Origin of the sequence: Scandinavium tedordense, assembly GCF_024764965.1 — a bacterium.
Lineage (GTDB): Bacteria > Pseudomonadota > Gammaproteobacteria > Enterobacterales > Enterobacteriaceae > Scandinavium > Scandinavium tedordense.
The window spans coordinates 1-57,671 of record NZ_JALIGG010000044.1 but is presented as its reverse complement, the minus strand read 5'-3'; the positions used below and the strand labels follow the sequence as shown (position 1 = coordinate 57,671).

Here is a 57,671-nt window from a genome sequence, read left to right as displayed (position 1 = left end):
GCGCGCTTGCTGCTGATCTGCCTGGCAAGGGCATTACCGTTCAGCCGGTACAGAGCACCATTTCCGAAGAAACCTTCCAGACCCTGCTGGTCAGCCGTGCGCTGGAAAAACTGGGTTACACCGTCAGCAAACCGAGCGAAGTAGACTACAACGTCGGCTATACCTCGATTGCCTCTGGCGATGCGACCTTTACCGCCGTGAACTGGAAACCGCTGCATGACGATATGTACGCCGCAGCCGGTGGCGATAAGAAGTTTTATCGTGAAGGCGTGTACGTGACGGGTGCCGCGCAGGGTTATCTGATGGATAAGAAAACCGCTGAGAAGTACCACATCACCAAAATCGATCAGCTGAAAGATCCGAAGCTTGCCAAAATCTTCGATACCAACGGCGACGGTAAAGCTGACCTGACCGGCTGTACGCCGGGTTGGGGTTGTGAAGCGGTAATTAATCATCAGATTGACGCGTACGGTCTGAGCAATACTGTGGTGCATAACCAGGGTAACTACGCGGCAATGATGGCCGATACTATTACTCGCTTTAAAGAAGGCAAACCGGTGCTGTATTACACCTGGACGCCTTACTGGGTGAGTGATGTACTGAAGCCAGGCAAAGACGTGGTGTGGCTGCAGGTGCCGTTCTCTGCGATGCCGGGCGAGCAGAAAGATATCGACACCAAACTGCCGAACGGTGCCAACTATGGTTTCCCGGTGAACACCATGCATATCGTGGCTAACAAAGCCTGGGCCGAGAAAAACCCGGCAGCGGCGAAACTGTTCGCGCTGATGAAATTGCCTATCTCTGATATCAACGCCGAAAACGCGATGATGCACGAAGGTCATTCGTCAGAAGCCGATATCCAGGGTCACGTGGACGGTTGGATTTCAGCTCACCAGCAGCAGTTTGACGGCTGGGTGAAAGACGCGATGGCTGCGCAGAAGTAAGTACTCTCTCGGGCCCGGCAGCATTCTGCTTGCTGGGCCTGGATTCCCACCCACCGCACTATCAGACATCCTTCATTTTCCTTCTCCCCGCACTTATTGGTTATCATTGCTTACCTGCAAAATAATCACGTAAAGAACAATGACTAAAAATTCTCATGGGCTTAGCCCGGCGCTGATTGCGCTGATGTCCGTCGCGACCGGCCTCGCCGTGGCCAGTAATTACTATGCCCAACCGCTGCTGGACACCATTGCCCGCGCCTTTTCCCTGAGCGCAGGACAAGCCGGTTTCATCGTCACCGCCGCGCAGCTGGGCTACGCCGCCGGGCTGCTGTTCCTGGTGCCGCTGGGCGATATGTTTGAGCGCCGAACCTTAATCGTCAGCATGACGTTACTGGCGGCGGGCGGAATGCTCATTACCGCGTCCAGTCATTCGCTGGCGATGATGATCCTCGGCACTGCTCTTACCGGACTATTTTCGGTAGTAGCGCAAATTCTGGTTCCGCTGGCAGCCACGCTCGCCAGTCCGCATAAACGGGGGAAAGTGGTCGGCACCATTATGAGCGGGTTGCTGCTCGGCATTTTGCTGGCACGAACCGTCGCTGGGCTGCTGGCCAGCCTAGGCGGCTGGCGCACGGTATACTGGGTGGCGTCGGTATTAATGGTACTGATGGCGTTCACCCTGTGGCGCGGCCTGCCGAAGGTGAAAACAGAAACGCACCTGAATTACCCGCAGCTGCTGCGTTCCGTATTCAGTCTGTTTAAACACGATAAACTCCTGCGCACCCGGGCGCTGCTCGGCTGCCTGACCTTCGCCAACTTCAGCATTCTCTGGACCTCGATGGCATTTCTGCTGGCGGGCGCACCGTTCCACTATTCAGAAGGCATGATTGGCCTGTTTGGCCTGGCGGGTGCTGCCGGGGCGCTGGGCGCTCGTCCGGCAGGCGGTCTGGCGGATAAAGGCAAATCGCATCTCACCACCACTACCGGATTGGTGCTGCTTCTGCTCTCCTGGCTGGCTATCTGGTTTGGACACGCCTCGGTGCTGGCATTAATTGTCGGCATTCTGGTGCTGGACCTCACCGTACAGGGCGTACATATCACCAACCAGACCGTTATCTACCGCGTGCAGCCAGAAGCACGTAATCGTCTTACCGCAGGCTATATGACCAGCTACTTCATCGGGGGAGCTGCCGGGTCACTCATTTCAGCCTCGGCGTGGCAGCACTGGGGCTGGGCGGGCGTTTGCGTGGCAGGTGTGACAATGGCTGCGCTGAACCTGCTGGTATGGTGGCGAGGATTTCACCGACAAGAAGCCGTTGTCTGAAAAGTCTCTACATTCAGGGCCTTATTCCCGCTTTGGGGTTTAAGCACATCCCCTGGTCTGTTAAGGTTATCTACCTGATTAGCCGGGCAACTGTTTCAAAGGTAAATTATTCATCCACACACAGAAACCTCCCGGACGCTGGCGGCGTGTACCTTTGCCGCCAGTCTCAATTTTTTGATTTATTTGCTCCAACGTATGAATTCGTCAGATTAATTCATTTACATTATTTGTCACCGTCGTTACTATATCGGCTGTAATTAATGAGGTTATGCCCAAATGGATAGTTCGTTTACGCCCATTGAACAAATGCTAAAATTTCGCGCCAGCCGCTATGAAGATTTTCCGTATCAGGAAATCCTTCTGACTCGCCTGTGCATGCACATGCAAGGGAAGTTGCTGGAAAACCGCAATAAAATGCTGAAAGCTCAGGGGATCAACGAGACGTTATTTATGGCGCTAATCACGCTGGAGTCTCAGGAAAACCACAGTATTCAGCCATCCGAACTGAGCTGCGCACTGGGTTCTTCACGTACGAACGCCACCCGCATTGCCGATGAACTGGAAAAACGCGGCTGGATTGAACGCCGTGAAAGCGACAATGACCGCCGCTGCCTGCATCTGCAACTCACCGAGAAAGGTCATCAATTCCTGCGCGAAGTGTTACCGCCGCAGCACAACTGCCTGCACCAGCTCTGGTCTTCTTTAAGCGTCACCGAAAAAGAGAGCCTCGAGCAAATCACCCGAAAACTCCTGACCCGTCTCGACCAGATGGATGAGGATGGCGTGGCCCTGGAAGCACTTCGCTAAGCGTGTGAATCGCTCAGTATCCTGATTTCAAGAATAAAACCGACAGGCCAGCAGCGAAATCTGCTGGCCTTTCTGACAAAAGGTCGGCTCAGCCGATGTGAAATAATAAGATCGTGGAGAAAAACATGAGCGCGAATGCGGAGACTCAAACCCCGCAGCAACCGGCCAACAAGAAAGGTAAACGTAAAGGTGCCCTTCTTCTGCTGACCTTGCTCTTTATCGTTATTGCCGTGGCATATGGGATTTATTGGTTTTTAGTACTGCGTCATTATGAAGATACCGATGATGCATACGTGGCAGGGAACCAGGTTCAAATAATGGCACAGGTGTCAGGCAGCGTGACGAAAGTCTGGGCTGACAACACCGACTTCGTGCAAAAAGGCGATGTGCTGGTCACCCTCGACCAGACCGATGCACAGCAGGCGTTTGAACGTGCACAGACGGGGCTTGCCTCCAGCGTGCGTCAGACTCGCCAGATGATGATCAACAGCAAGCAATTACAGGCCAGCATCGACGTCAAAAAAACGGCACTGGCGCAGGTGCAGACCGACCTTAACCGTCGTATTCCGCTGGGCACCGCGAACCTGATTGGTCGCGAAGAGCTGCAGCACGCCCGTGACGCCGTGGCCAGTGCACAGGCTGAGCTGAATGTGACTATTCAACAGTTCAATGCCAACCAGGCCATGATTCTGGGTACCAAACTGGAAGACCAGCCTGCGGTGAAACAAGCAGCGACCGAAGTACGTAACGCGTGGCTTGCGCTGGAACGTACCAAAATCGTTAGCCCAATGACCGGCTACGTCTCTCGCCGTGCGGTTCAGCCAGGGGCGCAGATTAGCCCAACCACTCCGCTGATGGCGGTGGTTCCGGCAACCAATCTGTGGATCGATGCTAACTTTAAAGAAACCCAGCTGGCGCATATGCGTATTGGCCAGCCGGTGACCGTTATCAGCGATGTCTACGGCGACGACGTGAAGTACACCGGGAAAGTAGTGGGTCTGGATATGGGGACCGGCAGCGCCTTCTCCTTACTTCCGGCGCAGAATGCCACCGGTAACTGGATCAAAGTGGTTCAGCGTTTGCCGGTGCGTGTAGAACTGGACGAAAAACAGCTGGCTCAGCACCCGCTGCGCATCGGGTTATCTACGCTCGTGAAAGTGGATACCTCTAACCGCGACGGTGAAATGCTGGCGAATCAAACGCGTCACACGCCTGCTTATGAAAGTAATGCACGTGAAATTAGCCTTGATCCTGTGAATAAGCTGATCAACACCATCGTGCAGGCCAACGCCAACTAATTCCGGGGTGAACGTAATGCAACAGCAAAAACCGCTGGAAGGCGCGCAACTGGTCATTATGACCATTGCGCTGTCTCTGGCGACGTTCATGCAGGTGCTGGACTCGACGATTGCCAACGTGGCGATCCCCACCATTGCCGGTAACCTTGGCTCATCACTGAGCCAGGGGACGTGGGTTATTACTTCGTTCGGGGTCGCGAACGCCATTTCCATTCCGATTACCGGCTGGCTGGCAAAACGTGTGGGCGAGGTAAAATTGTTTACCTGGTCCACTATCGCCTTCGTCATCGCCTCTTGGGCATGCGGCGTGTCGAGCAGCCTGACGATGCTGATTTTCTTCCGCGTCATTCAGGGTATTGTTGCCGGTCCGCTTATCCCACTTTCGCAGAGTCTGCTGTTAAACAACTACCCGCCAGCAAAACGCGCCGTGGCGCTGGCTTTGTGGTCAATGACGGTTATCGTCGCGCCGATTTGTGGCCCGATCCTCGGCGGCTATATCAGTGACAACTATCACTGGGGTTGGATCTTTTTCATCAACGTGCCGATTGGTGCCGTGGTGGTGCTGCTAACTCTGCAAAGTCTGCGTGGACGCGAAACCCGAACCGAGCATCGGCGCATTGATGCCATCGGCCTGGCGCTTCTGGTGGTCGGGATTGGCAGTCTGCAGGTCATGCTCGACCGCGGGAAAGAGCTCGACTGGTTTAACTCTACCGAAGTCATTGTCCTGACCATCGTCGCGGTGGTGGCGATAAGCTTCTTGATTGTCTGGGAGCTAACAGACGATAACCCGATAGTCGATCTCTCGCTCTTCAAGTCGCGAAACTTTACCATCGGCTGTTTGTGTATCAGCCTGGCCTATATGCTCTACTTCGGCGCGATCGTTTTGCTGCCGCAGCTGCTCCAGGAGGTATACGGCTACACTGCCACTTGGGCGGGTCTGGCATCGGCGCCGGTGGGAATTTTACCCGTTATTCTGTCGCCGATAATCGGCCGCTTTGCGCATAAGATAGATATGCGGCGGCTGGTGACCTTCAGCTTCATTATGTACGCGGTGTGCTTCTACTGGCGGGCGTATACCTTCGAACCGGGAATGGACTTTGGCGCATCGGCGTGGCCGCAGTTTATACAGGGCTTCGCGGTGGCGTGCTTCTTTATGCCACTGACCACCATCACCCTTTCCGGCCTTGGGCCAGAGCGGATGGCGGCGGCATCGAGCCTGTCTAACTTTACCCGTACGCTGGCGGGTTCTATCGGGACGTCGATAACGACCACCATGTGGAGTAACCGTGAAGCGCTACACCACGCGCAGCTGACCGAGTCGGTGACCCCTTTTAACCCGAATGCACAGCAGATGTACGGCAAGCTTCAGGATTTAGGGATGTCGGAGCAGCAGGCCTCCGGCTGGCTGGCACAGCAAATCACCAACCAGGGGCTGATTATTTCCGCGAACGAAATCTTCTGGATGTCGGCGGGGATCTTCATCGTACTCCTGGGGCTCATCTGGCTCGCCAGACCGCCGTTTGGCGCAGGTGGCGGCGGCGGTGGTGCGCACTAACGTCATTTGAATGACAGGACCCTCTTTTACAGAGGGTCTTTTTTTGTCCATTTCTCGCAAGACTCTGTCACCTCCGCTAAAGCGCCACGCCCTGCTCTTCCGTCAGGATTAAACCCACGACAAGAGGAGAACCCCATGCCGAACAACCCCGCTCAGAAAATGCAGTAGCTGGGCACAGTCGTGCTGATGCCAGGGCTCGCTATCGCCGTGCGCGTAATGATGGACAAAGGGAACCAGCGGACGATGGGTGAAGGAAAACGTGAGGGTTGTGGTCATTGGCACAATCGCGGTGGCGGGCCTGATAGGAAGATAAAAAACCCGGCGCTTTAGCACCGGGTATCTAAAGAGAATACTAGATGTGCAGTTCCTTCAGCTTCTCTTTTGGCAGCGCCAGCTCATCATTGCTGTTCACAAGAACACCACGGTCAATGATATGACGGGCAATTTCCTGCGCTTCTTCCAGTGAGTGCATAGTGTACGTACCGCACTGATAGACGTTCAGCTCTGGGATCTGGTTCTGCTCTTTCACCTTCAGCACATCGGCCATCGCGGCTTTCCATGCTTCGGCTACGCGGGATTCCTCCGGCGTACCAATCAGGCTCATGTAGAAGCCGGTGCGGCAGCCCATTGGGGAAATGTCGATGATTTCCACGCCGTTGCCGTTGAGGTGATCGCGCATGAAGCCCGCGAACAGGTGCTCAAGAGTATGAATGCCGCGCTCTGGCATCACTTCTTTGTTCGGTACGCAGAAGCGCAGATCAAAGACGGTGATTTCATCGCCGTGTGGCGTGTGCATGGATTTTGCGACGCGAACAGCAGGGGCTTCCATTCGGGTATGGTCGACAGTAAAGCTATCTAATAACGGCATTTTGTCTCCTCCGAACTCTTCTCATCCCTTGTGCCATAAGGGCTACGCGGAAAATATTACGAAGAGTATGATTTTTTTTTGAAATTAACTGAACTCTTTATTCCCAGGCGAGTCTTACTCTATGAAAGACGCGCATTTGTTATCATCATCCCTGTATTCAGAGATGAAATTTTGGCCACATTTACTGTGGCCTTTTTCTTTTCTGTCAGGCGTGACGCGCGACCAGCTCGGAAAACGGCTCTGTATCCGCCTCTTCAATCTGACGCTGACGTGCCAACGAAGCTTCACGCTCCGCTTCAAAATCCGCTTCGCTCAAAATCTCCAGCGGTTCTTCACGCAGCATTTTACGATATTCATCGCCCAACGCTTTGCCGGTGCCGCCAATGCCACTTTCAAGCATAGAACGCAAAATACGCGCTGAGAACGTTAATTCCGGATTATCAAAGCTTGCGACCAGCTCGTCACACACTGTCTGATAGGCGTCGCCGCCTTCGATGCCATCCAGCGTCTGCGCCACGCGACGCAAATCAGCAAATAAATCTTTGCCGACCTGAGCCAGCGGGAACTGTGCTGTTTCACAGCCAATGCCCAGCGTCAGACCCGGTTTACGACCTTCCAGAATCACACGATTCCAGTTAGTGCGAGTACATAACAGCTCATCGCTACTCATTTCTGGCGCATCTGCCAACACGCACCAAACCATGAACAGGTCGAGGAAACGAACCTGCTGCTCGTCCACACCGATGGGTGAGAACGGGTTGATGTCCAGCGAACGCACTTCGATATATTCAATCCCGCCGCGCAGCAGCGCATCAGACGGCGTTTCACCGCTGCGGGTGACGCGTTTCGGACGAATCGGCGCGTACAGTTCGTTTTCAATCTGCAAAATGTTGCTGTTGATCTGCAGATAGTTACCGTCTTTTGCCAGACCAATCCTGGCGTACTCTTCCGACGGTGTTTTGATCGCCCGCTTCAATCCTGCCACATACTCGTGGAGATCGTTAAACGTAATCCCGAGATTGCTTTGCGACTTATTGGTATAACCCAGGTCGCTCAAACGCAGAGACGTCGCATACGGCAGGTAATACATACCGCCCTCGGTTTTCTCAAACGGCAGCGTGGTCGGCTTGCCCTGCAAGAACGATGAGCAAACGGCCGGAGAAGCCCCGAACAGATACGGGATCACCCAACCAAAGCGGTAATAGTTGCGGATCAGGCGGAAATAGCCAGCAGAGATAGCTTCTTTGCCGTCTTCCTTGCCTTCGACTCCACACTTTGCCTGCCAGAACGCCATCGGCAGCGAGAAGTTGTAATGCACGCCGGAGATGGTTTGCATCAGCGCACCGTAACGGTTTTTCAGCCCTTCACGGTACAGCGTTTTCAAACGACCCACATTAGAGGTGCCGTACTGTGCCAGCTCGATATCCTGGCCTGGCGCGATATAGCACGGCATGCTCAGTGGCCACATGCGCTCGTCGCCGATATGGCGCGCGGTGTGGCGATGCACGTCACGCAGCAGCGTCAGCATGTGGTCAATGTCGCCATCTACCGGAGTGATAAACTCCAGCAATGCTTCGGCAAAATCAGTTGTAATCCATTTATGGGTCAGTGCTGAACCCAGCTCTACCGGGTGACCCGTTGTTGCCAATGAGCCATCAGCATTAACGCGCAGCGTTTCGCGCTCAAGACCGCGTTGGATCCCCTGAACTGCCTGAGGATTTTTTTCCAGCCAGGTCAGCGCCTGTGATACGTCCGGGATCAAATTGACCTCCCGCCTGTCGAAATCATTTTATTAAGCATAATTGTAATGGTTGACGTCACAATCAATCCAATTAGTGCCACCACGTCATACCCTGAAGCGTTGCTACGGCAATAGCCACATAGCGCAACGCCTTGCCAAGGCATAAGAAAAAAAGCACCGGTCCCCAGGAAAGACGCATCCATCCTGCCAGGACACACAGTAAATCGCCGATAACCGGCATCCAGCTAAGTAATAGTGTGGCCGCGCCATAACGTCTTAGCCAGCCCATCGCTTTCTCACGCCAACGCGAATTATCACGCTGCGGAAATAAACGCCCAAGAATAACGTTAGTTACCCCTCCAAGGCTATTACCCATTGTTGCTATTAACACGAGTAACCACGGATGGCTGACGCCCGCGATCAGCATGCCTATCAGGACAACTTCTGAATTTCCGGGTAACAACGTGGCGCTAAGAAAACTACTGGCAAAAAGCGATAACAGCGGGAGTGCGTCACTCACAGCAAACGCACGTCCACAACATCCATACCCGCACTTTTCGCCGCCTGAATACCAAAGTCGGCATCCTCAAACACCACGCATTGCTGCGCAGGGACGCCCATCAGCTCTGCACACAGCAAAAACGTATCCGGCGCAGGCTTATGATGAGAGACATGATCGGCGGCGACCACCGCAGTGAAGTACTGGCGCAGGCCCAAATGATTGAGCAACGCTTCCGCCATTGCACTTTCACTGCCGGTGCCAACCGCCATCGGGCGGCGGCCGTGCCACTCTTTGACGACGTCAATGAGCGGTAACGGACGCACGGTATCCAACAGAATCGCTTTCACCGCGTCCGTTTTCTCACGTGCCAACTGATGGGGATCGAGAGGGGCCTGATTCAGCTCAATGACCGCCTGAGCAATGCGCCAGGTCGGTGAACCGTTTAAAGCAGCCATAGCGTGTTCATCAAAGCGCATTCCGTATCGCCCGAGAACGTCTCGCCACGCTATAAGATGAGTGGGTTCGGTATCAAGGATGGTGCCATCCATGTCGAAAATCAGCCCTGCATAGCGCGCGTACATCATGTTTTCACTCACCGGATATCGAAACGTTACTTTAACGTATAACGTCACTGTTTGTCGCTGCCCGCTGAAGACAACAAAGGCACCAGACGGTGCCTTTCATACGTATTTTCAGACGTTACTTGACCTGCATGTCATTCTCGACGATACGCACACCGGTCACGTTCCGGGTTATCTCCACCGCGCGGTTAGCAACCTTCTGCGATGAGACGAATCCACTCAGCTGAACGCGCCCTTTAAAGGTCACCACACTGATGTCTGAAGATTTGATGTCTTTATCGTTGAACAGTGCGGATTTCACTTTTGTGGTGACTACCGAATCATCGATATAGCCACCTGTACTTTCCTTCGTGGAGGAGCCTGCACACCCGGCCAGGGACACACCAACGATAAGGGCTGCACAAAATGCAGAGACAGCTTTGAACCATTTCATGGATTTCTCTCCTTGCGACCTTAAAACAGATTAATCACAGATATAAATTAACCTGAAAGAGGAAAGATGCCAATAGTAAACAACCTGTTAATGAATTGTCTGGAAAGCTCATGACGAAGGGATAAACGAAAGAACGAAGAAAATATGTAGCAGGTGTGAGTGTTTAATGCAGGAGAAGGGATTTGAGAAGATGGTGCATCCGGGAGGATTACTCGCCGAAGGCTCGCCCTCAAGGGCCGTTGCTAAAGCAACGTTATCTTCCCTTGTGCCCGCTGAGAAAATAACTTTCTCAGGAGTACTATCATCGCTGATAGCCAGGAGAAGATGGTGCATCCGGGAGGATTCGAACCTCCGACCGCTCGGTTCGTAGCCGAGTACTCTATCCAGCTGAGCTACGGATGCATCGGAATTACTAAGGTACTGCTGACTCAATGTTACTCATCATGCCGCAACACTGATGAAGATGGTGCATCCGGGAGGATTACTCGCCGAAGGCTCGCCCTGAAGGGCCGTTGCTAAAGCAACGTTATCTTCCCTTGTGCCCGCTGAGAAAATAACTTTCTCAGGAGTACTATCATCGCTGATAGTCAGGAGAAGATGGTGCATCCGGGAGGATTCGAACCTCCGACCGCTCGGTTCGTAGCCGAGTACTCTATCCAGCTGAGCTACGGATGCATCGGAATTACTAAGGTACTGCTGACTCAATGTCACTCATCATGCCGTAACACTGATGAAGATGGTGCATCCGGGAGGATTACTCGCCGAAGACTCGCCCTGAAGGGCCGTTGCTAAAGCAACGTTATCTTCCCTGGTGCCCGCTGAGAAAATAACTTTCTCAGGAGTACTATCATCGCTGATAGCCAGGAGAAGATGGTGCATCCGGGAGGATTCGAACCTCCGACCGCTCGGTTCGTAGCCGAGTACTCTATCCAGCTGAGCTACGGATGCATCGGAATTACTAAGGTACTGCTGACTCAATGTTACTCATCATGCCGTAACACTGATGAAGATGGTGCATTCGGCAGAATGACTCGCCGAAAGTTTGCCCTGCTGGGCCGTTGCTAAAGCAACGTTATTTTCCCTGTGCCGCTAAGAATGAGAGTTTCTCTGGCATTCCGTCATCACTGACGGTCAGGAAAATATGGTGCATCCGGGAGGATTCGAACCTCCGACCGCTCGGTTCGTAGCCGAGTACTCTATCCAGCTGAGCTACGGATGCAAATGGCGGTGAGGCGGGGATTCGAACCCCGGATGCAGCTTTTGACCGCATACTCCCTTAGCAGGGGAGCGCCTTCAGCCTCTCGGCCACCTCACCATACGCCTCTTGCGAGTGCTTCGAATTACTCGTTAGAGCTCATCGTCGCTGCGTGGCGCACATATTACTTTCTGGGACTTATAAGTCAAACAATTTTTCCAGACCTTTTATCGTTTGCACAATTCCCGTTCAATTAGCCTGCAAAAACGGCAAAAAGAGCGATTAATCAACACAAAGAGTCAGCGATAACCCGATGAACGTCAGACAGACAACGAGGACGTTGAGCAAATAATCTGTGATGGATTCAGGTCTAAAACGAGAAACGAAGCGGAAAAAGGGAGAAAGCGAGAGGTTGCGTCTCACCGGGCAGTGAGACGCGGAAATATTAGTAACTGGACTGCTGGGATTTTTCAGCCTGGATACGCTGGTAGATCTCTTCACGATGGACAGAGACTTCTTTAGGGGCGTTTACGCCGATGCGTACTTGGTTGCCCTTCACCCCTAAAACTGTCACGGTGACCTCATCTCCAATCATGAGGGTTTCACCAACTCGACGAGTCAGAATCAGCATTCTTTGCTCCTTGAAAGATTAAAAGAGTCGGGTCTCTTGTATCCCGGCATTATCCATCACATAACGCCAAAAAGTAAGCGATGACAAACACGTAAACGTGTAAGCAGTCACGGCATTACATTCTGTTAAACGTAAGTTTAGCCGATTTACACAATTTCAACCTGACTTTATCGTTGTCAGTCTTGCTATTGCAAGGCGCCAAAACCGCATGGTTAAAGCGCCCGCCGCGTTTATTGTTATTACAGTTTTGCGCTGACCCAGCCTTTTACGCTGGCCAGTGCGGCAGGGAGAGCCGCTGCATCCGTACCACCGGCTTGCGCCATATCAGGACGACCGCCCCCTTTACCGCCCACCTGCTGAGCGACCATACCAATCAGTTCCCCTGCCTTCACACGGTCAGTCACATCCTTAGAGACTCCCGCAATCAGAGAAACCTTATCGTCTGCGACCGTAGCCAATACCACAATCGTAGAACCCAGTTGGTTCTTCAGATCGTCGACCATAGTACGCAGCATCTTCGGTTCAACGCCAGTAAGTTCACTCACCAACAGTTTCACACCTTTGATTTCTTCAGCTTTGCTGGAGAGGTTTGCACTCTCCTGTGCCGCAGCCTGCTCTTTCAGCTGCTGCAGCTCTTTTTCCAGCTGACGGGTGCGTTCAAGGACAGAACGGACCTTCTCAGTCAGGTTATGACTGTCACCTTTAACCAAATGCGCTACATCGTTCAGCACATCACTCTGCGAATGCAGAGTAGCAATCGCACCCTCGCCGGTCACCGCTTCGATACGACGCACACCTGCCGCAGTACCGGATTCAGAGGTGATGCGGAACAGGCCAATATCGCCGGTACGTTTAGCATGTGTACCGCCGCACAGCTCGGTAGAGAAATCACCCATGGTGAGGACGCGCACGCGCTCATCATATTTCTCGCCGAACAGCGCCATTGCGCCTTTCGCTTTCGCATCCTCCAGTTCCATGACATTGGTTTCGATAGGCAGGTTGCGACGGATCTGGCTATTGACCAAGTCCTCAACCGCGCGGATCTCTTCCGGCTTCATGGCTTCGGAATGTGAGAAGTCAAAGCGCAGCGCTTTGTCATTCACCAGGGAACCTTTCTGCGCAACGTGGGTGCCAAGCACCTGGCGCAGCGCCGCGTGCATCAGGTGCGTCGCGGAGTGGTTCAGCAGAATACGTGCCCGGCGAGCCTCATCCACGTCAGCCTGTACTGCGTCGCCCACTTTCATGGAGCCGCTGTTGAGCGTACCGAGATGACCAATTGCCTGGCCGTATTTCTGCGTATCGCTAACGCTGAAGGCACAACCTGCGCCTTTCAGTTCACCTTTATCACCGACCTGGCCGCCAGATTCTGCATAGAATGGCGTCTGGTCCAGAACAACAACGGCATTCTGACCTACTGCGATACTGTCTACGGCTTTACCTTCTACAAACAACGCGGTGACTTTAGCGTTCAGTTCCAGATGGTCGTAGCCTTTAAATTCGGAAGCACTGTCAACGCGGATCATCGCGTTATAGTCTGCGCCAAAGCCGCTGGACTCACGCGCACGGCGGCGCTGCTCTTCCATTGCGGCTTCGAAACCTGCTTCATCAACTTTGAGGTTGCGCTCACGGCAAACGTCCGCCGTCAGGTCAACCGGGAAGCCATAGGTGTCATACAGACGGAAAGCGGTTTCGCCATCCAGCGTATCGCCTTTCAGCTTCGACAATTCTTCATCCAGCAGAGCCAGACCACGCTCAAGCGTACGGGCAAACTGCTCTTCTTCGGTTTTCAGTACCTGCTCAACCTGAGCCTGCTGACGCTTCAGTTCTTCGCCTGCAGAACCCATCACGCCGACCAACGGGCCAACCAGTTTCCAGAAGAAGCTCTCTTTTGCACCAAGCATGTTGCCGTGACGAACCGCGCGACGAATGATACGACGCAGCACATAGCCACGGTTTTCATTCGACGGGATAACGCCATCGGCAATCAGGAACGCACATGAACGAATGTGGTCCGCGATCACGCGCAGAGACTTATTGCTGAGATCGGTCGCGCCGGTCTCTTTCGCCACGGATTGAATCAGGGTGCGGAACAGGTCGATGTCATAATTGGAGTTCACGTGTTGCAGCACAGCCGCAATACGCTCCAGACCCATACCGGTATCAACGGAAGGTTTCGGCAGCGGTTCCATCGTGCCATCGGCCTGACGGTTGAACTGCATGAAGACGATGTTCCAGATCTCAATGTAACGGTCGCCGTCTTCTTCCGGGCTTCCCGGAGGGCCGCCCCAAATGTGATCGCCGTGATCGAAGAAAATTTCGGTGCATGGACCGCACGGACCGGTGTCACCCATCTGCCAGAAGTTATCCGAGGCATATGGCGCGCCTTTGTTGTCGCCGATACGGATAATACGTTCACGCGGAACGCCCACTTCGTTGGCCCAGATTTCGAATGCTTCGTCATCGGTTTCATACACGGTGACCCACAGACGTTCTTTTGGCAGCGCAAACCAGTTCTCACCGGTCAGCAGCTCCCAGGCGTACTGGATAGCATCATGTTTGAAGTAGTCGCCGAAGCTGAAGTTACCCAGCATTTCGAAGAAAGTATGGTGACGCGCGGTGTAGCCGACGTTTTCCAGATCGTTGTGTTTACCGCCCGCACGTACGCAGCGCTGCGAAGTGGTCGCGCGGGAATAATTACGCTTGTCGAGACCAAGGAACACGTCCTTGAACTGGTTCATCCCGGCGTTGGTAAACAGCAGAGTCGGGTCGTTGTTTGGTACCAGGGAGCTGCTGGCAACTACCTGATGTCCTTTGCTATGGAAAAAGTCGAGAAACGCCTGACGGATCTCAGCGGTGCTCTTGCTCATAATTATCCTGGAATCACGCTAACGGATTGTTGCAGGCCGCAGCTGAACAGTTTTTACACAGTCAGGCGACCTGGCGGAAAAGTGGGAATAAGATAAGTTTTCTTGGGAGGGAAGTAAAATACCGAGTGACTCAGTCGGCAAAATTTCGCCAAATTTGCTGGATATCTTCCATTAGATAACCCCGGTTAAGGAGAAATCTCTGTACCTTCACTTTTTCTGCAAAAACAGTGGGAAGCGGTTCCCCGTATTTCCGCTGCGCCTGCTCACGGGCGAGTTCCATCCAGTCAATTTCACACTCATACATGGCCTGATCGATATCCGTTCGACCAATGCCTTTTTGATTCAATTCTTGGCGAATGCGTGCCGGACCATAACCCTTGCGCCCACGGCTGGCGATGAACTGGCGTGTGAAGCGTGCATCGTCCAGATAGTTGCTTTCTATACACCAGGCAACGACCTTATCCACCTCTTCCGGCGGTGCGTCGATGGGTTCCGGCCCTTTTTTGGTCAGCACTGGCGCCACCAGCTTTCGCCGCAACTCTTTTTCGCTGTGATCGCGCATCGCCAGGATGCGAATCGCCCTGTCCAGCAGACGCGCATAAGCGGAACGACGCGGTGAGCTTTCAGTCATATCTGGCCCTTGATAAATGCAAAATTTGAGCGGGATGAAAAAGCAAAAGGGCCGCATCAGCAGCCCTTTATCATTTCAACAGTGATACCCGTCATACTTCAAGTTATGGCTGCCGTGGCGTGCCTGCAACTTGCATTATTTAGGATAAATCAGAAATCTTCTTTGGTTTCTTCAACGCTGTTGTCATCAACGGTGATAGCCGGCTTGTCATCCTGATTGCTCAGCAGTAACTCGCGTACTTTCTTCTCGATTTCTTTCGCCGCGCCCGGGTTCTCTTTCAGCCAGGAAATAGCGTTCGCTTTACCCTGACCAATTTTGTCGCCGTTGTAGCTGTACCATGCGCCCGCTTTCTCGATCAGCTTCTCTTTAACGCCGAGGTCAACGATCTCGCCAAAGAAGTTAATGCCTTCACCGTAGAGGATCTGGAATTCAGCCTGTTTGAACGGTGCCGCGATTTTGTTTTTCACGACTTTCACGCGGGTTTCGCTGCCGATTACGTTATCGCCATCTTTCACTGCGCCGATGCGACGGATATCAAGACGTACAGAGGCGTAGAATTTCAGCGCATTACCGCCAGTGGTGGTTTCCGGATTACCGAACATCACACCGATTTTCATACGGATCTGGTTGATGAAGATAAGCAGCGTATTGGACTGCTTCAGGTTACCGGCCAGCTTACGCATCGCCTGGCTCATCATACGTGCCGCGAGACCCATGTGAGAGTCACCGATTTCACCTTCGATTTCCGCTTTCGGCGTCAGCGCCGCAACGGAGTCAACGATGATGACGTCAACCGCACCAGAACGGGCCAGCGCGTCACAGATTTCCAGCGCCTGCTCACCGGTGTCCGGCTGAGAACACAGCAGGTTGTCGATATCGACACCCAGTTTGCGTGCATAGACCGGGTCCAGCGCGTGCTCTGCATCGATAAACGCACAGGTTTTGCCTTCACGTTGTGCCGCAGCAACAACCTGCAGGGTCAGCGTGGTTTTACCGGAAGATTCTGGTCCGTAAATTTCAACAATACGACCCATCGGCAGGCCGCCAGCCCCCAGAGCGATATCCAGAGAAAGCGAGCCGGTGGAGATGGTTTCCACGTCCATGGAACGGTCTTCACCCAGGCGCATGATAGAGCCTTTACCGAATTGTTTTTCGATCTGGCCGAGTGCTGCCGCCAACGCTTTCTGTTTGTTTTCGTCGATAGCCATTATTGCTCCTGTCCGGGTGTTACCGCGTAAATTCTGTTTCGTTGAGGCAATTATACTGTATGGTCATACAGTATCAAGTGTTTTGTAGAAATTGTTGCCACAGCAGTTGCAAGGCATAAGCCGTAGCCTGACGCCGCACGGCTTCGCGGTCTCCTGGGAAGCATTCCTGGTAAGTAAAGCCTTGCCCATTCGCACAGGCCAGGCCAAACCATACCGTACCAACAGGCTTTTCTTTACTGCCGCCATCGGGCCCGGCGATACCACTCACGGAGAGCGCATAGGTGGCGCGTGCCGCGCGCAATGCACCAATCGCCATTTCAACCACGACCGGTTCACTGACCGCGCCATGGTTCAATAACGTCTCCTCGCGCACGCCAATCATCTGGGATTTCGCTTCGTTGCTGTAGGTGACAAACCCCCGTTCAAACCAGGCTGAACTGCCCGATATATCGGTCAGAACTTTGGCTATCCAGCCCCCGGTGCAGGATTCCGCCGTGGTGACGGTCGCACCCTGCGCCTTCAGCGCCAGTCCAACGTCTTCGCTGAACGCCATCAATTCACTGTCGGTCATCGTCATCTCTCGCCGCCTGAAAAAGATGTCCAACAAGATACCATTTTCTTTCGCAGGAGGGAGATGAGGTGACAATTTTACGAGGACGCTTCAGAAAAATCGTGCAGCGCCCCGGGCCAGCGGAGCGCTTATCAGAATTACTTCATACTATTGGCGAGAGATTCCACGTTGTGACGCAGCATTTTGACGTAGCTGTCAGCGACACCGCCAGGTTTCGACAGTGCCTCAGGATAGAGTTCGCCGCCAGGCTGTGCACCGGTTGCCGTCGCAATTTGTTTTACCAGACGAGGATCGAGCTGGTTCTCCATAAACCAGGTATGCACGCCATCGGCTTTAATCTGATTGATGAGCGCACCAACCTGCGTCGCGCTGGCTTCACTTTCTGAAGACAGCCCCTGAGGCGCCATGAACGTCACGCCGTAAGCCCGACCAAAATAACCAAACGCATCATGACTGGTCAGCACTTTACGCTTTGCCAGTGGAATAGCGTTGAAGCGCGCCTTCGCCCAACCGTCAATTTCCTGCAACTGAGCGATGTATTTCTTCCCGCTGGCATTGAGGGCGGCTTCGTCCTGCGGGTCCACTTTCACCAGCCCCGCCAGAATATTTTGGGCATACAGCGCCCCGTTGGCCGCGCTGTTCCACGCATGTGGGTCAGTCACGATTTTACCGTCTTCATCCAGCGTATGCGTTTTCACCCCTTCCGACGCCACGACCAGCTTGCCTTTAAACCCTGATGCCTTCACCAGCCTGTCCATCCAGCCTTCAAGCCCAAGACCGTTGACCACCACTATGTCGGCCTTGCTCAACAGCACACTGTCTTTGGGCGAAGGCTCGAAGGTGTGCGGATCGCCATCCGGCCCGACCAGCGTATCGACGTGGACATGCTCACCCCCGACCTGCTGAACCATGTCGCCGAGCACTGAAAAGCTCGTCACCACGTTCAGCGTTTTCGCCATCGCGCCCTGCGAAAGCGCCCCCAGCGCAAGCGCCAGAATCAATCCCGTTCTTTTCATCATTTCCCCTTGCGTTAAAAAGCGCTCGCAGGCTGAAAGCCAGCCGGCTGCGCGTGCCAAAAAATATCGAAATGAAAAACAATCCGCTGGCGGTAAGGACGATTGATGGCCCTGCAGGTAAATTGGCCGACCAGGACAGGCTTAAGCCGAACCAGGCGCAGAACGCGCCGCTGACCGCCGCGAACAGTAAAATACCGGGCAGGGTTTGCGCCCAGCAGCGCGCGGCGATGGCGGGTAGCATCATGACGCCCACCGCCATCAGCGTGCCGAGCACCTGAAAACCCGCCACCAGGTTGATAACCAGCAGCGCCAGAAACAGCCCGTGTAACAGCGACGGCAAGCGGCGGGCATTGACTTCCAGCCACGCGCTGTCAAAAGCTTCGCTGACCAGCCCGCGATAACACAGCGCCATGACCACCAGCGTCAGGCTGGCCACGCCGGAGACGAACAGCGCCGCATCGTTGTCGACCGCCAGAATCGAACCAAACAGTAGATGCAGTAGATCTACGCTAGAGCCCCGCAAGGACACGAGGGTGACGCCCAGCGCCAGCGAGCCGAGGTAGAATCCGGCAAAGCTGGCATCCTCCTTTAGCGGCGTGCGGCGACTGACCCAACCGGCGACCAGCGCGACGGTTATCCCCGCAATAAACCCACCGATAGTCATCGCCAGCAGCGACATTCCGCTCAGCAGGTACCCCACGGCGACGCCAGGTAAAATCGCGTGAGACAGCGCATCACCCATCAGGCTCATCCGGCGCAGCAAGAGGAAAACGCCGAGCATCGTGGTGCTGACTGACAGCGCTAGGCACACCACCAGCGCGCGACGCATGAAGCCAAATTCGATAAAAGGCTGAAAGAAGGTGTGCCAGATCATGCGCGCCTCACGTGGTCGAAGGCCGCCAGAATGGTGGGCGTGTCGCCCCAGCGGGCGTGCTGTGATTCCAGCAAAAGTGTTTCTGGAAAGTGGCGGGCCACGCGAATATTGTCGTGCAGCACGGCGAGAACGGTTTGCCCTTCGCGATGCATTTCCAGGATCAGATCCATGAGCACCTGGCGGGTTGCTTCATCGATTCCGGTGAACGGTTCATCCAGCATCACCAGCGGCGCCTGCTGAACCAGCACCCTGGCGAACAGCATTCGCTGAAACTGACCGCCGGAAAGCACTTCAATGGGCAGCGTACCAAGCGACGACAGCCCTACTCTTTCCAGCGCCGAAGCAATTCTGCGGCGCATTTCAGCATTGAAACCGCGAAACAGCGAAACACGCGGCCATACGCCCTGGCTCACCACGTCATAGACGCTTAACGGAAATTGCGACTCCAGCGCGTGACGCTGTGCCAGCCAGCCAATCATCGGGCGCGGTCCGTGCCAGCGCAGCTGGCCGCTGACCGGAGGAATAAATCCCGCCAGCGTTTTCAATAATGTGGATTTACCGCAGCCGTTAACGCCGACGATCGCCGTCAGCGAACCGGTCTCAATCGTGCCGCAGAGCGTGGGAGTAATGGCCAGGCGATCGTAACCCGCCACCAGATGGTCGAGTTCAATCATGGGAGCGCCACCGCCCAGCAAGTCGCCAGCCACAGAAAGGCCAGGACAAACAGAGCCAAAGCCAGCCGCAGCAGGCCGGAGGCGTTAAAAAGGGAAAAGGGAATCATCGCCAACCTCAATTACGTTATAACATAACAATAATAAGATTAACGAAAGTTGTAAATCTGCGTCTGACGTTGGGCCTGTATCGAAATGTTTCAGACCCCCCTCCCGCAGGAGGGGATATCGGCAGGATTACTGCTGAGCGCGCGCCGCCGCCACTGCCTGGCCAAGCTGCCAGACTGCCATCGCGTAGTGCGTACTGTGGTTGTAGCGGGTGATGGTGTAGAAGTTCGGCAAGCCGTACCAGTACTCATACCCGGTGCCCACGTCGAGGCGTAACAGGCTCGCCTGCTGGTGATCGCCCAGCGACTGAGTCGGCGACAATCCTGCGGCTGAAAGCTGTGAAACACTGTAGTTAGTTTTGAAACCGTTATCCAGGCCTGGCGCCTGGCCCACGGCTGGCACAGCAACCTGATCGCCCTTCACCCAGCCATGCTGTTTAAAGTAGTTGGCTACGCTGCCGATCGCATCATCCGGATCCCACAGGTTGATGTGGCCGTCACCATTGAAGTCCACGGCGTACTGCTTATAGGACGACGGCATAAACTGACCGTAGCCCATTGCACCGGCAAACGAGCCTTTCAGATCCAGCGGGTCGTCCTGCTCGTCACGCGCCATTAACAGGAAAGTTTCCAGCTCACCGGAGAAGTACTTCGCCCGACGCGGATAGTTGAATGATAGCGTCGCCAGCGCATCCAGAATACGGGTTTTGCCCATCACGCGGCCCCAGCGGGTTTCAACGCCGATAATGCCGATGATAATTTCCGGCGGTACGCCGTACACCTGCCAGGCGCGGGTCAGCGCATCCTGATGTTCATTCCAGAACGCGACGCCATTTTGTACGTTGTCCGGGGTAATAAACTGTTTGCGATAGCGCAGCCAGGCGCCGTTTGGTCCGGTAGGAACCTGCGCCGTCGGTGCCTGACGGTCCATCAGACGCAGAACGTAATCCAGACGTTTGGCCTGAGAGAGAATTTCATGCAGCTGTTGACGGTCAAAGCCATGCTTACTGACCATCGAATCAATAAACTGATCCGCCGCCGCGTTGTTGGCGAAGTCGCCGCCCATCAGGGTCGTATTATGCTGCGGCTCCAACAGGAATCCGCCTGAGGTATTCACCGTGGTCGGCGCTTCAGCGGTTTTCGGTTTGCTGCTACAGGCAGCAACCAGCACGCAGAGCGGGAGTAAGGTCAGGTAACGACGCTTCAACATGTGACATCCATTTAGCTAATTCGGCAAGAGCAAGTATGGTAAACATCCCTCACATGATAAGAAAGCGCAAGGCGGCGTCGGTTAAAAATATATTTTTAAACCCCTTTTTTGAGCCCAAGACGCTTTGCCAACCGATGCAGGTTGGCGACGTCCAGCGACAGCGCCCGCGCTGTCGCTGCCCAGTTGTTCTGCTGGCTTTCCAGCGCCTGCATAATCGCCTGGCGTTGAAACGCGTCGGTGGCCTCCCGTAAATTCACCGCTTCAGTCTGTATTTCACGCGGTTGTGCAACGGAAACAGGTTCGCTGTGAATAGCAAAATGTTGCGGTTTCAGCGTGACCTCTGCGCCATCGCTGGCCGCGCGCGCCAACACCACAGCCCGATCGATGGCATGTTCCAGCTCACGCACATTACCGGGCCAGCGATACGACGCTAAATGCGTGCGGGTTGCTGCATTAAGAATGACGCTGCTCAGCCCCATTCGAGCCCGGCACTGCTCGCAAAAATAGCCCGCCAGCAGAATGACGTCTTCATCGCGCTCGCGAAGTGGCGGCACGGAAAGTGGGAACACGCTTAAACGGTGGAACAGATCCGCGCGAAAACGCCCGGCCAATACCTCTTCGCGCAGATCGCGGTTAGTTGCCGCCAGCACGCGCACATTAACCCGTAGACTGCGATCATCGCCGACTCGCTGGATATCTCCATACTGCAAAACTCGCAGCAGCTTTGCCTGCAATGACAAAGATAGCTCACCGATTTCATCGAGGAACAGCGTGCCGTTATCCGCGATTTCAAATTTTCCGCTGCGATGGCTGATAGCCCCGGTAAACGCGCCCTTCACATGCCCGAACAGCTCGCTTTCCGCCACGCTTTCCGGTAACGCCGCACAGTTGAGATACACCAGCGGGTTCGCCGCGCGCGATGACTGCTGATGAATCGCCTTTGCCACCAGCTCTTTGCCGGTGCCGGTTTCACCGCCGATCAGCACGTTAAGATCGGACGCCGCAACAATCTCAATCTCTTTTTTCAGCTGTACCACCGGCGCCGAGAGACCAATCATCTCCTGCGCACCTGTCGTGGCGTCGCCATTGATGTTGGTCATCAACACATTCTGGCTTTCCAGCCGGGCAATCAGCAGCGCGTTATTCAGCGCCCCGGAAACCAGCGCGGCAATCAGACGCAGCTCTTCGTCGCTGTGGCTGTCAAACTGATGGGCGTCCATACCGTCGAGGGTTAACGCGCCAATCAGATTTTGCCCGGCGAACAGCGGCAGGCCGAGACAGGCGTGAACCTTCAGGCTTTCCTGCCCAGGAATCAGCCCGTCGTAAGGGTCCGGCAGCGTGCTGTCTGCGGGAAAACGCACGATATCGCCAGCGCGGGCAATCGCCTCCAACCGAGGATGGGCCTGTAACGCAAACCGGCGGCCCAGTACGTCTTTCGCCAGGCCGTCAATTGCCAACGGAATGAACTGATGTGCCTCGTAGCGCAACAACGCTGAGGCATCACAGCCCAACAGCTCGCGCAGAGTGATGATAAGCCTCGAAAAACGGTCCGGATGACCGATGTCGCTCTGCAATTCGATGGCTATTTTCGCCAGCGCTTCGGTAGAAAAACTCATGCCTGCCTCATTGTCATTATGACTGTCATCATTGTCTTTTTGACTACCTTAAGCATAGTCATTATGACAAAAGCCCACAACACTTAAATTAAAAAATCGTTAATTATCAATAAAATAAAAACTGGCACGCAACTTGATATAGACCATTAACGATTTGAACCAGAAGAGTGATTGAGGACGTTATGGCTATTCACGTTAAAAACAATATTCATTGGGTTGGGCAGCGCGATTGGGAAGTGCGTGATTTTCACGGCACCGAATACAAAACTCTGCGCGGCAGCAGCTACAACAGTTATCTGATCCGCGAAGATAAAAATGTGCTGATCGACACCGTCGATCATAAGTTCAGCCGGGAGTTCGTGCAGAACCTGCGGGCGGAGATCGATCTCGCCGATATCGACTACATCATCATCAACCACGCGGAAGAGGATCATGCCGGTGCGCTAACCGAGCTAATGGCATCCATTCCGGACACGCCGATTTATTGCACCGCCAACGCGATCGACTCGATCAATGGCCATCACCATCACCCGGAGTGGAATTTCAACGTCGTTAAAACGGGCGATTCGCTGGATCTTGGCAACGGCAAGCAGCTGATTTTCGTGGAAACCCCGATGCTGCACTGGCCCGACAGCATGATGACCTACATGACCGGCGACGCAGTGCTGTTTAGCAACGACGCTTTTGGTCAGCACTATTGCGACGAACACCTGTTCAATGACGAAGTGGATCAGGCTGAACTTTTCGAACAGTGCCAGCGCTACTACGCCAATATTCTGACTCCGTTCAGCCGCCTGGTGACGCCGAAAATCACCGAGATCCTCGGTTTCAACCTGCCGGTAGACATGATTGCCACCTCTCACGGCGTGGTGTGGCGCGATAATCCGACGCAAATTGTCGAGCTGTATCTGAAATGGGCGGCGGATTATCAGGAAGATCGCATCACGATTTTCTACGACACCATGTCCAACAACACTCGCATGATGGCGGACGCCATTGCTCAGGGTATTAACGAAGTCGACTCGCGCGTGGCGGTGAAGATTTTTAACGTCTCCCGCAGCGATAAAAATGACGTGCTGACCAACGTCTTCCGCTCCAAAGGCGTGTTGGCGGGCACTTCGACCATGAACAACGTGATGATGCCGAAAATTGCCGGGCTGGTTGAAGAGCTGACCGGGCTGCGTTTTCGCAACAAACGCGCCAGCGCCTTTGGCTCCCACGGCTGGAGCGGCGGCGCGGTGGACCGACTTTCTACCCGCTTGCAGGACGCGGGTTTTGAAATGTCGCTGAGCCTGAAAGCCAAGTGGCGTCCGGATCTCGACGCACTGGAAATCTGCCGCGAGCACGGTCGCGAAATCGCCCGCCAATGGGCACTCACCCCACTTTCACCACCCGTTACGGTGAATGTGCCGAGCGAGCCGCAGCCAGCCGACTGCGCCGTCGATGCCGGGCCTGCCATGCAGTGCAGTGTTTGCCAGTGGATTTACGACCCGGCAGAAGGGGAGCCGAATCAGGATGTCACCCCAGGTACGCCGTGGAGCGAAGTACCGGACAGTTTCCTGTGCCCGGAATGTTCCCTCGGCAAAGAGGTATTTGAGGTGCTGGCGACGGAGGCAAAATGAATCACGGTATCGTCATTATCGGTTCGGGCTTTGCGGCTCGTCAGTTGGTAAAAAGCATCCGCAAACAGGACGCTCAGGTACCGCTGACGCTGATTGCCGCCGACAGCATGGATGAATATAACAAGCCGGATCTCAGCCACGTCATCAGCCAGAACCAGCTCGCCGCAGATCTGACGATCCAGACGGCGGGCGAGTTCGCCGAGCAGTACAATCTGCATCTGTTTCCGAACACGTGGGTAACGGATATCGACGCCACAGCGCGTCGAGTGAAAAGCATTGACCAGAGCTGGCCGTACGACAAACTGGTACTGGCGACGGGCGCAACGCCGATCGTACCACCGGTTCCCGGGCACGAGCTGATGGTCACGCTCAACAGCCAGCAGGAATACGGTGCGGCGCAAACTGCTCTGCATGATGCAAAGCGTGTGCTGCTCGTCGGGGCCGGGCTCATTGGCAGCGAACTGGCGATGGATTTTTGTCGGGCGGGAAAAGCCGTCAGCGTAGTCGACAGCTCCGCGAGCATCCTCGCCTCCCTGATGCCGCCGGAAGTCAGCAGTCGTCTTCAACATCAGCTGACCGATATGGGTGTTCATCTACTGCTGAAAAGCCAGCTTCAGGGGCTGGAGAAAACCCACTCCGGGATCCGCGCCTGCTTTGATCGCAATCGGGTACTTGAGGTGGATGCGGTGATTGCCGTCGCCGGTTTGCGATCGGAAACAGCGCTGGCCCGTCGCGCGGGCGTGGATATCAATCGTGGGGTGCTGGTCAACAGCGCATTGCAAACCAGCGATCCGGCGATTTACGCCCTCGGCGACTGCGCAGAAATCAACGGTCGAGTGCTGCCGTTCCTTCAGCCGACGCTCCTGAGCGCGCTGACCCTGGCAAAAATCCTGCTGGGTCAGGCTGCAAACCTGACGCTGCCGCCGATGCTGGTCAAAGTAAAAACACCGGACCTGCCGCTGCATTTAGCGGGGGATACGCGTGATCCGGATCTGCGCTGGACGCTCGACACCACTACCGACGGGATGATTGCGCAAGGGTTTGATAGCGAGGAGAAGCTGAGGGCGTTTGTGGTCAGCGAAGGAAAAATGAAGCAAGCGTTCGCGTTACTGAAACAGATCCACGCCTGAAGAAAAAATGCCGGGCCTGATTTGGCCCGGCACCGGTTGCGTTACACGCTCAGTGCGTCATATCCGCGCCAGCGATATACCGCCAGAGAGACTATCCAGCAGGCGACAAACAACCCGATAACGATGAATCCGGCATTGCCGAGATTATCATTCAGCGCGCCAACCCAGTTCCACAGCCCACCGCTAAAGCCAAATTTATCCATCAGCAGGCCCAGCGCTTCCAGGCCGCCGATAAACAGCGCCACCACCACCGACGTGCCGGTTATGGTCATGTTGTAATACAGCTTGCGCTGAGGTTTGTTAAAGGCCCAACCGTATGCCCCGACCATTAACACGTTATCAAGCGTATCCACCAGCGCCATGCCGCTGGCAAACAGCGCCGGGAAAATCATGATGCTCCAGATAGACATTCCGCTGGATGCGCTGGCAGCCGTGATCCCCAACACCCCAATTTCGGTGGCGGTATCAAAGCCGAGGCCAAACAAAAAACCGACCAGATACATGTGCCAGCTTTTGTCGATCAGGCGGAACGTCTTGCCGAACAGCCAGCTCATCATCCCGCCCGTCGCCACCGGATCGCTGTTGAAAGGCTTACCTTGTTTGAAGGCGCGGAAGCTGCGCCAGATGCCACGCAGAATAACCAAGTTGATAAAGGCCATCGCCAGCAGGAACAGTGACGAAACCGCGGTGCCAATCAGGCTGCCGGTATCGTGAAACCAGCTCATGTGCTGCTGGAACGCTGTTGCGGTGGCGGCGATTGCCGCCGAAGCCAGCACCACAATGGAGGAATGACCGAGCGAGAACCACGCGCCAACACCGAAGGGGCGTTTGCCCTGCTGCATCATTTTGCGCGTAACGGTATCAATCGCGGCGATATGATCGGCATCCACCGCATGGCGCAGGCCGTAGCCCCAGGCCAACAGACTGGCGGCCATCAGCGCCCCACTCTCACCAAACACCTGCCACGCCCAGCACCACGCCAATAGATTGGCCATCATCAGCACGAAAACCAGTAGCGCTGCGCGTGGCTGTTGACGTAAAAGCCTAATCAGCATCATCCGTTCCCTTCCTCCTGGAGGCGGGCAGCGGCAATCACCGCCTGCCCATATGAAATTCCGCCGTCGCCCGCGGGCAAACGCTGCGGAAATAAAAGTGTAAAACCAGACAGATAAAACGCCAGCCGCTCGCGCAGCAGTCGGTTATGCAGCACCCCGCCGCCGAAAACCAGCGTGCGGATACCGCGAATGCCCGCGTGATAGCGCATCATCTGCGCCAGCCCACAGGCCAGCGCATCATGAAATGCCCACGCTTTATCTGCTTCTGGCGCAGACCAGTGCAGCCACTGCTGCCAGAAAATGCGTAAATTCAGGGTGTTATCCTGAAATAAAAGCGTCAAAGGATGGCCGTGACCCTCACATTTTCGCGCCAGCGCTTCCAGTCGGCAGGCCGCTTCACCTTCATAACTCTGCTCATCCGGCGCGCAGCTCAGCGTACTCGCGACCGCATCAAATAAACGCCCGCAGGAAGACGCCATCGGCGCATTTATCCCACGTCCAATGGCGCGAGCCAGCGCGGCGACGGGGTGTGACTGCAACGGCGCGAGCGATTGCCAGTCAGGTACAAACGCCACGCACTGTGCAAGTAAGTTTCGCCACGGCTGTCGAGCCGCCAGATCTCCGCCGGGCAGCGCTACCGCAGGCAGACCGCCAAGATGTTCACATTCCCGATAGTTCACCCGCAGGCATTCGCCGCCCCAGAGCGCCCCGTTTTCCCCCTGCCCGATGCCGTCGAGGGTCAGCGCGATAACATCGCCACCGCCCAGCGGCCAGCCCTGTTCTGCCATGCAGGCCGCAGCGTGAGCATGGTGATGTAGCACCCTGTCGCAAGGAATATTCAGCGCCTCGCCCCACTGCACCGAGCGATAACCGTCGTGCGCATCCACCACCACCCGTTTCGGGGTAAACGCATATATCGACTGTATTAATGCCAGCGCACTGCGCCACTGCGCCTCTACGCCTTCTTCGCAAACGTCGCCCAGATGCTGGCTCAGCACTGCTTCTTGTCCACGCACCAGACAAAATGTGTTTTTCAAATCCGCCCCGCAGCACAAGAGCGGCGGAACATCCGCAAAACCCGGCGGCAACGGCAGCGCATCCGGCACGTAACCACGCGCCCTACGCAGCATTTCGCCACTTTGTCGGACCACGGAATCATCCATACGCTGGACGATATCGCGGTTGTGCAGCAGAAACCCGTCGGCTACCTCCGCCAAGTCGGCCAGGGCATCCTGATTCGAAATCGCGGGCGGTTTGCCATTGAGATTCCCCGAGGTCATTACCAGCGGGCGTTTCAGCGACTGCATCAACAAATGCTGAATGGGGTTCGATGCCAGCATTACACCGATTTCATCCAGCCCGGGAGCAATGTCATCGCCTATGCCGTCGACCACGCTTTTCACCACCAGCACAATTGGCGACGCCGGAGTGTTAAGCAATTTCTGTGCCTGTTCCGGCAGGAAACTCGCCTGCGTCAGCATCACCGCCAACGGTTTCGTCGGGCGTCGTTTGCGTTTGCGCAGCAGCGCCACGGCTTCAGCGTTTCCGGCATCACACACCAGATGAAAACCGCCAAGCCCTTTGACAGCCACAATGCCGCCCGTGGCCAGCATCTCGACCGCCGCCGCCAGCGCGTTTTCGCCCGAGGATTGTTCAGAGGATGCGTGCCAACTCAGCTGTGGACCGCATTCTGCGCAGGCCACCGGCTGGGCGTGGAAACGGCGATCTGACGGGGCGCGATACTCTTTTTCGCAGGCCAGACAAAGCGGAAAAGCCGCCATCACCGTGAAGGGGCGGTCATATGGCATTGCCTGAATAATGGTAAAGCGCGGGCCGCAGTGGGTGCAGTTGATAAACGGGTAGCGGTAGCGCCGGTTCTGCGGGTCATTGAGCTCCGCAAGGCAGGTCGGACAGGAGGCGGCATCGGGTGCAATCTGCGTGCTCATGCGCCCGATGCCGCTTTGCTGGATGGTAAAATCCTGTGGTAAATCAGGCCAGTGATACGGCGTGATTTCAGTGGCGTCAATGCGCGCCAAAATGGGGCAATGCACCTTAAGCTGCGCAGCAAAGCCGTTTTCTGCACCAACGAGGTGCACCAGCACGCCTTCCGCGTCATTGCTGACGTTTCCCTGCCGGCTTAGCCGCTGCGCCATTTGCCAGACAAACGGCCGAAACCCTACGCCCTGAACCTTACCGCGCAGGCGAATGACGACGCCGTTCATTGCCATCTCAGTACGCCAGAGCCGTTCGGCGACGTTTCTCCGCATTGAGCTTGTCCAGCGCCGTACGGTCGATGCAGGTCAATGCAAACGTCGGACACACCGCCACGCAAGCCGGGCCGTCAACGCGGGTATGGCAGAGGTCACATTTGTTGGCTTCGGCTTTTTCCACTTTAACCCTCATGCCGAATCCGCTGGTGCGCACCACCGGACGAACGACGACGTCCATCGCCCCGTAAGGACAGGCCACGACGCAGGTTTTACAGCCGATACAGCGTTCCTGCATCACATGCACGAAGCCGTTTTCACGGGCGATGGCCCCGTTAGGGCAGACATTGGCGCACGGCGCGTCCTCGCACTGGCGACAGGCGGTTGCCGTAGAAAGGTTCACCCCTTTGACAACGTGAATACGGGGCAGGAACGTTTGTGGCGTCAGCGCCGCGCAGTCCTGATCTTGCTGATGGGCGACGGCGCAGGCCACTTCGCACGTACGGCAGCCAATACATTTGCTCGCTTCCGCGATGATGAAACGGTTCATCCACTTCTCCAGCCTTAGACGTTAAGCCGGGGGATATGCATTTTCCGCGCCATTATTAAAATGACTATTTATCAATGAATTAAAGCTTAAGACATCTGTCATCGACATTAATGACGACGACAGATGACAGGCATCAGGCGTGAGGACCAGGAATAACGGAATCACGCAGCATCAGTTCGCCGGGGAAGGATTGTTGTAGATGAAACTCACCGCCGTCGAGCATACAAATCAAGCGGTTGATGGTCTCTTCGATCATCTCGGTCACCGGGATTTTGACACTGGACAGGGCCGGAACGATGTAAGGCGCGAGGGCAATATCGTCAAAGCCAATCACCGATACCTGCTCTGGCACGCGCAAACCCGCAGTATTGAGCTGCTTGATGGCCCCGATGGCCATATCGTCGTTGCTCGCTACCAGTGCACTGAACGTAATCCCGCGAGCCAACAGCGTTTCGATGCCTGTCGCACCGGTGGCAGGCGTCCATTTACCTTCTGCAATCCACGCGTCTCGCACTGGAATGTCGTTGTGCTCCAGGGCCGCTTTGTAGCCTGCAAGGCGTTCAATCCCGGTCGGCGAATCGAGTGAGCCGGTAATGAACGCGATATCGCGATGGCCCATCGCAATCAGCCGCTCAACCGCCGCCTGGCTGGAGGCTTTTTGATCCGACCATACGCAGTGGCTGGCGTTGCCGCGCAGTCGGCGATTCAGCACCATAATCGGCCGATCGTGATCGTGGATGATCGCATCCATCTCATCCGGCGTCAGAAAACGCGGGTAGATGATGATCGCGTCGCAGCGCAGATCGAGCAGATACTGGATCGCCGCCCGCTCCTCTTCTGCGCTGTGTTTGCCATCTGCCAGGATCAGCTGTCGGCCCTGATCTTCGGTCAGACGCGCGGCGTGAAACAACAGCTCACTGAAGTAGACGCCGTGATACAGGGTGTTAGTCACCACCAGGCCCAGTGTCTGACTTTTTTTGGTCGCCAGATTGCGCGCCAGCAAATTCGGGCGATACCCGCTTTCGCCGATCGCCTGATACACGCGGTCTTTGGTTTCCTGGCTGACGTAGCCATTTCCCGACAGCACGCGGGATACGGTGGCTTTCGACACGCCAGCGCGCTTCGCCACTTCCAGCATCGTTGCCATGTTGCTCATCCGTCTGAAAAAAGTGCTGGCAGTGTACTTCAGCCTAAGACGATTTTCAGCAATGGCGATTTGAAGTGATCAATTTCACGAAAACGAAATAGATCGCCACTCAGTATTGTTTCAACAATCCGATCTCTTCATGATTTTGTGGAACCGGTTTCCTACACAAATTTTAATCACAATAAGATGGATTGACCCGATGCCGAAAAATTATGCCGCGCTGGCCCACGATGTGGTGGCCGCACTGGGCGGCGCTAACAACATCACCGCCGCGACCCACTGCATGACCCGTCTGCGCTTTGTGCTCAACGATCCGACGCTTGCCGACGCCGCCACACTGAAAGCACTCAATGGCGTGCTGGGCGTGGTGCGCAGCGATAATCAGTGCCAGGTGATCATCGGCAACACCGTTTCTCAGGCCTACAAAGAAGTGATGAATCTGCTGCCGGGTAACCTGCAATCTGCCGTGGAACAGGGGCCGCAGAAGCTGACCTTACGCCGTATCGGAGCGGGTATTCTGGATGCGCTGATCGGCACCATGTCGCCGCTGATCCCGGCGATCATCGGCGGCTCAATGGTGAAACTGCTGGCGATGGTGCTGGAGATGTCCGGCGTGCTGACCAAAGGCGCGCCGACGCTGACTATTTTGACAGTGATTGGCGATGGCGCGTTCTTCTTCCTGCCGCTGATGGTCGCCGCTTCTGCCGCAGTGAAGTTCAAAACAAACATGTCGCTGGCGATAGCCATTGCTGGCGTACTGGTTCACCCGAGCTTTATTGAGCTGATGGCGAAAGCCGCCCAGGGCGAACACGTTGAGTTCGCATTCATTCCGGTGACGGCGGTGAAATACACCTACACGGTGATTCCGGCGCTGGTGATGACCTGGTGCCTGTCCTATATCGAGGGCTGGGTCGACAAAATCACGCCTGCGGTCACAAAAAACTTCCTCAAGCCAATGCTGATTGTGCTGATTGCCGCTCCGCTGGCTATCCTGTTGATTGGTCCGATTGGCATCTGGATCGGCAGCGGCATTTCCGCAGTGGTGTATACCGTTCACGGCTATCTTGGCTGGCTGTCAGTGGCGATTATGGGCGCGCTGTGGCCGCTGCTGGTGATGACCGGGATGCACCGCGTGTTCACCCCTACCATCATTCAGACCATTGCCACCACCGGTAAAGAAGCGATGGTCATGCCGTCTGAGATTGGCGCCAATCTGTCACTCGGCGGCTCATCGTTGGCGGTGGCATGGAAAACCAAAAACCCGGAACTGCGCCAGACAGCGCTGGCCGCAGCAGCCTCCGCGATTCTGGCGGGCATTTCAGAACCGGCGCTATACGGTGTGGCGATTCGCCTGAAACGTCCACTGATTGCAAGCCTGATAAGTGGTTTCATCTGCGGTGCCATTGCGGGTATCGCGGGCCTGGCGAGTCATTCGATGGCCGCTCCAGGACTGTTTACCAGCGTACAGTTCTTTGACCCCGCCAACCCGATGACCATCGTCTGGGTGTTTGGCGTGATGGCGCTGGCAGTCGTGCTCTCCTTCGTGCTGACACTGCTGCTGGGCTTTGAAGATATTCCGGTGGAAGAAATCCCTGCTGTGGACGGTGCCGAACAGGCGCGCAAAGCGCAAGGCATCACCGCAACCGTTCAACCCTTACAAGCGAGGTAACGCATGTTTCCGAAAGGATTTTTATGGGGCGGCGCTCTGGCCGCTAACCAGTCTGAAGGCGCGTATCTGGAAGGCGGCAAAGGCCTGACCACCGTCGATACTATCCCGCACGGCGCCAGCCGTATGCCGGTCAAACTGGGGCTCGACAAGCGCTTTACCTTGCGCGAGGACGAATACTATCCGAGCCACCAGGCGATCGATTTTTATCATCGCTATAAAGAAGACATCGCGCTGATGGCAGAGATGGGCTTCACGGTGTTTCGCACCTCGATTGCCTGGGCACGCCTGTACCCGAACGGCGACGAATTAACGCCAAACGAAGAGGGCATCGCGTTCTACCGCGACCTGTTCGCCGAGTGCAAAAAATACAACATTGAGCCGCTGGTCACCCTATGCCATTTCGACGTGCCGATGCACCTGGTGAAGGAGTACGGCTCGTGGCGTAACCGTAAAATGGTGGAATTTTTCACTCGCTACGCCCGCACCTGCTTTGAAGCCTTCGACGGCCAGGTAAAATACTGGCTGACCTTCAATGAAATCAACATCATGCTACACAGCCCATACTCCGGGGCCGGGCTGGTGTTTGAAGAAGGTGAGAACCAGGAGCAGGTGAAATATCAGGCCGCGCACCACGAGTTAATCGCCAGCGCACTGGCAACGAAAATCGCCCATGAGGTGAACCCGCAAAACCAGGTCGGTTGTATGCTGGCGGGCGGTAATTTCTATCCGTACTCCTGCAAGCCGGAAGACGTGTGGATGGCGCTGGAAAAGGACCGCGAAAACCTGTTCTTTATCGACGTGCAGGCCCGTGGCGCCTATCCGGCCTACTCTGCCCGCGTGTTCCGCGAAAAAGGTGTAACTATCGAGAAAGCGTCGGGCGATGATGAAATTCTGAAGAACACCGTCGATTTTGTGTCGTTCAGCTATTACGCGTCACGCTGTGCCTCTGCGGATATGAACAGCAATAACACCAATGCGGCCAACATCGTCAAATCGCTGAAAAACCCGCATATCAAGGCCAGTGAATGGGGCTGGGGTATCGACCCGCTGGGCCTGCGCATCACCATGAACATGATGTATGACCGCTATCAGAAACCCCTGTTCCTCGTGGAGAACGGGCTTGGCGCGAAAGACGTGGTGGAACCCAACGGCGAGATCAACGATGACTATCGCATCGGCTATTTACGCGAGCATATCCAGGCAATGGACGATGCCATCAATGACGGTATTCCGGTGATGGGTTACACCACCTGGGGCTGCATCGATCTGGTGGCAGCCTCGACTGGTGAGATGAGCAAGCGCTACGGCTTCGTATATGTCGACCGTGACGACGCCGGGAACGGCACGCTGGCGCGTTCGCGCAAGAAATCGTTCTGGTGGTATAAGAAAGTGATCGCGAGTAACGGCGAAGATTTAGCCTAAAACAGTGCCCGGTGGCGCTAACGCTTACCGGGCCAACGCTTCATTACAACCGCTCAAACCCGCCATCACCGACCCACCCTTCCAGCCGCTGATACACCACCTCCGTCGCCGCTTTCACTTTCTCGGTCATCGGATAATAGAAGCCAACAATATCCGGCTGAATGCCGAGGAATATCACCTCGCCCGCATCCTCTTTCAACTGTTCAATCAGATAGTTGAGCGGCATATTGTGGGTAGTCATCAGAAACATCTCGGCAATATCGTCAGGATCGACAATACGTATCTCGCCTGGCTCCAGCCCCATGTCGGTGGCATCGACAATCAACAAGCACTCCGGCTTCATTTCGCGAATCGCCGCCACTTCTCTTTCCGGCGCGCTGCCACCGTCCAGCACCTGCCAGTCACCTTTTGGCGCTGCGGCACACATTTCCGCGAGCAGCGGTCCGGCGCCGTCGTCGCCCATCATGCTGTTGCCGACACACAGTAATACGTTGGACACGCTTTTCTCCCAATAAAAAATGGTCTGAATGAGCAAACTACCCATTGATATCAACGAATGATCCTAAGGGGGTATCTTATATTGCACGCAGCCCAAAAATAATGATCTCAAATAGCATTGCAGACGCATCCCAACGCTCTGCAATTTTCCGAAAACAGGCTGAAACGATGAATGATGTAAAGAAATTGAGTGGCAAGAAAATAAGAACCATTCCCATTTCAAATACGGAATGGAATAATCAATTGATTGCCATGATCAATTCTGGAGTTGATCCTGAATTACTGGAGTTCTTTCATCAGTTAAAAGACGAACGCGATGAATACCGCATTTTGGTGGATATCACCAACTCGGTTCTGGCACACCTCGACCGGGAAGGTCTGGTCAGCGCCATCGCCCAGGACATTCACCGTTTCTTCGCGATTCCCTGCGTATCGATTGCCTTCTTCGATGCTGAAACGACAGACGCTCTTCCGGTAACCGCCTGCAACTGGCAGCCTGACGGCCATCATTATTGCCAACAAACAACCTACCCGATTGCCCTGAGTGTGCTGAAAAATGTGCTGGATAACGGCCAGCCTCAGGCCGTTGCATTGCACGAAAACCTGCGCGACCCGCTGTTGCAGGATTTATTTTCCGCAGGGATGCAGGCCGCGCTGCTTCTGCCGCTAACCTTTAATACCCACGCACCCGGAATATTTATTCTCGCGCATACCGATGCAAGCGCATTTACTCCGGCAGTCTGTTCGCTGTTGGGTCAAATTGCGTCGCGCATCAGTATTGCAGTGGATAATGCCAACGCCTGGAATGAAATTACCCGGCTAAAAGATTCGTTAAAACAAGAAAATATCTGGCTTAACGAGCAGCTGCAAAATGTCGAAAGCCTGAATGATATTATTTTCCAGAGCGTGGCGATGAAAAACCTGCTGCGTCAGGTGGAAATGGTGGCGACCAGTGACAGCACCGTGCTGCTACTCGGCGAAACCGGAACCGGGAAAGAGCTTATCGCCCGCGCCATTCACAAACTTAGCCAGCGTAACAGCCATCCGCTGATCAAAATGAACTGCGCCGCCATTCCGGCGAGCCTGCTGGAAAGCGACCTGTTCGGTCATGAGAAAGGGGCTTTTACCGGAGCCACTAATACGCACATCGGCCGTTTTGAAATGGCCGACGGTGGCACGCTGTTCCTCGATGAAATTGGCGATATGCCGCTCGAACTCCAGCCAAAACTGCTGCGCGTGCTGCAAGAGCGTGAAGTGGAACGCCTTGGCGGCAGCAAAGTTATTCCGGTAAACGTCCGAATGATCGCGGCCACCAACCGCGATTTGCATGAGATGGTTCAGGAACGCGCTTTTCGCAGTGACCTGTTCTATCGCCTGAACGTCTTCCCGATTGTGATCCCGCCACTGCGTGAACGGCCAGAAGATATCCCGCTGCTCGCCACCTGGTTCACTCAGAAGCTGGCGGCGCGGATGAACAAAAATATTGATACCATTCCCGCTGCATCACTTCAGGCGCTGTGCCAGTATCCGTGGCCGGGCAACGTGCGTGAATTGCAAAACGTGATTGAACGTGCGGTGATCCTCACCCAGGGCAACACGCTGAATTTGCAGCTCAACGATTTGAAAATGCCATCGTCGACGGCGCAGACAACCCGCGTTCAGGTCCCCACCATCAAACTGCCGCCAATGTTTAACCCGCAAACTCCGGAAACGGATGAGGGAGAACGGGAACGGATAATCCTGGCATTGCGGGAAACCAACGGGATTGTCGCGGGGCCAAAAGGAGCGGCGCAGAAACTGGGGCTGAAGCGAACGACGCTGCTGTCGAGAATGCAGCGCCTGGGGATCAACACACGGGATCTGTAACAGCCTCCCGCGCGGTGATTACGCCAGCTGGCGTTTGACGATCAGATAGATAGCCGGTTCACGTTCGATCTCAGCCAGCAGTTCAATCAACCGCAGGCTCCAGCTTTTATAAGGCTCATCGCCACTAATGCTCAGCGGCGACAGCGCATTGGCCAGCAGCGACGTGTGAGTGGAATCAATGGTGATTTCCCCAAACGTCAGCAGGCCACGCAGTTTACGCCGCGCATCGCCCACCGGCAGCTGTTTCAGCCATTCCGTGTAGCCTTCCAGCGGACATTCCAGCTCCGTTTTCAGACAGTCGATCATGCCGACGTGATGGCCGATTGCCAGCGAGTAATACATGACCTGCTGGCTTTCAGCGGGCATGTCTTCGTCGCTGTCGACGAACTTCTGACGCAGCGACCAGAACGTCACTTTTCCAATGTCGTTCACGCCATCACCTCCCCGGCAATCACCGCCATCAGTGCGTTCACAATCTCAGTCAGCCGCGGATCGTTCTCTTTCCGCAGCCAGACGGAGACATCATGCGCCGCTTGCTGCGGCTGCTTATGCTGAATGAGCGACAGCAGACTCAAGCTGATATCCCCCCCCTGCCGATAGCCCGCCATCCTTCGCGCTTCACGCTCAACGGACACCCGCAACTGCAGCGGGACATCAGGCAGGATCAGCGCCGGTTTTTCACTTTCGCCCTGCACGTGTTCAACGCCTTTCAGCTTTTGGTCCAGCAAACCGAGCGCCACGGCAAACCCGTGGATCGTCGCCGCAGGCGTTGGCGGACAACCAGGGATCCACACATCAACCGGCACAATCGTATCGCTGCCTCCCCAGACGCAGTAGAGATCGTGGAAGATCCCTCCACCGACGCCACACGCTCCATAGGAAATACAGATTTTCGGATCCGGTGCCGATTCATAGGCTCGCAGCGCCGGAACGCGCATCGCACGGGTCACCGCCCCGGTGAACAGCAAAATATCGGCATGACGCGGGGAAGCCACCACTTTGATACCAAAACGCTCGGCATCGAACACCGGGGTGATCGCCGAGAAAATCTCGATCTCGCAGCCGTTGCAGCCACCGCAATCAACGCGATACACGTAAGCTGAACGCTTGATGTCTTTCAGCAGGGTCTGCTTCATGCGCGCCGCACCGTTTGCCAGCGTTATCGGCTGGCTGGCGTGATGATTAAACTCGCTCATTGCTTTTCTCCGCACCGATTGAACTGAACATCTGACGATCGTGCTGGCTCAACGTCCGCTGGCGTTTGCACGCTGGGCAGGTCGTAAACTGCGTGCCCATGCCTGCCAGCGCCTCGTCGCTCACGCCGGACTGCCGCAGCAGTTCAACCGCATACTGGGCCGATTTCTCCGGGGAGAACGGCAGCGTGCACATTTCGCAGTGCTGCAAGCGAAACACCGCTTTGACGTACAAATCAGCTTTGTTCGTCACTGCCAGTTCGAAATCATTGGTCAGGCGGATCGCCTTCGTCGGGCACACTTCTTCGCAGCGACCACAGAAAATGCAGCGCCCGATGAACAACTGCCAAATTCGCTCGTTGCTTTCCGGATGCGTTTCCATCGTCAGCGCATTCGCCGGACACGCCATGGTGCACGCCGCGCAGGCAATACACTGCTGTGGGTCAAGCTCCGGCCTGCCGCGAAAATCGGGGCTGATGTCCAGCGGTGCAAACGGGTATTTAACCGTCGGTTCGCCCGCTTTCAGGATAGTTTTAAACAGTTTCAGCATCGTTTAATCCTTACTTGATCGGCGAGTGTTTACGCTCAATGCTGTAGCGTTCGATCTCTTTGTACGGCACGGTAGTGGACTTACGTTTGCGAACATCCACCAGCGTGACGCGGTCGGTGCAGGAGTAGCAGGGATCGAGGCTGCCGATGATCAGCGGCGCATCGGATATGGTATTCCCGCGCAGCATGTAGCGCAGCACCGGCCAGTTAGCATAAGTCGCCGCGCGGCAACGCCAGCGGAACAACTTCTGGTTATCACCGAGCATGCTCCAGTGCACGTCTTCCCCGCGCGGAGCTTCTACATAACCGAGCGCAAATTTGTTCGGCTGATAGGTGAAACCTTCGGTCAGCAGCGGGCCGTTACCCATGGTATCCAGCGCATATTCAATCATCGCCAGCGAGTCAAACGTCTCTTTCACGCGCACCATCACGCGGGAGAATACGTCGCCGCCATCATAGGCAAACAGGGTTTTCGGCAGATTGCCGTAATCAGAATACGGGTGGTCAAAACGCATATCGCGTTTGAAACCACTGCCACGGATCAGCGGGCCAACCGGGCTGTAATCGCGCGCTACTTGGCGGTCGAGAATGCCGACCCCTTGCGTACGCTGGGCGATGTTCGGGGTGGACAACAGCATGTCGACCAGCTGCGTCACTTCCGCACGCATCTCGCGCACCAGCTGGATGGTTTTAATGCGCTGCTCTTTCAGGATATCTCGACGAATACCACCGATCAGATTTAGACCGTAGGTTTTACGTGAGCCGGTTAAGAGCTCTGCCATTTGCATGGATTTTTCACGCACGCGGAAAAACTGCATGAAGCCGGTATCAAACCCGACAAAGTGGCTCGACAGCCCAATGTTCAGCAGGTGGCTGTGCAGGCGTTCCACTTCCAGCAGAATGGAACGAATAGTGTGCGCACGCTGTGGCACCACGATGCCCAGAGCATTTTCCACCGAGGTGGTGTAAGCCACGCTGTGCGCAAACCCGCAGATGCCGCACACACGGTCAGACAGGAACGTCACTTCGTTGTAGCCCATGCGGGTTTCGGCCAACTTTTCCATGCCGCGATGCACATAGAACAGTCGGTAGTCGGCATCCACAATGGTTTCGCCGTCTACAAACAGACGGAAGTGGCCCGGTTCATCCGAGGTAATGTGCATCGGGCCAATCGGCACCACGCGCGCTTTGCTGTCGCCATCGTTGATGAATGGATAGGTTTCCGTTTCGGTGGTCGGCGCCGGGCGCTGGCGATAGTCCATGGCATCTTTGCGCAGCGGGTACATGTCGTCAGGCCAGTCATCTGGCAGCACCAGGCGGCGCTCGTCCGGCAGGCCAATCGGTTTCAGGCCATACATATCGCGAATTTCACGCTCACCCCATACCGCCGCTGGAACACGCGGGGTAACGGACGGGAACTCAAGCGAGTGATCGACCAGGCCTTTCACCACCACCCAGCACTTCTCGCCTTCTTCCATCGACATCGCGTAGTAGACTGCGAAATGACCGTTGAGCGTGCGCTCATCATTGCCAAACAGCACCGGCAGCCAGCCGCCGCAGCCGTAATAGAGAAATTCAACGATTTCAGGTAGATGACCAATTTTGACGGTGATGGTCACCTGATCGTTCGTCTGACGCTCTTCGTCGAGCACCGCGCCGGGAAATTTCTCCCGCACAGCCGCCAGATAACCCAAACCGCGTACATCGCCCTGCGCGAGGCCGTTCATATATTGTTGATAACTCACTTCGTTTCTCCAGCGCACTCGCGGGTGCAAAGACTGTGGTTAGTGGCAGCGGCAGTTTTACCCGCCCACGGCCACTGAAATTCTTGCTGCGGGGACTGATGCATCACAATCGACGCGGCATGTTCCAGCAGGCGGCTGACCGGCTGCGGAATGTGGGTGCCCATCACCAGCATCAGCACCAGCAAAATGGCCATCGGTAAAGTCGTCAGCAGACCCAGCTCGCCACGGCTGGTCGCTTCCGGCGCGCTGCCGAACAGCAAACAGGCGATCATGCGAACCAGCCCACCCAGCACGACGGTTAACAGCAGCAGCAGGCCAATAGTCAACCAGATATGTCCGGCGGCCAGACCTGCCGTCACCACCATAAACTCACTCAGGAAGACGTTGAACGGCGGCATTCCGCCGAGCGCCAGCGCGCCAGCGGCCAGCAGCACCGCGCTGAACGGCATCAGTTTAAGCATGCCGCGCACCACGCCGAGGTCGCGGGTGCCGTACTTCAACAGCACGTTACCGGAACCGCAAAACAGCAGCGTTTTCGCCAGGCTGTGATTGAGCGTATGCAGCAGCGCCGCCAACACGCCGAGCGGCCCACCAATGCCAAGCGCCACGGCGATGAGCCCCATGTTTTCCACACTGGAATAAGCCAGAAGCCGTTTCACGTCCTGCTGAACCAGAATGAAAAATGCCGCCACCGCGACCGACAACAGACCGAAAATCACCAGCAGCATGTTGGTGAACGAGGAGCCAATCGACAGAGTGATGATGATGTGGAAGCGGATAATCACCAGCAGCGCGCAGTTGAGCAGCACGGCTGACAGCAAGGCGCTGGTTGGGCTCGGCGCTTCACTGTGGGCATCCGGCAGCCAGGCGTGCATCGGGAACAGCCCGGTTTTAGTACCAAAGCCAATCAGCACGAACACAAACGCCAGATGCATCAACGTCGGATCAAGCTGACTGGCATGTTTCAGCACTTCACTCCAGAAAATAGCGTTGTGCGGATCCGGCATGAAGCTGGCAGCATTGGCGTACACCAGAATGGTGCCGAACAGGCCGAACGCCACGCCAACGGTACAAATGATGATGTACTTCCACGCGGCTTCCAAAGACGAGCGCTGACCGTAAATCCCCACCAGAAACGCTGAGCTGAGCGTGGTGGCTTCAATCGCCGCCCACATCACAATCAAGTTGTTACTGGTCACCACCAGCATCATGGTGAACAAAAACAGGTGGAAGAAACCGTAGTAGTTGCACAGCGTGGCGACGGAAATCTCACCTTCGTCGACCTCGTGGCGCATATAGCCCATTGAGTAAAGGCCGGTAAGAAAACCGATAATCCCGAGGATCGCCAGGAACAGCGCACTCAAACTATCGACATGCAGCCACAGATTGGTGGAGAACATCTCGCCCTGGCGATAAACCAGCGCCACGGCATACAGCGTCACCGCTAACAGCATAACAATGCCCACGCCGTGTAGCAGCGTGACCGCCAGACGGGATGCCGTGCCGAGACGCTGGCAGGCAAATGCAAGCAGCGAAAACACCAGTGGCGTCAGCAGTAACAAAGTGAAAATTGCAGAATGACTCATTGTGTTATCCCTTCAGCGCCGTCAGTTGATTGACATCCAGCGTGCCGAGCGTGCGCCAGATTTTTCTCACCAGCAGCACCATGACGATCACCGCGAAAATCGCGTCGGTGGCGATCCCAATCTCCACCAGTTCCGGCGCTTTATTCGCCAGCAGCGCCAGCACCAGATGCGACCCGTTTTCCATCAGGCAGTAACCGAACACCTGCTTAAGAATGTTGCGTTGGGTCACGATGCACAGTAGCCCCAACAGGAAGTGACCGAGCGCCACCGCCAGTGCGGGCTTCAACCCTTGCAGCAGCGGGAGCTGTACCGGTCGTACCACCAGCCAGCACATCACCACAATCACCGCGGCGGCCAGCATCAACAGTACCGGGCTAATCAGGCTGGCATCGGCCTTCGGGTCGTTGAGCTTACGCAGCGCAAAACCCATGATTAGCGGCACCAGAATGACTTTGGTCAGCAGCGCACTGAAGGACCACATCAGCAGTTGTTCGGAATCAAGCGTGCGTGAAAGCGTGAAAAAGATAAGTACCAGCACCAGCGATTGCAGGGCGTAGCACCAGCAGGCTCCACGCGGATGCTTCGCACCAATCACCAGCAGCGACGTCACCATCATCAGCCCGGCGAGATTATTTACGAGTAAGGCTCCGGTCATCGTCGTCTCCTTAATTAAGCCACATCGAGGCAATTACGCTGGAAACCAGCGACATGATTACCAACACGACCAAAACAGCACGCATCGCCCACGGAAGCGGCGCCATCTGCACGACTTCCGGGCTCGGCTCCCCAGGGACCACACGACCAAACCAGTAAATCAGCCAGGCAAAGCTTGCTACCGATTCCACCAGCGCCAGCACCATTACCGGGATCAGTTCCCAGTGTTCAGTTGAGAGGGTGAAGCCCGCGGCAAAGACCGGGAATTTACTGAAGAAGCCGTTGAACGGCGGCACACCGGCAATCGCCAGCGCGGCCACGCAGAAACCGATGCCGAGCAGTGGCGATTTGCTCATCACCCCGCGCAGCTTCGGTAGTAAGCGGGTCCCGCAGCTGTAGCTGAACGCACCCGCCACCAGGAAGAACAGGCTTTTGGCAAAGGCATGGTTGAAGATGTAGGCAATGCCGCCGTCGAGGGCCTGTTTTGAGCCCAGCGCCGCCATCGATAACGCGAGGAACATCCACGCCAGCTGGGTAATGGTTGACCACGCCAGCAGGCGTTTCATGTCCTTCTGCGGCAGGTACATCAGGAAGCCGTACACCATCGTAATGGTCGCCATCACGATACCCACCCAGCCAATGACGTGCGGTACGTTGCCGCCTTCCAGAATGGCGCGGGCAAAGATGTAAACACCCACTTTCACCATCGACGCGGCATGTAAGTAAGCACTGACTGGGGTCGGAGCTTCCATCGCATCCGGCAGCCAGGCCTGCATCGGCAACTGGGCAGATTTACCCCAGGCAGCGAACAGGATGCCGCCGTAAACGATGTAGCTGGCACTGCCCTGCAACTGGCTTAACGCGCTCAGCGCGAAGGTGCCGGTGTTGATGAATAGCGTCGCAGCGGCGAGATACAACCCGAGAGATGCCACATGGGTAATCAGCAGCGCTTTCATCGCTGAACGTTGCGATTTCTGCGTCTGGTAATAGCCAATCAGCGCCCAGGAACAGCCGCCGGTAATTTCGAAAAACAGCAGCTGACCGAGCAGAGTGGACGACAGCACCAACCCCGCCATCGCACCGATAAAAATCAGCAGGAAGGCGTAGTAGCGGTTATCCCCGTCATGCGGATGTTCACGGTTACCGCGGGTCAGATACCCGGTGGAATAGAGGCTTACCAGCAGACCGAGGAACACCACCGCAAATGCAATCAGGGTGCTTATCCGGTCAACGGTGAAACCAAACAGCGCCACGCCGTGATAGCTCACCAGTGTATAAGTGGCGTCGGTTTTGCCCCCCGCGAGGAACTGCCAGCCCAGCGCCACGGTGCCAAGCGTGGCCAGCAACGCAAATACGGTGCAGATACTTTTCGCCTGCGGCTTTGGCGAACAGGCCGTCAGCAGCGCGCCGACAAACGGCACCAGCAGGGTCGTCAGAGCGATATTTTCCATCATTTCACGGGGCTCCTTACAGACCGGTAAAGTAGAAGACGAAGCCCAGCGCCGCGACGCCAAACCCAAGCCAGGTCACGTGATGCGTCAGCAGGAAGCGTCCGCGCGCCAGCGAGTTTTCCACCAGCGATGCCAGCACGAATACCACCAGCAGCTTGATGACCATCACGACCAGCGCCAGCAACAGCGCGGTCGGGCTAAGGCTCACGGCCTTGCCAAACGGAATAAACACTGCGAGGAACATTTCGGCGACGACCACCTGCTTGAGGCCAATCCCCCACTTCACCAGCGCAAAATCAGAACCGGAATACTCGGTCAGCGGCCCTTCCTGCAGTTCCTGCTCGGCTTCGGCGACGTCGAACGGGATTTTGCCCATCTCGATAAACGACGCGAATCCGCAGGCCAGGAAAGCCATGAAGATTGCCAGCGGCGAACTCCAGCCGTGGTCCAGTACAGCGCTGATGGTGCCGATGTTGGTTGAGCCCACGATCAGCGCCACGACCAGCAGGCCAAGCAGCAGGATCGGCTCCACCAAAATGCCGAGCGTGAGTTCACGGCTGGCACCAATCCCCGCGAAGGAACTGCTGCTGTCGAGCCCGGAAAGAGCAAAAAAGAAACGGAACAGTGCGAACAGATACAGCAGGGTGATTAAGTCCCCTGCCCCGCCGAACGGTGAGGTAGCAGTAAAAACGGGCAGTGCCATCGCCACCAGTAGCATGCTGCTGAGCAGCACCCACGGCATCAGGCGGAACATCGCCCCGGACTGATCAGGGCCGACAGGCTGACGCTTTAGCAGCTTGCCGAGGTCACGGTAGTCCTGAAGAATGCCAGGCCCACGGCGTGAGTGCATACGCGCACGGATCTGGCGGGAAATGCCGGTCATCAGCGGCGTCAGCGCCAGCAGAATGACCGCCTGACACACGGCGAACAGTCCCATGCCCCACGCAGGCGTTTGTTGGATTAACATCTCATTCTCCTCACAGAGCCACGGTCAGTAACAGAACCACCAGCGCCACCACCACATACAGGCAGTAAAGGCGGAAGTCCCCGCTCTGCATTCGCTGAATACCCGCCCCGGCGCGCTGAACAAGCCGCACCAGTGGCCAGATAATACGGTCGTCCCAGAACGGTTCGACCGCCGCGGCGCCATCGGTGACTTTGGTCAGGCTGCGGCTTAACGCGGCAGAAGGATCGAGCTGCTTGCGCATCCGATACAGCGGAGCAAACATCACGCGCAGTGGCTGAGTGAAGCTACCCGCAGAGGCCGACATCGCCTCTTCCCAAGCGTAACCACAGGCCCACGGCTGGCCACGACGACGGAACGGCCCGCGTGCGCCACGCAGTACCCACCACACCGCCAGCGGCAGTAACGGCAGGCCCAGCAATAACAGGAAGGTCACGGCTGGAGAGAACATCGCCTGAGCGCTGTCGCCCGGTTGCAGAAGGGTGTTATTGGTGACAATCACATCTGAAGTGTGCGTCAGCGAGGTCGCCACCTGCGTCAGCACCGGTGCGACAACGGACGCGCCGACGCCTAACGCCACGCACAGCAGCGCCATCACGATCATCGCGGCGGTCATCGGCCAAGGCACTTCACGCGCGTGCTCCGCCTGCTCGCTGCGGGCACCGCCGCAGAAGCTGATGCCGTAGACTTTGACGAAGCACATTGCCGCCAGCGCGCCGGTAATCGCCAGCATGACCATCGCAATCGGCCCCGCGAGACGCATGGCGAAATCGCCGTCATGGCTCATGGTGAACAGTGACTGGTAGGTAAACCATTCGCTGACGAAGCCGTTCAGCGGTGGCAGTGCGGAAATGGACATACAGCCAATCAGGAAAGCGGTGCCGGTGAGCGGCATCAGCTTGGCGAGGCCGCCCATTTTTTCCATATCACGGGTGTGAACGCGGAAAATCACCGCCCCCGCGCCAAGGAACAGCAACCCTTTAAACAGTGCGTGGTTAAGCAAATGGAACAGTGCGCCGAGCAGGCCAATGGTCGCCAGCAGCGGATGGTGCGTAGCGATGCCAACCATGCCGACACCAACCCCCATCAGGATGATGCCGATGTTCTCCACGGTGTGCCATGCCAGCAGGCGCTTGATATCGTGTTCGGCCAGCGCGTACAACACGCCAAGCACCGACGATACCGCACCAAACGCCAGCACGAGCAGACCCCACCAGCTTTCGGTCGCCCCAAGCAGGTCGATCCCGACTTTGATAATGCCGAAGATACCGATTTTCACCATCACCCCGGACATCAGCGCGGACGCATGAGACGGGGCTGCCGGGTGCGCTCGCGGCAGCCAGCTGTGCAGTGGCAGCATCCCCGCCTTCGCCCCAAAACCGAGGAACGCGAGAATAAACACCACCGACGCCAGGCCTACGGAAAGATGCAAATGACGGAAGGATTCAAACTCCAGACTGCCGCTTTCGCGCCACATCAGGAAGAAGGCCACCATGATCAGCACCGACCCGGCATGCGCGATAAAGAAGTACAGCAGCCCGGCCTTGATTGACTCTTCACTCTGATCGGCGATGACCAAAAACCACGAGGCCAGCGACATCATTTCGAACAGGATGATGAACCAGAAGCCGTTATCCATCACCACCAGCCCGACCATTGAGGCGATAAACAGGTTCATAAAGAACCCCATCGACGCCGCGCCTTTGCCGAGATATTCCTGCATATAAGAGAGTGAATAGAGGGCGCAGAGCATCACCAGCAGTGAAATCACCGTCACCATAAACGCCGCCAGGCTGTCGATGCGCACGCTAAACGCGGCGAACGGGAACGGCCCTGCCGCACTCCAGTTCAGCACTTCACCGCTGAACAACACCGGCAGTGCGCTGCACAGGCCGAGCAAGCCACCGAGCATCGCACTGATGCCCGCCACACGAATGGCGAGCCTTTCGTTTTTTTGCAGCAGCAATGACGCTACGCCACCGACAACGTACAGGGCCAGCGACCACATCAGTAATTGCAGTGAATCCATTAGTTTTGCTCCCCTGCAAAATTCACCTGACCCGGCAAGGTCTCCGGCATCGACAGCGCAGTTTGCGACCGACGCTGTTTCGCCTGGGCCTCAATGGACTGCGGCTCAATCAGGTGCAGTGCTTTTGTCGGACAGGAATGCACGCACGCCGGGCCTTGCGGCAGGAAATGGCACAGGTCGCATTTCACGGCGATGGTGCGCATACCCGCATTCCAGCTCAAAAACGGATGCATGCTGTCAGGGCTGACCGGCACATCGCTGAGCAATGATGCCGGAACGTAGTGCTCAAACTGGGCGGGCATATTCAGCGGGGTGCTGCCCGCAGGCGTAATTGCCCCGAACGGACACACCAGGCCACAGAGTTTGCAGCCGATGCACAGGCTTTCGTTTATCTGGACGCTATCGTCCTCAAGTGCAATGGCGTTGACCGGACACACCCGTTTGCAGGGCGCATCTTCGCAATGACGACATAACACCGGGGCCGTGTCGTCACCAGTGCGCGCCATCGTGAGCCTCGGGTGCTGCTGTAGCCCCTGAGCTTTATGGACATCGGAGCAGGCCGCGAGGCAGGTATTGCATCCGATGCACCATTGAGGATCCGCAATCACAAAGCGGTTCATGGTTATTCCTCTGAAGCGGAAGAAAATTATCCTGCTCGTATAGCAATTTGCGTGCCATCCAATAACTTACTTATTAAACAATTAGTTATGATTAACGCTTTCCCTTCAGGGCCTGTCATCGTCAGCGTGACGACGATTGTGACGATCGACGTTTTCTGTGTCATTTGGCCTCGCCGTCATTTGTGGCGATGTACCGTCACTAATGTCATTCCAGATCTGTCATTCAGTGATTTACCGATAAAAATCAACACAATAAATAATGGCCTGTTTTTTGCTTAGGGAAGCGAAGTCCAGATTTGACGGGAAACGTTATGCACGAAATCACCCTTTGCCAGCGGGCGCTGGAAATTGTCGAGCAGCAAGCGCTCGCCAACGCTGCCAACCGCGTGACGGCGGTCTGGCTGAAAGTCGGGGCCTTTTCCTGCGTGGAGCCCTCATCCCTGAGTTTCTGTTTTGAGCTGGTGTGCCGCGGCACGCTGGCGGAAGGCTGCCAGCTGCACATTGAAGAACAATCAGCGGAGTGCTGGTGCCCGGAATGTCAGATGGACATCAAACTTATCTCGCAACACGTTCGCCGCTGCCCACAGTGCGGCAGCGACCGGTTACGTATTGTCGCTGATGACGGATTTCAGATTCAGCGCATCGAAGTCATTGAGGAATAAGGTATGTGTACAACCTGTGGCTGCGCGGATGGCAATCGCTATATAGAAGGCGACGAGCACAATCCGCATTCGGCCTTTCGCGGTGCGCCGTTTGCGCCCGCCTCGCGCCCGGCGCTCACCATAACCGGCATCACGCCAGAATTCAGCCCACAGCAGTCTACGCAGGGCGATTTGCACTACGGACACGGGGAAGCGGGGACGCACGCTCCGGGCATCAGCCAGCGCAAAATGCTGGAAGTGGAAATTGACGTGCTGGAGAAAAATAACCGGCTGGCGGCCCGCAATCGGGCGCAGTTTGCCGCGCGTGAACTGCTGGTGCTGAATCTGGTTTCCAGCCCCGGCTCCGGTAAAACGACGCTGTTGACTGAAACGTTGACCCGCCTTAACGCCAGCGTGCCGTGCGCGGTTATCGAAGGTGACCAGCAAACGGTGAATGACGCCGCCCGCATTCGCGCGACCGGCACCCCAGCGATTCAGGTCAATACCGGTAAAGGCTGCCATCTCGATGCGCAGATGATTGCCGACGCCGCCCCGCGCCTGGATCTGAAAGATAACGGAATTCTGTTTATCGAAAACGTCGGCAACCTGGTGTGCCCGGCCAGTTTCGATCTTGGTGAGCGGCATAAAGTGGCGGTACTCTCCGTCACCGAAGGCGAAGACAAACCGCTGAAGTATCCGCAAATGTTTGCCGCCGCGTCCCTGCTGCTACTGAACAAAATCGACCTGCTACCGTATCTGCAATTCGACGTCGAAAAGTGCCTGAGCTATGCGCGAGAAGTGAACCCTGCCATTGAGGTGATCCTGATATCCGCCACCAGCGGAGAAGGTATGGACACATGGCTGACGTGGCTGGAGACACAGCGATGTGCATAGGCGTTCCGGGGCAAATTTGCGCTATAGACGGGAACCAGGCGAAGATCGATGTCTGCGGAATTCAGCGCGACGTCGACCTGACGCTGGTCGGCATCATCGATGAGCAGGGCCAGTCACGCATGGGCCAGTGGGTGCTGGTACACGTCGGTTTCGCCATGAGCGTAATTGACGAGCACGAAGCCCGCGAGACGCTGGCCGCGTTGCAAAATATGTTCGACGTCGAACCCGACGTCGGCGCGCTGATGTGGGGCGAGAATCGGTGATGCGTTTTGTTGATGAATACCGCGCGCCTGAGCAGGTCATGCAGCTTATCGCGCACCTGAAAACCCGCGCCCCGCTTCTTTCCTATACGCATGAAAGACCGCTGCGGATCATGGAGGTCTGCGGCGGACACACTCACGCTATTTTCCGCTTTGGTCTCGACCAGCTTTTGCCGGACAACATTGAGTTTATTCATGGCCCGGGATGCCCGGTCTGCGTACTGCCGATGGGCAGAATCGACACCTGTATCGACATCGCCAGCCACCCTGACGTCATTTTTTGCACCTTTGGCGACGCGATGCGCGTGCCGGGAAAAAATGGTTCGCTGACCCAGGCTAAAGCGCTCGGGGCTGATATCCGCATCGTCTATTCACCAATGGATGCACTACGCCTGGCGACGGAAAACCCCGATCGTAAAGTGGTCTTTTTCGGCCTTGGCTTTGAAACCACCATGCCCGCGACGGCGATCACCTTACAGCAAGCAAAAGCGCAGAACCTGACTAATTTCTTCTTCTTCTGCCAGCACATCACGCTGATTCCTACCTTGCGCAGCCTGCTCGAGCAGCCGGACAACAGCATTGACGCTTTTCTGGCACCGGGCCACGTCAGCATGGTGATTGGTACGCACAGCTACGATTTTATCGCCGGTGATTATCAGCGTCCGTTGGTGGTTGCCGGTTTTGAGCCGGTCGATCTGTTGCAGGGCGTCAACATGCTGGTGGAACAGAAAATCGCGGGTAAAAACCACGTCGAAAATCAGTATCGCCGCGTAGTGCCGGATGCGGGCAATGCCCTGGCACAGGCGGCTATAGCCGACGTTTTTGCCGTCAACGGTGACAGCGAATGGCGCGGTCTCGGGGTCATTGCCGAATCAGGCGTGAAATTAATGCCGGAGTACCAGCACTTTAACGCCGAAGCCCATTTCCAGCCGCCGCCACGTCAGGTATGTGATGACCCGCGCGCCCGCTGTGGCGAGGTGCTCACCGGACGCTGTAAGCCGCATCAATGCCCGCTGTTTGGCAGCGTCTGCAATCCACAAAGTGCGTTTGGCGCGCTGATGGTTTCCTCCGAAGGCGCCTGTGCGGCGTGGTATCAGTACCGAAGTCAGGAAGGTGAACAATGAAAACCGTACAAATAGCCCACGGCAGTGGCGGCCAGGCGATGCAGCAACTGATTAACGATTTGTTCATGCAGGCATTCGATAACCCGTGGTTGGCAGAACAAGAAGATCAGGCCCGTTTATCACTCGCGTCGCTCACCGCCAGCGGTGACCGGCTGGCATTTTCCACCGACAGCTACGTTATCGACCCGCTGTTCTTCCCCGGCGGGGATATCGGCAAGCTGGCGATTTGCGGCACCGCGAACGATGTCGCCGTCAGCGGAGCTATACCGCGCTACCTTTCCTGCGGTTTTATCCTCGAAGAGGGACTGGAGATGGCGATTCTGGAAAAAGTCGTCAACAGCATGGCACTGACGGCAAAAGCCGCCGACATCGCTATCGTCACCGGTGACACCAAAGTGGTGCCGCGCGGTGCCGCGGACAAACTGTTCATCAACACTGCCGGACTGGGTGCCATTCCAGCCGATATTCATTGGGGTGCGCAGCAACTGGTGCCGGGCGACATGCTGCTGGTCAGCGGCACCCTCGGCGATCACGGCGCAGCCATTCTCAACCTGCGAGAACAACTGGGGCTGGACGGCGATTTGCGCAGCGACTGCGCAGTATTGACGCCGTTGATTCAGACTCTGCGAGACATTCCCGGCGTAAAGGCATTGCGTGATGCCACTCGGGGCGGCGTGAACGCGGTAGCCCATGAATTTGCAGCCGCCTGCGGCTGTGGTGTGATGTTGCATGAGGCCAGCCTGCCGGTGAAATCTGCCGTCCGCGGTGTGTGTGAACTGCTCGGGCTTGATGCCCTGAACTTCGCCAACGAAGGCAAACTGGTGATAGGTGTGTCCGCAGGAGATGCAGAGCGCGTGCTCTCCACGCTACGCTCGCACCCCTTAGGCTGTGATGCCGCCATCATCGGCGAAATCACCGAGCGCCGCGGCGTGCACCTGACCGGGCTTTACGGCGTGCGTCGCACGTTAGATTTACCTCATGCCGAACCGCTGCCGCGGATCTGCTAACGCTATTTTCGCGCCAGCGGCGCATTGTGGGTAAGCACTATGTCAACAACAGCGATGAGCGATCTCGGCCAGCAGGGCCTGCTCGATATCACCCGGTCTTTGCTGCAACAACGCGATCTGTCCGGCGTTTGCGAAGCATTGACGCAGTTGGTCAAACAGGCCGGGCTTGCCGAACGGGTCGCTATTTTGTTGTGGCCGCCTGGAAATCAACGCGTGAGTTTTCACGCCAGTGCCACCCGTGGGTCCGGCAAAAGCGACGAAGAAATTCTGCTGGCGCAGGGCCCGATTCACCGGATACTGACCCGGCCTGATACGCTCCACTGCAGCTATCACGAATTTTGTGCCGCCTGGCCGACGCTGACGAATAGCGCCCTGTATCCTGAATTTGGTCGCTATGCCCTGCTCCCGCTGGCGCAGGAAGGCCGCATTGTGGGTGGCTGCGAGTTTATCCGTGGCAATGACGCCGTGTGGAGCGAAAAAGAGTTTCAGCGCCTGCAAACGCTGACTCAGCTGGTGGCGATCGTTACCGAACAGTTCCTGACCCGCCTAAGCCGTAGCGTCGATCGTCAGCAGCTTCGCCTTGAGCGGGATAATTTCCGCATTCTGGTGGATATCACCAACGCCGTACTGTCGCGGCTCAACATTGACGAGCTGGTCAGTGAAGTGGCAAAAGCCCTTCACGATCATTTCCACATTGATGCGATTAGCGTGGTGCTCCGCAGCCCGCAGCCGGGCAAGCTCGACGTGTACACCAGCCATTATCTGGACGGTGAAGCGCCGCTGCATGATGTAGCTGAAGTGGACGAACGCGGTTCGCTAAGCGAGAAAATCTTTAAAAATCAGCAAATGATGCTGCTGACACTGGCCAATCTGAATCAGCTACCGCAAGGGGATCGCCAGCTATTTTCCCTGTGGGGAAATGAGCTACAAAGCCTGTGCTTGTTGCCGCTGATGTCTGGTTCCACGACGCTTGGCGTGCTGAAACTGGCCCAGCGTAACGAACAGGTTTTCACTGCCAGCAATCTTCGTCTTCTGCGCCAGATTGCCGGACGGGTGTCTATTGCGGTCGATAATGCACTGGCATATCAGGAGATCCAGCGGCTGAAAGAGCGCCTGGCAGATGAAAACAAAGTGCTCACCGAGCAGCTCAACACGCTGGATAACGAGTTTGGTGAGATTATCGGACGCAGCGATGCGATGCTTACCGTGCTGCAGCAGGTGGAAATGGTGGCGCAAAGCGACAGCACGGTGCTTATTCTCGGTGAAACCGGTACCGGTAAAGAGCTGATTGCGCGCGCCATTCACCATCTGAGCCATCGCCGTGAACAGCGGATGATCAAAATGAACTGCGCCGCGATGCCCGCCGGATTGCTGGAAAGCGACCTGTTCGGCCACTCGCGCGGGGCATTTACCGGGGCGAGCGCGCCGCGCGTCGGACGTTTCGAGCTGGCAGACAAAAGCTCACTGTTTCTCGATGAGGTCGGCGACATGCCGCTCGAGCTTCAGCCGAAGCTGCTGCGCGTATTACAGGATCAAGAATTTGAACGCCTCGGCTGCAACAAACTGATTCGGACTGACGTCCGCCTGATTGCCGCCACCAATCGCGACCTGCGGCAAATGGTGGAAGACCGGACCTTTCGCAGCGATCTTTATTATCGCCTGAACGTCTTTCCTGTCCAGCTGCCGCCGCTGCGCGAGCGCCCGGAGGATATTCCGTTACTGGCCAAAGCCTTCACCCATAAAATTGCCCGGCGGCTTGGCCGTCAGATTGACAGCATTCCAGCCCGCACGCTGCGCACGCTGAGCGAAATGCCGTGGCCGGGGAACGTGCGCGAGCTTGAGAACGTCATTGAGCGTGCGGTTTTGCTGACGCCGGGTCACGTGCTGCAATTTTCGCCGTCGGAAATGCTGTATCGCCCTACTGCACAGCGCGTAAATCAGGGTGAACCGCCGCAGGAAGGTGAAGATGAAACACAGCAGATCGTTCGCATTCTGAAAGAAACCAACGGCGTGGTAGCCGGGCCGAAAGGCGCGGCTCAACGGTTGGGCCTCAAACGGACGACGCTGCTGTCACGCATGAAGCGACTGGGGATCGATAAAGGCACATTGGTGTAAATCGGCGCATTTTCGCTATTTCTTCGGTCGGTATTTTTCCGGTAGCTCAGGCACCGCGCGCTTATCATCGATCAAATGCAGCACCGTCAGCAGTGGATGCCGCCACAGCATACGCGGCCCTGCCCAGCGCATAATGTGTTTCATCTCTTCCCGCTTAGCGGGCTGATAGCAATGCACCGGGCATTGTTTGCAGGCCGGTTTATCTTCCCCGAAGACACATTTGTCGAGCCGTTTTTCAGCATAGGCATTGAGCGCCACATAGTGCTCCGGCGCTGAAATGGCCTGCGGACAGCGTTTGGCATAGAGCGCAATCATCCGACGAATCGTCAGTTTCTCTCTACGAATACGGCTTCCTGACATGATGCGTCCTCGAATCATAAGATGCATCAATAATACCTTTTTTAATATGGGGATTCCAGGCAACCGATGACCCGGTGTCTAAAAAGAGACCCGAACGGCGTTAGACAAAAAACGAGCGTAGTATGTTATTTGCGCACTTTCCGGGAGGAGTCCAGTCCTTTATTCGTAAGGAATTTTTCGCTCTTTTAATACATTCTCTTTTATGCATTTATCTAAAACTTTCTTTGCTCTCGTTTTGTGTACCACGACAATTATTTCTGGTCACGCATTCGCGTTTAACATGCCATCAGAACTGACCACGTTAAATAATCAGAGTCTGACCCAGAAAATATCTGCGCCGTCGACAGAAAATATAAAATCAAAAATTCTCGATCAATATTCTCAGTGGAAAGGAACACGCTATCATTTTGGTGGATCGTCTCATCGGGGAATCGACTGCTCAGCGCTGATGCAGGCTGTTTTTCAGGGTTCAATGAACATGAGTCTGCCCCGCACCACCGGCGAGCAAATTCATCATGGTTTTCATATTACTCAGAATGAGCTGAAACCTGGCGACCTGGTATTTTTTAAAACCTCAAGAGTAACTCGCCACTTCGGTGTTTATGTGGGAAATAATGAATTTATCCATGCATCGAAAATAAAAGGGGTAACAATTTCAAGCCTCGCTAATAATTACTGGCAAGCCCACTACGAAACGGCTCGTCGAATTACCACCAACGCCTAAAGAAAACCCCGGTGATGTCAGAACATCACCGGGGTTTTTTCATTTCTTACGACAACAGACGAATCACTTCCGCCATTCCTCTGCTGAGAATTTTGTCCGGGCGCATCACAAACGCCAGCTGTCGATGTAGAACGGGCATCAGCGAATGAACCTCTAATCCATCGCGATCGAATGCACTCTCAACCGCCATCTGCGGCACAATACTCACCCCAAGTCCTGCCCTCACCAGCCGTTTGATCGCCTCAATGCTGCCCGATTCCATCACCGACGATATCGCCAGACCGCTGGCAGAAAACCAGCTATCGATGAGAATACGCGTTCCACTGCCTTCTTCGAAAGCGATCAACGGTAAGGCGTGCAGGCGGTCAGGTGTGAATGGCATCGCCCCCTCGCCCGACCGGCAAATGAACACAAATTCCTCTTCCCAGCAGCGGTTAACCACCAGCTGACGACTGCTGACAGGTAGCGTGACCAATCCCAGATCGAGGCGATTCTCTTCCACCGCCCGCACAATATCAACCGTGTTGCCCGTCGTGACGCCAACCTGCAGCGAAGGAAAGGTCTCTCGCAGATATTGCAGCACGGGCGGCAGCAGATGAATACACGCCGTCGCGCCGGTGCCAATTCGCACCTGGCCGCTCACCTCTTGCGAAACTTCACTCACCGCACGCACCGCATCATCAACGGCCTGCGAAATCCTCTCGCTGTGAGCAAGTAATGCGAGGCCCGCCGCAGTTGCCGTCACGCCGCGTCCGGTCCTTTCAACCAGCCGGGCTCGCAGCGTTTGTTCAAGTTGACGTATATGCAGACTGACCGCAGGCTGCGACAGGCCCAGCGCATCGGCGGCAGCGGAAAAACTTCCACGCCCAACAACAAGACGAAAGGTGGCTAAGTGACTCAAATTGAGGGACGTCATCTCAAAGTTTTACTCATACGCTGCATCAGGTTACACCCCTGCCATCTTACGGGTGAGCGGCATAGGCTGGATACCTTTGTAATAACATTGAGAGAAAACAATGACCAGCGATTATCTGACACCCAATCTGCGAGTGACGACCTGCGCCGGGCTGAGCCAGCTCATCAACTGGGGTATATCCTTTTATATGCCGGGCACCTTTGCCCACACCATCATGCTCACTACCGGCTGGTCGCCCTCTTTTATCTACGGGGGGTTAACGATGGCGATGCTCATCATGGCGGCTATTTCCCCTTTCACCGCCTGGCTACTGGCGCGATTTGGTGGCCAGCGACTGGTACTGACCGGCACGCTGCTTATCGCCTGCGGGTGTTTTATGCTCTCGCTTTCCACGAGTAAAATAATGTGGATTACGGGCTGGGGCGTTATCGGGATTGGGATGCGTTTGTCGCTGTATGACGCACTGTTCGCAGTATTGGTCGGCCTTTACGGGCCCGCTGCGCGCCGGGTGATTTCGCAAGTCGCGCTGTTTGGCGGCCTGGCCTCGGTCGTGTTCTGGCCGCTGGGAACCCTGTTGCTGGAATATGTCTCCTGGCAAACGGCCCTGTTTATCTATGGCTGCGCAGGACTGCTCAACACGGGTTTATTGCGGGCAATTCCTCATCGCCGGTCACCGCGAAAGCGTCAAGCGCACCACGCCTCCCGGGATACAACGGCCCGCTTACCTGCCATCCTCTACGCCCTGTTTATCGCGCTAATGACCTTTGTCTCAAACGGAACGTCAACACATCTGCCTGAGCTAATCACCAACTTCGGCCTTCCCGTCACCGTGGGAATGCTGTGGGGCGTGGGTCAAACGAGTGCCCGGCTGCTCGATGTACTCTCCGGACAGTGCCTGACGCCCGCCCGCCTGGCCGTTATAACGTCGTTACTGATCCCGCTGTGCTTTTTGCTCGCATTGACCGCCAACGTTGCGCCTGCCGCTATTGCAGGGTTTGCCCTCGGATACGGCGCGGTCAACGGGTTGATGACCGTGGTGAAAGCCACCCTGCCACTGCAACTCTTCAATCCGGAACAGTACGCCGAACGCACCGGCATTCTGCTGATACCCGGCCAGTTGCTGGCAGCCGCGTCCCCCTTTGCCTGGGCGTGGCTGGGCAGCCACGCGGGCATAGACGGTACGCTGTGGTTTTCGTTGTCGCTTGGGCTGGTGATCGCCATGCTTGCTCTGGCGCTGGCGAAATGCGTCTGGTCACGTTGTGAATTTTCCGAGCAACTATCCGGTAATCCTTGAAACGACCGCACCGTTTCATTTTCTCAGGAAGGCAGTGCGCATTTTGCATTTTTCCATCATCAAGATGCTGGACTGATCTCCCGTTCTTTTTATACTGCGCCACATACGGCAAAGGAGTGAATGGCGATGAATCTTCCCAACGCATCAGGGCTAAATGCAGTAAAAAAAGCGCGTCAGATTAAAGTGAGCTACGTCAGAAAACGCCATCAGGATCCAAAAACGGGACGCACGCGTCATTACAGTAGTCATCCAAGTCTGGTGCTCAGCGGTAACTGGCTTGAACAGGCGGGATTCCCCACCGGGGTGAATGTCTGCGTGAGCGTGCAGTATGGACAACTGATTCTGAAGCCACAGTATTCAGCTATTACGCTGTCAATTGAGGCTTAAAGCATGTCATTTTTTGTTGAAGTTTCAGGCCCACTGCCAGCGCAGTTTTTACTGCGAGAAAGCCGCTGTTCATGCGACAATAGCGCCATCTTACGCGCATGAAAAATGCCTGAATACTATTGTTTTTCAACGAAATGGACATCATAACTCCATGACCACACTTGAAAATTTCGAAGCCCACACGCCAATGATGCATTGGTGTTTCCATACTGTTTTTTAAGGATTTTTTTAGTTATAAACTGAAAAGTTATATTTTAACCTATATATTTATCATCATCTCATTTGACCGCATTTCATCATTTAATAGGAGAGATGACCTCCTTCATGTGAGCACTGCTCTGATTTTGGGTCAGGGTCAGATAGCCACGGAAAACAGGTTATCTGACCTATTAAAATTTAGAGCATAAATAAAATCCTTATTTTGCTTTAATGATTGCAAGATACATTGCATTCGTAAGCGTCATCCCTGCACTGTCTGGCGGATCCTGACCACCCCGATGCCAAAGACGTCGGGGTCCATAAAGGCCAGTACTATCTGACCCGCGCTCGCAATTTTATTTCACTTCAACTGGTGTCGGTACGGTATAAGAACCATTAATGACTGACTCACCAGGGCGATAAATACGCATTCCCAGATACCAGTTATCCCCAGGCGTCGGGAGCCAGTTTTTCTGCGTACCACAGACCTTTTCAGGGCCATAGTAAATAGTGAATTTACCATCTGGATCGAATTTAATGGTCCGGTTATTCAGAATAGAATTCTCATCGTGCAGATATTTATCCGCACCATACATCGTGAAGGAGAAGAAACCGCCCTTGTTAAAGTCTGGTTTGCTATAGGTGGCTTTGTAGCATTTATCACCGCTCAGGCCAAAGTCACGGTAGAGATAAACAGCATCTTTTGCCGGAAGCAAACCGAGTGCGACAGAGGCGCTCAGACGTAGCATCTTCGGATCAATTTTACCCCGTGCACCGGCTGTGTCGTTGAAGTTAGGCAATTTCGCTGCCTCGGCCTGATATTGTTTACGTAATGTCATCAGGCTGTCCTTATCCCAGTCAACAGGCGTATAAGACTTAACTTTGGTGCCTGCAGGCCATTTTACGGATATTTCATCCTGTAACTTATGGACATAGTCAATATCCTGCGGATCGCCAGGATTCACCTGAGTGCGCACCACGATCGCCGCAAACTCGGTTTTTGATTTTATCTCAAAAGGGCTTTGTTGAATAAATCAGATTTGAGGCGAGTTTCCCCTGTAACAGCTCCGGCTCTCAGCCGATACGTACACTTTCTGGCATACCTGCCTTCGTCATTTTGTTCAGCGCACGCACCATGGCCAAA

51 protein-coding genes, 5 tRNA genes and 2 pseudogenes (1 of these 58 running past the window's edge) are annotated in these 57,671 nt (G+C 55.6%); 19 read left to right on the top strand and 39 right to left on the bottom strand.

The window, feature by feature from the left end; genetic code table 11:
* The 5 genes from proX to emrB all read left to right on the top strand — a co-directional run.
* Positions 1-944 carry the 3' portion of a glycine betaine/L-proline ABC transporter substrate-binding protein ProX gene (proX, locus tag MUU46_RS01170; protein ID WP_258964528.1) on the top strand. The gene continues 52 nt to the left of window position 1, outside the view, so 944 of the gene's 996 nt are visible here — the last part of the coding sequence; its start codon lies off the left edge, out of view; it ends in the stop codon at positions 942-944.
* Positions 945-1,083: 139 nt separating this feature from the next.
* Positions 1,084-2,268, top strand: a complete 1,185-nt coding sequence (locus tag MUU46_RS01165) for an MFS transporter (protein ID WP_258964527.1) — start codon at positions 1,084-1,086, stop codon at positions 2,266-2,268.
* A gap of 276 nt (positions 2,269-2,544) precedes the next feature.
* On the top strand, positions 2,545-3,075 hold the full coding sequence (gene mprA, locus MUU46_RS01160) for a transcriptional repressor MprA (protein WP_258964526.1): 531 nt from the start codon (positions 2,545-2,547) through the stop codon (positions 3,073-3,075).
* Positions 3,076-3,200: 125 nt separating this feature from the next.
* Positions 3,201-4,373, top strand: a complete 1,173-nt coding sequence (emrA, locus tag MUU46_RS01155) for a multidrug efflux MFS transporter periplasmic adaptor subunit EmrA (protein ID WP_159758151.1) — start codon at positions 3,201-3,203, stop codon at positions 4,371-4,373.
* Between the two features lie 16 nt (positions 4,374-4,389).
* The gene (gene emrB, locus MUU46_RS01150) at positions 4,390-5,928 is read left to right on the top strand and encodes a multidrug efflux MFS transporter permease subunit EmrB (protein WP_159758153.1); all 1,539 of its coding nucleotides are present in this window, start codon (positions 4,390-4,392) and stop codon (positions 5,926-5,928) included.
* A gap of 111 nt (positions 5,929-6,039) precedes the next feature.
* On the opposite strand, the pseudogene MUU46_RS01145 reads toward emrB, so the two are convergent.
* The 21 genes and pseudogenes from MUU46_RS01145 to norR all read right to left on the bottom strand — a co-directional run.
* Positions 6,040-6,204: pseudogene (locus tag MUU46_RS01145) on the bottom strand (AraC family transcriptional regulator); the annotation flags it as partial.
* 76 nt (positions 6,205-6,280) lie between these two features.
* Entirely contained in the window at positions 6,281-6,796 is a 516-nt protein-coding gene (gene luxS, locus MUU46_RS01140) for an S-ribosylhomocysteine lyase (RefSeq protein ID WP_159758155.1), read from the bottom strand.
* Positions 6,797-7,001: 205 nt separating this feature from the next.
* A complete protein-coding gene (gene gshA, locus MUU46_RS01135) occupies positions 7,002-8,558 on the bottom strand; it encodes a glutamate--cysteine ligase (RefSeq protein WP_258964525.1) in 1,557 nt (518 codons plus the stop codon).
* 70 nt (positions 8,559-8,628) lie between these two features.
* A complete protein-coding gene (locus MUU46_RS01130) occupies positions 8,629-9,057 on the bottom strand; it encodes a YqaA family protein (RefSeq protein ID WP_159758159.1) in 429 nt (142 codons plus the stop codon).
* Positions 9,054-9,620, bottom strand: a complete 567-nt coding sequence (gene yqaB, locus MUU46_RS01125) for a fructose-1-phosphate/6-phosphogluconate phosphatase (RefSeq protein WP_159758605.1) — start codon at positions 9,618-9,620, stop codon at positions 9,054-9,056. The genes MUU46_RS01130 and yqaB overlap by 4 nt, the downstream gene beginning before the upstream one ends.
* A 118-nt stretch (positions 9,621-9,738) precedes the next feature.
* Entirely contained in the window at positions 9,739-10,053 is a 315-nt protein-coding gene (locus MUU46_RS01120) for a BON domain-containing protein (RefSeq protein WP_159758161.1), read from the bottom strand.
* 325 nt (positions 10,054-10,378) lie between these two features.
* A tRNA-Arg gene (locus MUU46_RS01115) sits at positions 10,379-10,455 on the bottom strand.
* A gap of 196 nt (positions 10,456-10,651) precedes the next feature.
* A tRNA-Arg gene (locus MUU46_RS01110) sits at positions 10,652-10,728 on the bottom strand.
* Positions 10,729-10,924: 196 nt separating this feature from the next.
* Positions 10,925-11,001 (bottom strand) — tRNA-Arg (locus tag MUU46_RS01105).
* Between the two features lie 194 nt (positions 11,002-11,195).
* Positions 11,196-11,272: transfer RNA gene (locus tag MUU46_RS01100), tRNA-Arg, on the bottom strand.
* 3 nt (positions 11,273-11,275) lie between these two features.
* A tRNA-Ser gene (locus MUU46_RS01095) sits at positions 11,276-11,368 on the bottom strand.
* 325 nt (positions 11,369-11,693) lie between these two features.
* Positions 11,694-11,879, bottom strand: a complete 186-nt coding sequence (gene csrA / locus MUU46_RS01090) for a carbon storage regulator CsrA (protein WP_000906486.1) — start codon at positions 11,877-11,879, stop codon at positions 11,694-11,696.
* A gap of 239 nt (positions 11,880-12,118) precedes the next feature.
* Positions 12,119-14,746: an alanine--tRNA ligase gene (gene alaS, locus MUU46_RS01085; protein WP_258964524.1), complete on the bottom strand. Its 2,628-nt coding sequence runs from the start codon at positions 14,744-14,746 to the stop codon at positions 12,119-12,121.
* 130 nt (positions 14,747-14,876) lie between these two features.
* On the bottom strand, positions 14,877-15,377 hold the full coding sequence (recX, locus tag MUU46_RS01080) for a recombination regulator RecX (protein ID WP_159775739.1): 501 nt from the start codon (positions 15,375-15,377) through the stop codon (positions 14,877-14,879).
* 149 nt (positions 15,378-15,526) lie between these two features.
* Positions 15,527-16,585, bottom strand: a complete 1,059-nt coding sequence (gene recA / locus MUU46_RS01075) for a recombinase RecA (RefSeq protein ID WP_159758167.1) — start codon at positions 16,583-16,585, stop codon at positions 15,527-15,529.
* Between the two features lie 73 nt (positions 16,586-16,658).
* A complete protein-coding gene (gene pncC / locus MUU46_RS01070; protein WP_258964545.1) occupies positions 16,659-17,156 on the bottom strand; it encodes a nicotinamide-nucleotide amidase in 498 nt (165 codons plus the stop codon).
* Between the two features lie 137 nt (positions 17,157-17,293).
* Positions 17,294-18,172, bottom strand: a complete 879-nt coding sequence (locus MUU46_RS01065) for a metal ABC transporter substrate-binding protein (RefSeq protein WP_258964544.1) — start codon at positions 18,170-18,172, stop codon at positions 17,294-17,296.
* 19 nt (positions 18,173-18,191) lie between these two features.
* A pseudogene (locus MUU46_RS01060) lies at positions 18,192-19,046 on the bottom strand (metal ABC transporter permease); the annotation flags it as partial.
* A complete protein-coding gene (locus MUU46_RS01055) occupies positions 19,043-19,720 on the bottom strand; it encodes a metal ABC transporter ATP-binding protein (RefSeq protein WP_374684978.1) in 678 nt (225 codons plus the stop codon). The pseudogene MUU46_RS01060 and the gene MUU46_RS01055, both read right to left, overlap by 4 nt.
* Positions 19,721-19,954: 234 nt before the next feature.
* A complete protein-coding gene (mltB, locus tag MUU46_RS01050; RefSeq protein WP_159758173.1) occupies positions 19,955-21,034 on the bottom strand; it encodes a lytic murein transglycosylase B in 1,080 nt (359 codons plus the stop codon).
* Positions 21,035-21,129: 95 nt separating this feature from the next.
* Positions 21,130-22,650, bottom strand: coding sequence for a nitric oxide reductase transcriptional regulator NorR (norR, locus tag MUU46_RS01045; protein ID WP_258964522.1), 1,521 nt, complete (start codon positions 22,648-22,650; stop codon positions 21,130-21,132).
* Between the two features lie 182 nt (positions 22,651-22,832).
* Here norR and norV point away from each other — a divergent pair, with 182 nt between their 5' ends.
* Positions 22,833-24,272, top strand: a complete 1,440-nt coding sequence (gene norV, locus MUU46_RS01040) for an anaerobic nitric oxide reductase flavorubredoxin (RefSeq protein WP_159758177.1) — start codon at positions 22,833-22,835, stop codon at positions 24,270-24,272.
* Positions 24,269-25,402: an NADH:flavorubredoxin reductase NorW gene (norW, locus tag MUU46_RS01035; protein WP_258964521.1), complete on the top strand. Its 1,134-nt coding sequence runs from the start codon at positions 24,269-24,271 to the stop codon at positions 25,400-25,402. The genes norV and norW overlap by 4 nt, the downstream gene beginning before the upstream one ends.
* Positions 25,403-25,443: 41 nt before the next feature.
* Here norW and MUU46_RS01030 read toward each other — a convergent pair whose 3' ends face one another.
* From MUU46_RS01030 to MUU46_RS01015, 4 genes are all read right to left on the bottom strand, one after another.
* Complete coding sequence (locus MUU46_RS01030; protein WP_159758611.1) at positions 25,444-26,457, bottom strand: HoxN/HupN/NixA family nickel/cobalt transporter; 1,014 nt, start codon at positions 26,455-26,457, stop codon at positions 25,444-25,446.
* Positions 26,457-28,679, bottom strand: a complete 2,223-nt coding sequence (gene hypF / locus MUU46_RS01025; protein WP_258964543.1) for a carbamoyltransferase HypF — start codon at positions 28,677-28,679, stop codon at positions 26,457-26,459. The genes MUU46_RS01030 and hypF overlap by 1 nt, the downstream gene beginning before the upstream one ends.
* Positions 28,680-28,686: 7 nt before the next feature.
* On the bottom strand, positions 28,687-29,214 hold the full coding sequence (hydN, locus tag MUU46_RS01020) for an electron transport protein HydN (protein ID WP_258964520.1): 528 nt from the start codon (positions 29,212-29,214) through the stop codon (positions 28,687-28,689).
* 133 nt (positions 29,215-29,347) lie between these two features.
* Entirely contained in the window at positions 29,348-30,361 is a 1,014-nt protein-coding gene (locus MUU46_RS01015; protein ID WP_159758183.1) for a LacI family DNA-binding transcriptional regulator, read from the bottom strand.
* A gap of 199 nt (positions 30,362-30,560) precedes the next feature.
* Between MUU46_RS01015 and ascF the strand changes: the two genes are divergently transcribed.
* Together ascF and MUU46_RS01005 are read left to right on the top strand one after the other, a co-directional pair.
* Positions 30,561-32,030, top strand: coding sequence for a PTS cellobiose/arbutin/salicin transporter subunit IIBC (gene ascF / locus MUU46_RS01010; protein WP_159758185.1), 1,470 nt, complete (start codon positions 30,561-30,563; stop codon positions 32,028-32,030).
* A 3-nt stretch (positions 32,031-32,033) separates the two neighbouring features.
* Positions 32,034-33,452, top strand: a complete 1,419-nt coding sequence (locus tag MUU46_RS01005; RefSeq protein WP_258964519.1) for a 6-phospho-beta-glucosidase — start codon at positions 32,034-32,036, stop codon at positions 33,450-33,452.
* 43 nt (positions 33,453-33,495) lie between these two features.
* On the opposite strand, the gene hycI is transcribed toward MUU46_RS01005, so the two are convergent.
* Positions 33,496-33,951 carry a hydrogenase maturation peptidase HycI gene (hycI, locus tag MUU46_RS01000; protein WP_159758189.1) on the bottom strand — a complete coding sequence of 152 codons (456 nt, stop codon included), beginning with the start codon at positions 33,949-33,951 and terminating at the stop codon, positions 33,496-33,498.
* Positions 33,952-34,202: 251 nt separating this feature from the next.
* Here hycI and MUU46_RS00995 point away from each other — a divergent pair, with 251 nt between their 5' ends.
* On the top strand, positions 34,203-35,816 hold the full coding sequence (locus tag MUU46_RS00995) for a sigma 54-interacting transcriptional regulator (protein ID WP_258964518.1): 1,614 nt from the start codon (positions 34,203-34,205) through the stop codon (positions 35,814-35,816).
* An 18-nt stretch (positions 35,817-35,834) separates the two neighbouring features.
* Here MUU46_RS00995 and MUU46_RS00990 read toward each other — a convergent pair whose 3' ends face one another.
* From MUU46_RS00990 to MUU46_RS00945, 10 genes are read right to left on the bottom strand one after another with little or no spacing between them, the layout of a single operon-like run.
* Entirely contained in the window at positions 35,835-36,248 is a 414-nt protein-coding gene (locus tag MUU46_RS00990) for a formate hydrogenlyase maturation HycH family protein (protein ID WP_258964517.1), read from the bottom strand.
* The gene (locus MUU46_RS00985) at positions 36,245-37,012 is read right to left on the bottom strand and encodes an NADH-quinone oxidoreductase subunit B family protein (RefSeq protein WP_159758195.1); all 768 of its coding nucleotides are present in this window, start codon (positions 37,010-37,012) and stop codon (positions 36,245-36,247) included. Before MUU46_RS00985 ends, MUU46_RS00990 begins: the two co-directional genes overlap by 4 nt.
* Positions 36,999-37,559: a hydrogenase 4 subunit H gene (gene hyfH, locus MUU46_RS00980; RefSeq protein WP_258964516.1), complete on the bottom strand. Its 561-nt coding sequence runs from the start codon at positions 37,557-37,559 to the stop codon at positions 36,999-37,001. The genes MUU46_RS00985 and hyfH overlap by 14 nt, the downstream gene beginning before the upstream one ends.
* Positions 37,560-37,569: 10 nt before the next feature.
* Positions 37,570-39,303, bottom strand: coding sequence for a hydrogenase large subunit (locus MUU46_RS00975; RefSeq protein ID WP_159758199.1), 1,734 nt, complete (start codon positions 39,301-39,303; stop codon positions 37,570-37,572).
* A complete protein-coding gene (locus MUU46_RS00970; protein ID WP_258964515.1) occupies positions 39,300-40,889 on the bottom strand; it encodes a hydrogenase 4 subunit F in 1,590 nt (529 codons plus the stop codon). Before MUU46_RS00970 ends, MUU46_RS00975 begins: the two co-directional genes overlap by 4 nt.
* Before the next feature lie 4 nt (positions 40,890-40,893).
* Complete coding sequence (gene hyfE / locus MUU46_RS00965) at positions 40,894-41,544, bottom strand: hydrogenase 4 membrane subunit (protein ID WP_258964514.1); 651 nt, start codon at positions 41,542-41,544, stop codon at positions 40,894-40,896.
* A gap of 10 nt (positions 41,545-41,554) precedes the next feature.
* On the bottom strand, positions 41,555-42,994 hold the full coding sequence (locus MUU46_RS00960; protein WP_258964542.1) for a hydrogenase 4 subunit D: 1,440 nt from the start codon (positions 42,992-42,994) through the stop codon (positions 41,555-41,557).
* A gap of 16 nt (positions 42,995-43,010) precedes the next feature.
* Positions 43,011-43,961 (bottom strand): respiratory chain complex I subunit 1 family protein, encoded by a 951-nt coding sequence (locus MUU46_RS00955; RefSeq protein ID WP_309582930.1) that lies wholly within the window; start codon positions 43,959-43,961, stop codon positions 43,011-43,013.
* Between the two features lie 10 nt (positions 43,962-43,971).
* Entirely contained in the window at positions 43,972-45,987 is a 2,016-nt protein-coding gene (hyfB, locus tag MUU46_RS00950; RefSeq protein ID WP_258964513.1) for a hydrogenase 4 subunit B, read from the bottom strand.
* Positions 45,987-46,607: a 4Fe-4S dicluster domain-containing protein gene (locus tag MUU46_RS00945; RefSeq protein ID WP_258964512.1), complete on the bottom strand. Its 621-nt coding sequence runs from the start codon at positions 46,605-46,607 to the stop codon at positions 45,987-45,989. Before MUU46_RS00945 ends, hyfB begins: the two co-directional genes overlap by 1 nt.
* 311 nt (positions 46,608-46,918) lie before the next feature.
* Between MUU46_RS00945 and hypA the strand changes: the two genes are divergently transcribed.
* From hypA to flhA, 6 genes are read left to right on the top strand one after another with little or no spacing between them, the layout of a single operon-like run.
* The gene (hypA, locus tag MUU46_RS00940; RefSeq protein ID WP_159758228.1) at positions 46,919-47,269 is read left to right on the top strand and encodes a hydrogenase maturation nickel metallochaperone HypA; all 351 of its coding nucleotides are present in this window, start codon (positions 46,919-46,921) and stop codon (positions 47,267-47,269) included.
* Between the two features lie 3 nt (positions 47,270-47,272).
* Positions 47,273-48,142, top strand: coding sequence for a hydrogenase nickel incorporation protein HypB (gene hypB, locus MUU46_RS00935; protein WP_258964511.1), 870 nt, complete (start codon positions 47,273-47,275; stop codon positions 48,140-48,142).
* Positions 48,133-48,405: a HypC/HybG/HupF family hydrogenase formation chaperone gene (locus MUU46_RS00930; RefSeq protein ID WP_258964510.1), complete on the top strand. Its 273-nt coding sequence runs from the start codon at positions 48,133-48,135 to the stop codon at positions 48,403-48,405. The genes hypB and MUU46_RS00930 overlap by 10 nt, the downstream gene beginning before the upstream one ends.
* Complete coding sequence (gene hypD / locus MUU46_RS00925) at positions 48,405-49,526, top strand: hydrogenase formation protein HypD (RefSeq protein ID WP_258964509.1); 1,122 nt, start codon at positions 48,405-48,407, stop codon at positions 49,524-49,526. Before MUU46_RS00930 ends, hypD begins: the two co-directional genes overlap by 1 nt.
* Entirely contained in the window at positions 49,523-50,533 is a 1,011-nt protein-coding gene (gene hypE, locus MUU46_RS00920) for a hydrogenase expression/formation protein HypE (RefSeq protein WP_258964508.1), read from the top strand. Before hypD ends, hypE begins: the two co-directional genes overlap by 4 nt.
* 39 nt (positions 50,534-50,572) lie before the next feature.
* Positions 50,573-52,648, top strand: a complete 2,076-nt coding sequence (flhA, locus tag MUU46_RS00915; RefSeq protein WP_258964507.1) for a formate hydrogenlyase transcriptional activator FlhA — start codon at positions 50,573-50,575, stop codon at positions 52,646-52,648.
* A 15-nt stretch (positions 52,649-52,663) separates the two neighbouring features.
* Here flhA and MUU46_RS00910 read toward each other — a convergent pair whose 3' ends face one another.
* The gene (locus MUU46_RS00910) at positions 52,664-53,008 is read right to left on the bottom strand and encodes a nitrous oxide-stimulated promoter family protein (RefSeq protein WP_159758240.1); all 345 of its coding nucleotides are present in this window, start codon (positions 53,006-53,008) and stop codon (positions 52,664-52,666) included.
* Positions 53,009-53,288: 280 nt separating this feature from the next.
* Between MUU46_RS00910 and MUU46_RS00905 the strand changes: the two genes are divergently transcribed.
* Entirely contained in the window at positions 53,289-53,732 is a 444-nt protein-coding gene (locus tag MUU46_RS00905; RefSeq protein ID WP_258964506.1) for an NlpC/P60 family protein, read from the top strand.
* Positions 53,733-53,778: 46 nt separating this feature from the next.
* Here MUU46_RS00905 and MUU46_RS00900 read toward each other — a convergent pair whose 3' ends face one another.
* Entirely contained in the window at positions 53,779-54,648 is an 870-nt protein-coding gene (locus MUU46_RS00900; RefSeq protein WP_159758242.1) for a LysR family transcriptional regulator, read from the bottom strand.
* Positions 54,649-54,748: 100 nt separating this feature from the next.
* Between MUU46_RS00900 and MUU46_RS00895 the strand changes: the two genes are divergently transcribed.
* Entirely contained in the window at positions 54,749-55,942 is a 1,194-nt protein-coding gene (locus MUU46_RS00895) for an MFS transporter (protein WP_258964505.1), read from the top strand.
* 126 nt (positions 55,943-56,068) lie between these two features.
* Positions 56,069-56,329 carry a SymE family type I addiction module toxin gene (locus MUU46_RS00890; RefSeq protein WP_159758246.1) on the top strand — a complete coding sequence of 87 codons (261 nt, stop codon included), beginning with the start codon at positions 56,069-56,071 and terminating at the stop codon, positions 56,327-56,329.
* Between the two features lie 554 nt (positions 56,330-56,883).
* Here MUU46_RS00890 and MUU46_RS00885 read toward each other — a convergent pair.
* Positions 56,884-57,492, bottom strand: coding sequence for a DUF1214 domain-containing protein (locus tag MUU46_RS00885; RefSeq protein WP_258964504.1), 609 nt, complete (start codon positions 57,490-57,492; stop codon positions 56,884-56,886).
* Positions 57,493-57,671: the final 179 nt, after the last annotated feature.

What these genes read in the sequence shown, in the direction of transcription:
- MUU46_RS01165 (WP_258964527.1), top strand. Translation starts at nt 1,084, where the DNA reads ATGACTAAAAATTCTCATGGGCTTAGCCCGGCGCTGATTGCGCTGATG.
- mprA (WP_258964526.1), top strand. Translation starts at nt 2,545, where the DNA reads ATGGATAGTTCGTTTACGCCCATTGAACAAATGCTAAAATTTCGCGCC.
- emrA (WP_159758151.1), top strand. Translation starts at nt 3,201, where the DNA reads ATGAGCGCGAATGCGGAGACTCAAACCCCGCAGCAACCGGCCAACAAG.
- emrB (WP_159758153.1), top strand. Translation starts at nt 4,390, where the DNA reads ATGCAACAGCAAAAACCGCTGGAAGGCGCGCAACTGGTCATTATGACC.
- luxS (WP_159758155.1), bottom strand. Translation starts at nt 6,796, where the DNA reads ATGCCGTTATTAGATAGCTTTACTGTCGACCATACCCGAATGGAAGCC.
- yqaB (WP_159758605.1), bottom strand. Translation starts at nt 9,620, where the DNA reads ATGTACGCGCGCTATGCAGGGCTGATTTTCGACATGGATGGCACCATC.
- MUU46_RS01120 (WP_159758161.1), bottom strand. Translation starts at nt 10,053, where the DNA reads ATGAAATGGTTCAAAGCTGTCTCTGCATTTTGTGCAGCCCTTATCGTT.
- csrA (WP_000906486.1), bottom strand. Translation starts at nt 11,879, where the DNA reads ATGCTGATTCTGACTCGTCGAGTTGGTGAAACCCTCATGATTGGAGAT.
- alaS (WP_258964524.1), bottom strand. Translation starts at nt 14,746, where the DNA reads ATGAGCAAGAGCACCGCTGAGATCCGTCAGGCGTTTCTCGACTTTTTC.
- recX (WP_159775739.1), bottom strand. Translation starts at nt 15,377, where the DNA reads ATGACTGAAAGCTCACCGCGTCGTTCCGCTTATGCGCGTCTGCTGGAC.
- recA (WP_159758167.1), bottom strand. Translation starts at nt 16,585, where the DNA reads ATGGCTATCGACGAAAACAAACAGAAAGCGTTGGCGGCAGCACTCGGC.
- pncC (WP_258964545.1), bottom strand. Translation starts at nt 17,156, where the DNA reads ATGACCGACAGTGAATTGATGGCGTTCAGCGAAGACGTTGGACTGGCG.
- MUU46_RS01065 (WP_258964544.1), bottom strand. Translation starts at nt 18,172, where the DNA reads ATGAAAAGAACGGGATTGATTCTGGCGCTTGCGCTGGGGGCGCTTTCG.
- MUU46_RS01055 (WP_374684978.1), bottom strand. Translation starts at nt 19,720, where the DNA reads ATGATTGAACTCGACCATCTGGTGGCGGGTTACGATCGCCTGGCCATT.
- mltB (WP_159758173.1), bottom strand. Translation starts at nt 21,034, where the DNA reads ATGTTGAAGCGTCGTTACCTGACCTTACTCCCGCTCTGCGTGCTGGTT.
- norR (WP_258964522.1), bottom strand. Translation starts at nt 22,650, where the DNA reads ATGAGTTTTTCTACCGAAGCGCTGGCGAAAATAGCCATCGAATTGCAG.
- norV (WP_159758177.1), top strand. Translation starts at nt 22,833, where the DNA reads ATGGCTATTCACGTTAAAAACAATATTCATTGGGTTGGGCAGCGCGAT.
- norW (WP_258964521.1), top strand. Translation starts at nt 24,269, where the DNA reads ATGAATCACGGTATCGTCATTATCGGTTCGGGCTTTGCGGCTCGTCAG.
- MUU46_RS01030 (WP_159758611.1), bottom strand. Translation starts at nt 26,457, where the DNA reads ATGCTGATTAGGCTTTTACGTCAACAGCCACGCGCAGCGCTACTGGTT.
- hypF (WP_258964543.1), bottom strand. Translation starts at nt 28,679, where the DNA reads ATGAACGGCGTCGTCATTCGCCTGCGCGGTAAGGTTCAGGGCGTAGGG.
- hydN (WP_258964520.1), bottom strand. Translation starts at nt 29,214, where the DNA reads ATGAACCGTTTCATCATCGCGGAAGCGAGCAAATGTATTGGCTGCCGT.
- MUU46_RS01015 (WP_159758183.1), bottom strand. Translation starts at nt 30,361, where the DNA reads ATGGCAACGATGCTGGAAGTGGCGAAGCGCGCTGGCGTGTCGAAAGCC.
- ascF (WP_159758185.1), top strand. Translation starts at nt 30,561, where the DNA reads ATGCCGAAAAATTATGCCGCGCTGGCCCACGATGTGGTGGCCGCACTG.
- MUU46_RS01005 (WP_258964519.1), top strand. Translation starts at nt 32,034, where the DNA reads ATGTTTCCGAAAGGATTTTTATGGGGCGGCGCTCTGGCCGCTAACCAG.
- MUU46_RS00995 (WP_258964518.1), top strand. Translation starts at nt 34,203, where the DNA reads ATGATCAATTCTGGAGTTGATCCTGAATTACTGGAGTTCTTTCATCAG.
- MUU46_RS00985 (WP_159758195.1), bottom strand. Translation starts at nt 37,012, where the DNA reads ATGAGCGAGTTTAATCATCACGCCAGCCAGCCGATAACGCTGGCAAAC.
- hyfH (WP_258964516.1), bottom strand. Translation starts at nt 37,559, where the DNA reads ATGCTGAAACTGTTTAAAACTATCCTGAAAGCGGGCGAACCGACGGTT.
- MUU46_RS00970 (WP_258964515.1), bottom strand. Translation starts at nt 40,889, where the DNA reads ATGAGTCATTCTGCAATTTTCACTTTGTTACTGCTGACGCCACTGGTG.
- hyfE (WP_258964514.1), bottom strand. Translation starts at nt 41,544, where the DNA reads ATGACCGGAGCCTTACTCGTAAATAATCTCGCCGGGCTGATGATGGTG.
- MUU46_RS00960 (WP_258964542.1), bottom strand. Translation starts at nt 42,994, where the DNA reads ATGGAAAATATCGCTCTGACGACCCTGCTGGTGCCGTTTGTCGGCGCG.
- MUU46_RS00955 (WP_309582930.1), bottom strand. Translation starts at nt 43,961, where the DNA reads ATGTTAATCCAACAAACGCCTGCGTGGGGCATGGGACTGTTCGCCGTG.
- hyfB (WP_258964513.1), bottom strand. Translation starts at nt 45,987, where the DNA reads ATGGATTCACTGCAATTACTGATGTGGTCGCTGGCCCTGTACGTTGTC.
- MUU46_RS00945 (WP_258964512.1), bottom strand. Translation starts at nt 46,607, where the DNA reads ATGAACCGCTTTGTGATTGCGGATCCTCAATGGTGCATCGGATGCAAT.
- hypA (WP_159758228.1), top strand. Translation starts at nt 46,919, where the DNA reads ATGCACGAAATCACCCTTTGCCAGCGGGCGCTGGAAATTGTCGAGCAG.
- hypB (WP_258964511.1), top strand. Translation starts at nt 47,273, where the DNA reads ATGTGTACAACCTGTGGCTGCGCGGATGGCAATCGCTATATAGAAGGC.
- MUU46_RS00930 (WP_258964510.1), top strand. Translation starts at nt 48,133, where the DNA reads ATGTGCATAGGCGTTCCGGGGCAAATTTGCGCTATAGACGGGAACCAG.
- hypD (WP_258964509.1), top strand. Translation starts at nt 48,405, where the DNA reads ATGCGTTTTGTTGATGAATACCGCGCGCCTGAGCAGGTCATGCAGCTT.
- hypE (WP_258964508.1), top strand. Translation starts at nt 49,523, where the DNA reads ATGAAAACCGTACAAATAGCCCACGGCAGTGGCGGCCAGGCGATGCAG.
- flhA (WP_258964507.1), top strand. Translation starts at nt 50,573, where the DNA reads ATGTCAACAACAGCGATGAGCGATCTCGGCCAGCAGGGCCTGCTCGAT.
- MUU46_RS00910 (WP_159758240.1), bottom strand. Translation starts at nt 53,008, where the DNA reads ATGTCAGGAAGCCGTATTCGTAGAGAGAAACTGACGATTCGTCGGATG.
- MUU46_RS00905 (WP_258964506.1), top strand. Translation starts at nt 53,289, where the DNA reads ATGCCATCAGAACTGACCACGTTAAATAATCAGAGTCTGACCCAGAAA.
- MUU46_RS00900 (WP_159758242.1), bottom strand. Translation starts at nt 54,648, where the DNA reads ATGACGTCCCTCAATTTGAGTCACTTAGCCACCTTTCGTCTTGTTGTT.
- MUU46_RS00895 (WP_258964505.1), top strand. Translation starts at nt 54,749, where the DNA reads ATGACCAGCGATTATCTGACACCCAATCTGCGAGTGACGACCTGCGCC.
- MUU46_RS00890 (WP_159758246.1), top strand. Translation starts at nt 56,069, where the DNA reads ATGAATCTTCCCAACGCATCAGGGCTAAATGCAGTAAAAAAAGCGCGT.